Source organism: Blastocatellia bacterium (assembly GCA_035275065.1).
In the GTDB taxonomy this organism is placed as follows: Bacteria; Acidobacteriota; Blastocatellia; order UBA7656; family UBA7656; genus DATENM01.
In genome coordinates, this window is the sequence record DATENM010000002.1 from 1 (window position 1) to 57,671 (window position 57,671).

A 57,671-nucleotide genomic window follows, 5' to 3' on the forward strand; every position below is an offset into this window, starting at 1 on the left:
GGGCCGAGACCGTCGAGCAGCCCTAGGCGCGCGGCAAAGTCCGAGGCGCAACTTCGGGGAAGTTGCGGCCTCCAGGGCCCGAGGCGCCACGGGCCTTGACCCACGCCCAGCGCCAAGGGTTGACGGCTGGGGTCGGGCAAGGGTTGTCCCTGATCCCCGCTCCGGGACTGACCCCACGCGAAAACCGGTGGCCGGCTACCTCCCGCGGCGGACGTGTCAGCGCCCGCGCGCCCCGACGATGAGACTCGACGATTTCGAAGACTCTTCCAGGGGGAACCAATGTCCATCACGGTCGCGCCCGCCACGACCACGACCGCCGCGCGGGCGGTCGACGTCTGGAAAATCTACGGTTCCGGCGAGGCCCAGGTTACGGCGCTGCGGGGCGTCAACGTCGAGCTGCACCGGGGGGCCTTCACCGCCATCATGGGGCCGTCCGGCTCCGGCAAGTCGACCCTCATGCACTGCCTCGCCGGCCTCGATACCGTGACCCGGGGCCAGGTCCACATCGGGGACGTGCCGATCACCGGGCTCACCGACTCCCGCCTCACCAAGCTGCGGCGCGACAACGTCGGCTTCATCTTCCAGCAGTTCAACCTGCTGCCGACCCTGACCGCGCAGGAGAACATCCTGCTGCCGCTGGCCATCGCCGGTCGGAAGCCGGACAAGGCCTGGTACGACACCGTCATCGACACGGTCGGGCTGCGCGACCGGCTGGGCCACCGGCCGAACCAGCTCTCGGGCGGCCAGCAGCAGCGCGTCGCGATCGCGCGGGCGCTCGTCACGCGGCCGCGGATCATCCTGGCCGACGAGCCGACCGGCAACCTCGACAGCCGCACCTCGATTGAAGTGATGGACGTCTTCCAGCGGCTGAACGAAGAGCGCGGCATCACCATCGCGCTGGTCACACACGAGCCGGACATCGCGCAGTATGCGCGCCGCGTCGTCGTCTTCAAAGACGGGCGCATCAAGCGCGACGAGCGCGTTGAGAATATGCGCTCGGCGCGCGAAGAGCTTGAAAGCCTGCCGCCGCCTGAAGAAGACGAGGAGGACGAAGAATGAACCTGTGGGGAACTTTTAGGATCGCTTTGCGGGCGCTGTCACGCAACAAGATGCGCTCCATACTAACGATGCTCGGCATCATCATCGGCGTCGCCGCGGTGATTGCCGTCGTCGGCATTGGCCAGGGCGCGTCGGCTTCGATTCAATCGCAGATCGCCCAGCTCGGCAATAACATGCTTTACGTCATGGCCGGCTCCAGCAATCAAGGCGGCATGCGCGGCGGCGCCGGCTCGACGCCGACCTTGACGCCGGAAGACGCCGACGCCATCGAGCGCGAATGCCCGGCGGTGCGCGCCGTCAGTCCCGGCGTGCGCGCCAACGGCCAACTGGTCTTCGGCAATCAGAACTGGGCGGCGTCGAGCGGCATCCAGGGCACCAACGAGAAGTTCCCCGACATCCGCGCATGGCCGGTCGCCAAGGGCGAGTTCTTTACCGAAGGCGACGTGCGCACGGCGGCGCGCGTCTGCGTCATCGGCAAGACGATTGAGGACAACCTCTTTGCCGGCGCTGACGCCATCGGCCAGACGATGCGCATCCGCAACCTGCCATTCCGTGTCATCGGCGTGCTGAGTACGAAAGGCCAGAACCAGTGGGGCCAGGATCAGGACGACACGGTCATTGTGCCCTACACCACTGCGCAGAAGAAGATGCTGTCGATCACCTGGATTCATCAGGTCATGGTGTCGGCGGTGAGCGCCAGCGCGACCTTTACCGCCGAGCAGCAAATCACCGAATTACTGCGCCAGCGCCACCGCATCACGGCGAATATGGACAATGATTTTTCGGTGAGAAACCTCACAGACGTGGCCGAGGCGGCGGACGCGTCAAGCAAGATCATGACGAACCTGCTGGCATCAGTTGCCATCGTCTCGCTGATGGTCGGCGGCATCGGCATCATGAACATCATGCTGGTGAGCGTCACCGAGCGGACGCGCGAGATCGGCATCCGCATGGCGATTGGCGCGCGCAGCGGCGTGATTCGCCGCCAGTTTTTGATCGAATCGATCACCCTGTCTTTGGTCGGCGGCCTCATCGGCGTCGGCTTTGGCATCGTCGCGTCTATCGTCATTGCAAGAACGCTGAACTGGCCGACGCTGGTGTCGCCCTATTCGATTATCGCTTCGGTCGTCTTTTCGATGCTGGTCGGCATCGCCTTCGGCTACTACCCGGCGCGCAAGGCGGCATCGCTCGATCCCATTGACGCGCTGCGCTACGAGTAAGGGAGCAGGGGCCAGGGGCCCGGGGCTAGGGGCAAGAAGAAGCTCGCCGCGATGACGATCACGGCCAATGATGAAATCTTGCAATTATGTTGCTAGCCCCTGGTCTCTAGCCCCTATTCCCTATTCTTCGGGTATAATTAAAAAGTGAACAACACCCGTGCCCCACGCGTTTTGGAAGTCATGTTCATGAGAATGAAACGAACCGCGACGATCCTCGTGCTGTGTGCCGCGCTGGTCGGCGGCACACCGCTCGCGCGTGCCGCGTTCGCTTCAGACACCGACAATTCGCCGACGGCGCAAGAGGTCAAACAGGGGCTGGTCCAGGACGCCAAGAAGGCTGCCGGGCTGCACTTTCAGCGCGGCGAGCAAGCCTACAAGGGCGGTCAGTACGATATGGCCCGCCGCGAGTTCGACGAGGCGGTTGATTCCATCCTCACCGCGCCCATCAATATCGCCAACGATGACGAGCTGCGCGCTTACTACCGCGAGCTGATCGAAAAGATCAACCGCTATCAGATCATCTCGATGGAGCAGAAGGACGGCGGCTTCAGCGAGCAGCGTTACGAGCCATCGCCGCTCGACAAGCTGGCTTCGCTCTCTGAAGCCGAGCTTGAAGAGGTCGCCGCGGACGACGAAGTGATCAACGCGCGCTTCAACTTCAACTTCGAGTCGGCCTACCCGATCAAGCAGTTCATCAGCTACTTCACGCGCGGGCGCGGGCGCGCGACGATGGAAGCCGGATTGGCGCGCTCTGTGCGCTATCGCGCGATGGCCGAGCGCGTCTTCAAGGAAGAAGGCGTGCCGACGGATTTGATCTGGCTGGCGCAAGTCGAATCGGGCTGGAACCCCTATGCGCTGTCGTCAGCGGCAGCCAAAGGCATGTGGCAATTCATCCCCGCGACCGGCTCGCGTTTCGGACTGCAACAGAATTACTGGGTTGATGAGCGCGCTAACCCGGAAAAATCAACGCGCGCCGCGGCCCGTTATCTGAAATTCCTGGCGACCCGTTATCGCAACGACTGGGCGCTGGCGCTGGCCGCTTATAACACCGGCGAAGGCAATGTGGACGCGGCGATTGCGCGCGCCGGCACGCGCGACTTCTGGCGCTTGCACCGCAGCGGCCACCTCGCGCAAGAGACACGAAACTATGTGCCGGCGATCCTCGCCGTGGTGACGATTGCCAAGTCGCCCAAGCAGTATGGCTTCGATCTGCCGCCGGCGTATCCTTATCGCTACGAAACGCGCTTGATCGCCAAGCAGACAGACCTGCGGCCGCTGGCTAAGAAGCTGAACATCTCTTACGGCGCGTTGCTGGAGCTGAACCCTGAATTGCAACGCGGCACGACGCCGCCGGGCAAGCACGCGCTGCGCGTTCCCGCCGCCAGCGCCGTGAAGACCGAAGCGGCTGAAGAACCCACCGCCGTCACCAGCACGCCATAGTAAAAGTCACCGCCAGGTTTCATTCACCGAGCCGTATGAATGAAGCCTGGCGGTGGACTATCAACACGCCTGAAGTGGCCAACTCGCCCTGCCTCGCCGCTCGACGCCGACCGGCAAATCGCCGCGAATATTAGTATTGAAGCGCCCCTGCCGCTTTGTTATCATCGCCACAGTCTGTTGGTCGCGCCCGCGAGCGCCGGTCCTTCATGATGCCCCTCCGTTGCCGCCCCGTCGATTTGCGAGGTCTCTCCATGTTCGAGCTGTTCATCTTTATCGCCATTGTTATTTTCCTTACCGTCATTGGCAGCTTCATCCCCATCGGCAACGAAAACTCGACTGTCCGCCGCTTGCCCTGGGTGACCTTCGCCATCATGGGAATTTGTGTGTTGACTTACTTTGTGACCTTGCCGGCGCAGGCAGGGAGCCTGAAGGAAGTCGTCGAAAGCCTGGGCGACCTCGAAAAGTTTATGGACAAGAACGAGGCGTTGATGGCCGACGAAGACGTCCGCAACAAACTGGTGCAGTACGGCCTTATGCCCAGGCAGGCCGCCGACCAGATCAAAGAGCAATTGAAGAAGGACCCGGAGCTGGCACGCCAGTATGAAACCTGGCTGGCCACCTCGGACGCCATACAGTTGCGCGAAGAGTTCAACAAGAAACTGATGGCCTATGTCGAGGCGCGCAAGAGCACGATCAATTATCGCTTCGGCGTTGCGCCCAACGGCGAATGGAAAATCTATCAACTGATCACCAGCGCCTTCCTGCATGGCGGCTACGAACATCTGTTCGGCAACTTGATCTTCTTCTTCGCCATTGCTTTCGTGCTGGAGGATTACTGGGGGCGCGGCGTCTTCCTGGGCTTTTACCTGGGAGGTGCCATTGCGGCGTGCATCCCCTACATGGTTTCACCCTCGACGGTGCCGCTGATTGGCGCTTCGGGGGCGATCTCGGCGACCATGGGCGCGTTCCTCATTCGCCTGCCGCGCACCAAGATCAAGCTCTTATTCTGGCCGGGCAATTTCCTCGGCTTCCTGCTGACCCGCAAGCGTCTGGTGGTGATGGTGCCCAGTTACCTGTTCTTGATCGCTTACTTCATCGAGAACCTCATCCTCTGGTATTTCAATCGCAAGAATAATGGTGGCGGCACGGCGTTCTCGGCGCACATCGCCGGCTTTATCTATGGCGCGGCCTTCGCCGGAGTGATGAAGGCGACGAAGTATGAAGAGACCGTCATCAACCCGAAGATCGAAGCCAAAGTATCGTTCGCCGCGCCGCAGGCCGTACAGGAAGGCTTAGAGATGATGGATCAGGGCAAGCTCGACATGGCCGAGCGCAAGCTGCGCACGCACCTGATGAAAGAGCACGACAACCTCGAAGCCATCCTCGCCCTGATTCACGTCTATGAGAAGCAACAAAACTATGATCAGCTCAATGCCATGTATGGGCGCTTGATCCGCCATCACTTACAACACAACGACAAGGAAGCGGCATTGCTGGCCTACGACAATCTGCTGTCGGCATTCCCGGATAACGCCATCTGCCCGCGCATCCCGTCGCGTGACTGGATGGTGATCTGTGATTACCTGCACGAGGCCACGATGAACCGCGAAGCGGCGGTCGAATACGAGCGCCTGAGCAACGCCTGGCCCGCCGACACCAACACCGTGCGGGCGCTGGTGCAGGGCGCGGAATGCGCGCTCGCGGTGCTCGATCCGGAACGTGCCCTGCGCATGTTCGAGCAGGCCGAAAAGCTCGCGCCGCCGCAGGCGCTCGCCTCAAAGATCGCCCTGGGATTGGAAAAATGTCACCGCATTATCGACAATCACCCGAACTTCAAAAAGCACAAAAAGCCGAAGATGCCCATTTGGACGTAGGAGGCAGGAGGCAGGAGGCAGGAGGCAGGAGGCGGGAGGCAGTAATCAGGGTTGGAATCTATCTGGGTGTGCAATCATGCTGCCGAGCATTCTACCTATCTCTTCGTACCCTTTGGTGAGTTGTAATTGGCGATCTTTGGATAAGTAGCCACAGTCACGTGCGAAATCTAACCAGACCTGTGTTTCAGCCGCTTCGCCATCTGCATCGGCCATTTTGCTGACAAACATTTTACTGTACTGGCGCTTTCGATAGCCTTCTGCGATATTCGCTGCAACACTGCGAGAAGCGCGACGAATCTGATCCGTCAACGAGTATCGTTCTTCTGGAGGAAAAGATTTCGATTCATGGAAGATGTCCATCGCCAACTTATAGGCTAATTGATAGACCTTCAAATCTCTGTATCCATACAAGCTAGTCATCCTGCCTCCTGCCTCCTGCCTCCTGCTTCCTGTTTCAAAACCACGCTTTCAAGCTGAGCTGAATCGTGCGCGGGCGCTGGGTGCGGCGCGGCAACAGGAAGTCTGCGTCATTGCGGTCAATGAATTCAGAGCCGAAATTAAAAGTCGTGTTGTTAAACAGATTGAAGACGTCAATGGCCGGGCGCAGGCGTAGATGCTCGTTGACGCGAACCGTTCGCGAAGCGCGCAGATCAATCGAGCGTGATCCCGGCCCGCGGCCAAAGTTGCGCGGCAGGTTGCCGCTCGAACCAATCGGCGCGAGCTGGAGCAAAGCTTTCACATCATCAGCAGTGGCGCTGCCGGGCCGTCGCCATTCGGGGCGACCCAGAGGCCCGATAAAATTCGGGCGGTCGTTGTCAATGTCATTCAGGTTACGATCTACGCCGGAGCCGATGTTGAACGGGCGCGACGAGCCGAACGAGACAATCGGCGCCAGATCGATCTCGACGCGCGGAATTTGAAAGATGCCGCTGAAGGTGAAGCGGTGCCGCTGGTCTTGCAGTGACAGCGAGCGCTCGGCGCGACGGTCGGCCAGGTCTTGCGGCGACGCGGTGTTGGTGGTGCCTTCGTCCACCAGCTTCGACAGCGTGTAGACGCCGCGAAACGTCATGCGCCGGCCCGCCGCATAGCGCACCGAAAAGATGCCGCCGTGGTAAAACGAATTGCCCGTAGATTCCAGCAACTCAACCTGCGTGAGCGTCGGGTCGGGGCGCAGGAAACGCACCGCGTTGAGCGCCGCCGCGATGTTCGCAGACATCGCCGTGTTGAGCCCGAGCGTCAGAATGCGCACGCCGTTGCGGACGGCAATCGCGCCCGCCGAGGTCGAGGTGTTGGCGCCGAGATCGAAGCGAACCACGTCGGCGTTAGCGCTGCTGACGGGCCGCCGGCCCGCGGTGTTCGGACGGTTGTCGAAGTCGCGGCTCAACAGAAACTCCGTCAGGTCGGCAAAGCCTTCGGGCACCTGCGGCGCGTTGATGTTCGATTCGCGCCACAGGTGCGCGCCGCGCGTGAAGATGTAATCGGCGCTGGCGACGATCTTGCGGCTGATCTGTCGCTCGACGCCGAGGCCGGTCTGCATCGTATAGGGAATCTTCAGGTCGTCGCTGACGCGGCGCAGGAAGCTCGCTTCGCGGATGCCGAAGCGGTCGGCCAGCGAGCGGTCGGTGATCGGCGCAGGAAACTTTACAGAATCGAGAACCGCCGGCGTGATGTCCGAATCGACGCTGAGCGTCGAGCGCCCGAGCGAGAAATCATCAATCGTTCTGAGCAAGGCGCGATTGTAAAACATGCCGAAGCCCGCACGCACGACGGTCTTCCCCGGCTCGGCAAGCTTTTTGAATTTGCGAAACAGCTTGCCGCCGAACGGGTCCCAGGCGATGGCGACGCGCGGGCTGAAGTTGTCGCGGTCTTTCAGTATCGATTCGTTGTCCCAGCGCATCCCGAACGACAGCGTCAAGTTCTGGCGCAGGTGCCATTCATCTTGCGCGAAGACGCCAAGCACGTTGTTCGACAACTGGCTTTCGGTGTCGAAACGCTGCACGAACTGTTCGGGGCGGTTAGCGAGAAAGTCTTCGACGCTGGCGAAGGTGTACTCGCCGCCGGTCGCGAACAGGTCGGTGAACGACGAGCGCACCAGTTGGACATCCATGCCCACTTTGAACAGGTGCGCGCCATAGATCAACGACAGGTTGTCCTGAAGCTGAAAGCGGCGCTCTTCTCTGGCAAAGGCCGGCGAGCCATCGGTGCCGGTGTACGAGCCGGCAGTGACGCGCTCGGGCTGGCTGATGATGAGGCTGATCGAATCAGCGCCGGCGCGATTGCGCGGCAGCAGGCGCGAATACTGCGCCCGCGCCTGGTTGACCAGACGGCCCGAAAAAATGTAGTTGTCGGTGCCGCTGATCGAATCGCTGTTGCGGCCTTCGATGAGCAGCGTATCGAGCAAGCGCGCGCCGCCGGGGAAGCCGCGCTTGTTTTCGCCGCGCTGCGCGTCGAAGCGCGCCGAGGCGTTGTGCGAAGCCGTGAAATTAAAGTCGGCGCGCCCATTGATGACGTTGCGGTTTTCGGGCGTCGAGATGGCGTCGGTAAACAATCCCACAAGGCTGCCGGCGCTGACCGGTTGATTCGGCGGCGGCAGCGCGAAGAGCGGGTTGATGGCGACCGGCACGGTGGCGTTGATCTCGGCAAAGTCGGTCACGTCGAGCCGCTCGTAGCTGGCGAAAAAGAAATCGCGATGCCGGCGGATCGGCCCTGAAAAGATTCCGCCTTCGCGGCGCTGCTGCTGCGGCACGCGATCCAGGCCGCGCGCGTTGCGGAAGTAGGTGTTGGCGTTCAGCGCTTCGTCGCCGAAGTAAAAGTAACCTTCGCCACGAAACGCGTTGGCGCCGCCGCGCGTCCGCAGGTTGATGCGCCCGCCCGAGGCGCGGCCATATTCGGCGGCGTACTGATTGGTGATGATCTGCACTTCGGCGATGGCCTCGGGGTTGAGCGCGATGCGCTCGCGGGCGCCGCGGTCGTCGTTGTTGTCGAGCCCGTCAATCGTCAGGTTGTTGGAGGTTGCCGGCGCGCCGGTGAGCGAAAAGATGCCGGCCTCTTCCGGCGAGTTACGCACAAAGACGCCGCGCCCTTCGTCGGCCAGGTCGGCAGTCGAAAGCGGCGCTTCACTGACGCCGCCGAGCAGGAAGACCAGCTGTAGCGGGTCGCGGTTAATGATGGGCAGTTCGTCCAGCTCGCGGCGCGTGATCGTGTCGCCGGTGACGGTGCGCGTCGTGTCAACCAGCGGCGGGTTGCTCGCCGTCACCGTCACCTGTTCGCTGACCCCGGATGGTTGCAGCGCGAAGTCCATCGCCAGGACGCGCCCGCTGGTCACGGTCGTTTCGCGGCTGTCGGACTCGCGAAAGCCGTCTGCCGTCACCTTGAGCATATAGCCGCCGGGCGCGTTCACCGTGATGCGGTAACGTCCTTCGCTATCGGTCACCGCCCCGCGCTCGACGCCGGTCGCCGTGTGAATGGCTGAAACGCGCGCCCCGACCACCGCCGCGCCGGCGCTGTCGCGCACCGCGCCTTGGAAGGTGATGTTGTCAAGATCATCGGCGCGCGCCGACAGACTGGCAGACAGCATGAAGCCGAGCATGGCGACACCGATTGCCTTCTTCAGATGGAGAAGCCGACTCATACGCTTGCGCCCCCGTTTATTGCTTTGACTGGATCGTAAACCCGAAAGGCCCATTGTGATCTTCGCTACTTCGGTGAACGCCGCTCAGGCGGCGCGAAAAGCGAAAGGAACACGGCGAGAAGCATATCGAAAAACCGGCGGAAAGCAAGCAGGCGGGGAGAAAAAGAAATGACGAACGATGAACGATGAACGATGAATTAGGGAGACAAGTCTCATGCGCTGGCATTGCCTCGGCAGTTCATCATTCATCATTCATCATTCATCGTTCAGGCGGCCTGCCGCCTTTGACGACCAGCTCGATGCGGCGGCGCGGCACCAGGGCGCTCTTCGAGTGCTCGTCGGGGCGGAAGATTTCGTGGCCGATGTTGTCGTGTAGGTACTGTAGAAAGTTCTCGAACTCGCGCTGCATCAGCCGCATCTTTTCGCGCATGTTCAAGATGATCTCGACGCCCGCGAGGTTCACGCCCAGATCGCGCGTCAGGTTCAAGATCAATTCGAGCTGCTCGATGTCTTCTTCGGTGTAGTAGCGCGTGCCTTTCTCTGAGCGCGATGGCTTAATCAGACCTTCGCGCTCATACATGCGCAGCGTCTGCGGGTGCACGCCATACTGCTCGGCGACGACGCTGATCGTGTACTTTTTGACTTTCTTGTTTCTCGACATGGCTACTCGCTCGCCGTGCGCTCAAGGTCGTCGCCCTTGGCGCCGGTTTTGGTCATTCCCTGCTGTTCGTCTTTCAGCATCTCGACGGCGGCGCGCTTGGCCTTTTCGTTCACCAGGAACTTATCCAATTCCAGCATACCGGCGCGCAGCATCGAATTGCGCGTGTCCGCTAAATCGCGCTCGTACTCGGCGGCGGTGCGATTCTTCAACCGCTGGCGCTCGCGCATGAGCGCCCAGAACCCCAGGGCGATCAACGCCAGCACGGTCAGCCAGACGAGGGCATCGGTCATTGCAACCTCCGCTATTCAAGCCCCATCTCGGCGCGCGGGTTGTCCTGATTGTAGCGCGCAAACTGGTGGAGCAGTTCCTTGGTCTCTTCGCCGATCACCGGCGGCAGGGTGATCTTCACCTCGACGTACTGATCGCCGCGCACACCGCCGGCGCGCAAGCTCGGCGCGCCGCGCTCGCGCAGGCGGAACTTCTGCCCCGACTGCGTGCCCGGCGGCACACGCAGCAGCGCCTTGCCGTCCACGGTCGGCACTTCGATCTTGGCGCCGAGCGCCGCTTCCGGCACAGTGATCGGCACTACACAATGGATGTTGTCGCCGCGCCGCTTGAAATAAGGATGATCGCCGACGTTCGTGATGAGGTAGAGGTCGCCGGGCGGGCCGCCGTACTGACCGGCATGGCCTTTACCGGCCACGCGCACGCGCGAGCCGGTTTCGACGCCCGCAGGGATGCGCGCCATCATAGTTTCACGCTGCGGAGTGATGCCCAGCCCCTGACACTTTGAGCAAGGCTGCGGCACTTTGCCTGAGCCGTTGCAGTTGGCGCAGCGCGCCGCGCCACCGAAGATGCGCTGCTGCTGGCCGCTGCCATTGCAGGTCGGACAGGTCACCGTCTCGCCGGCCGTTTCGCCTTTGCCGAGACAGGCGGCACAGGCTTCGCTGCGCTCGATTTCGAGGCTGGTCGCCTGGCCGCGCATGGCCTCTTCAAAAGTGAGGCTGAGCGCATACTCGATGTCGGCGCCGCGCGTCGGCTGGCGGCGCGGCGTTGCCTGACCGCGCACGCCGCTGAAGATTTCTGAGAAGATGTCGCGGAAGTTGGCGGCACCGAAATTCGAGAAGTCGAACGGCGCGCCCGCCGCCGCGGCGTGCTCCGAGTAGTAACCGAGCCGGTCATAGACCTCGCGCTTCTTCGGGTCCGACAGCACGTCGAAGGCTTCCGAGATCAGCTTGAACTGCTCTTCGGCGTCCTGATCGCCCGGGTTGACGTCCGGGTGATAGCGCCGCGCCAGTCGGCGGTACGCCTTCTTGATCTCGTCGGTCTTCGCGTTGCGCGACACCCCGAGCGCTTTGTAGTAATCGTGGTTCGCAGGCATGGTTAGTGACAAGTGACAAGTGACAAGTGACAAGACCGGACAAGAGAGAGCCAGCTAGTCAGATGATAAACAACCTACGCCGCGCTCCCTCTTGTCACTTGTCACTTGTCACGCCTTTACTTCTTGTCGTCGACGTCAACGAAGTCGGCGTCAATCACGTCGTCGCCGCCCGACGCGCCTGCCGACGCGCCCGCGGCGCCGGTGTCGCCGCCCTGGCCGCCCGCCTGGCCGCCGCCCTGCTGCGACGCTTGCTTGTACATGATCTCGGCCAGGGTGTGCGTCGCTTTCACCAGGTTGTCGTACGCCTTGTTGATCTCGTCGGCGTCATCGACGTCGAGCTTGCCTTTGGCCTCGGCAAGCGCCGATTCGATGTTGCTGACGGTCGCGGCGTCAACCTTGTCGCGATGCTCAGACAAGGTCTTCTCGGTCGAGTAGATCATGCCGTCGAGCTTGTTGCGCGCCTCGATGCGCTCGCGCTGGCGGCGATCATCTTCGGCGTGCGACTCGGCGTCTTTCATCATGCGGTCGATCTCGTCTTTCGACAGGCCCGACGACGCGGTGATGGTGATCTTCTGCTCGCGCCCTGTGCCGAGGTCTTTGGCCGAGACGTTGACGATGCCGTTGGCGTCAATGTCAAAGGCGACTTCGATCTGCGGCACGCCGCGCGGCGCCGGCGGAATGCCGACCAGATGGAACTTGCCGAGGGTGCGGTTCTGCGACGCCATGGAGCGCTCGCCCTGAAGCACATGGACTTCTACGGACGTTTGACTGTCGGAAGCGGTCGAGAAGATTTCCGACTTGCGCGTCGGGATCGTCGTGTTGCGCTCGATCAGCTTGGTGAAGACGCCGCCGAGCGTTTCGATCCCTAAGCTGAGCGGCGTGACGTCCAACAGCAGCAGGTCTTTGACTTCGCCGCCCAGGACGCCCGCCTGAATCGCCGCGCCGACCGCGACCACTTCATCCGGGTTGACGCCCTTGTGCGGCTCTTTGCCGAAGAACTCCTTGACCATCTGCTGCACCTTCGGGATGCGCGTCGAGCCGCCGACCAGCACGACTTCGTCAATCTGACTCGACTTGACGCCGGCGTCGTTGAGCGCGGCACGGCATGGCTCGATGGTGCGTTGCAGAATATCTTCGACCAGTTGCTCGAACTTGGCGCGCGTCAGCTTCATCACCAGGTGCTTCGGCCCCGACTGATCGGCGGTGATAAACGGCAGGTTGATCTCGCTCTCCATCGTCGAAGAGAGTTCGATCTTGGCCTTCTCCGCCGACTCCTTCAGGCGCTGCAACGCCATCTTGTCTTTCGACAGATCGATGCCCTGGTCTTTGCGGAACTCGTCAATGATCCAATCGATCAAGCGCTGATCGATGTTGTCGCCGCCCAGGTGGGTGTCGCCGTTTGTGGATTTCACCTCGACGACGCCTTCGCCGACTTCGAGGATCGAGATGTCAAAGGTGCCGCCGCCGAAGTCGAAGACGGCAATCGTCTCGTCTTTCTTCTTGTCCAAACCGTAGGCGAGCGCCGCGGCGGTCGGCTCGTTGACGATGCGCTTGACGTCGAGACCGGCAATGCGGCCCGCGTCCTTGGTCGCCTGGCGCTGCGAGTCGTTGAAGTAGGCCGGCACGGTGATGACGGCTTCGGTGACTTTCTGGCCGAGAAAGTCTTCCGCCGCCTGCTTGAGTTTCTGGAGGATCATCGCAGAAATCTCCGGCGGCGACCAATCTTTGCCGCCCGCCACGATGCGCACGTCGTTGCCCGCCTGCGTCACCTTGTACGGCACCATCTTCATCTCTTCCGAGACCTCGTCAAAGCGCCGGCCCATAAAGCGCTTGATCGAGTAGATCGTGTTTTCAGGATTGGTGACCGCCTGCCGCTTGGCGACCTGGCCGACCAGCCGGTTGCCATCCTTGGTGAAAGCCACCACCGAGGGCGTCGTCCGCGAGCCTTCCGCGTTGGTGATCACGACCGGCTCGCCCCCCTCCATCACGGCGACAACCGAGTTGGTTGTCCCCAGGTCAATTCCAATGATTTTGCCCATTTTTTAAACGCCTCCAGATTTTAAGGTCAACTTTATCTTAATACTTGAGCGTGTTATTGTCAAGTTTATCTTCAGTAAAACAGTCAGATTTCGGAGAATGGGGTAGGAGATTGATGTGGCGCAAGGCGGTTAGCTTGCGCGAGCCAATGCGCAATCAGATTGCGCCACAGAGTAGGGTTGCTTTAGTCGCCGGCTGGAGGTTTTTTGAAGTGAGCCAGGGTGAATGCGACCGCCGCATAGATGACCAGCAAAGCGCCCGCCGGCACCAGCCAGACGGCCAGTCCGGGGTCGCCTTCCGCGTGCCAGATGCCGGCGACGAAAAAGCCCACAGGCATCAGCACCGCGCCGCTGCGCAAGGCGGTGTGCGCCGCTTTCGGGACCGTGACGCCGCGCTCAAGGACGAGCGCCGCCGCCACCAGCAGGATGCCGAGCAAGGTGCCGTGTGTATGCCCCAGACGGAACAGCTCGCGCCGCTGCGGGTCGCTCAGGTAAGCCGGTATCTTGTAGCCGAGCAGCCCTTCAAGCAGCAGCCCGACAGCCATCCATACGGCGATGCTCGCCCAGCCCTGCCTGAGCAGGCGGTCTGCGGGACTGAGCGCCGCCGGCGGTTTCACGGCGTCGGGCGGAGAGTTCGGTTTCGCTTTGCTCATGGGATCAAGGTCGGGTAGCGATCAGCCGTTCACTTCGCGTATTGATCGGCGCCGAGAAAGTGGAGCGAGACGTAAGGCTCCGTGCCGACGACCCAGCTATCGTGGGCGACCGGCGGAACATAAAAAATCGTCCCCGGCCCAAGCTCGGTGATGTCGCCGTCGGGTGAAGCAACCGTGGCCGTCCCGGAGACGACCATGCCGACGTGCTCGACTTCGCAAAACGCCGTTCCGGCGATGGGGCTGACGTGCTCGGACCATTTCCACCCCGGCTGATAAGTCGCTCGGCCAACCGTCATGTTGCCGACGCGGACGAGCTCCAGCTTGCCTTTCTCAAACAGCCGCACCTCGTCGGGATTATCAAAGCGCTTCAAGACGACTTCGAGCATAAACCCTCCTCAGAGTGAATGACTGCGGTGGCCAACGACTGACGGTCAGGCGATCATTCGCCGACTTCGACATCAACCTCTTTGCGGCGGGCGCGCAGCTCGGCGGCAAACTGCGCGATCTGCTGTCTTGTGGACTCGCCAAAGAGGCCGCGCCAGTGGTCGAGCGCCGCCTGGCGGACGGCGGCAGCGGCCAGATAATCGGGCTTCGGCAGCGGCCGGCGGTTCGCCGCCAAACCGTTTGCCGCAAAGAAGCGCACGATGGGGTAATTGTCGGCGAAGGCTTCGACCAGATAGGGCGTGGCCCATTGCGGGTCGGGCTTCATCATGCCTTCGCCGCCCATCGCTTCCGCCGCCAGCGCCCGCGTCAGCGCGTCGCCGGCAAACAGCATGCGCGGCCCTTCGGCAAGCTCGAACTGCGCATCCGGGCTCGGCTCAACGCCGCGATACCAATCCGGCCACTGCCGTTTGGATTCGCGGATCGCCCAGTTGACTGAGCGGTCCAGATGACAGAGGTTGCAGGCGTTCGGCACGCCCCCGCTTGCCGTCATCTGCGGCTGCGGCACGCTGATGTCGTGCGTCGGGTGAAAGGTCATCACGCCGTAGACGGCGCGCGGCATATGACAAGTCATGCACTGGCTACCCGCTGAATCGGTCTTGTGGCCGGTATGCTCAGCGAGCGCCGAGGGCTGCGCGTACTGCTGGTGGCAGGCGAGACACGGCTTATTCGTGCGGTTCTCGTCGGTGATCATCCCCTTCGGGTCGCCGCTGTGCATGGTATGGCAGGTCAGACAGTTGATGCGCTGGTTGGGCTCGCCGCCGGTGAAACATTTCGAGCGCAGGATGCCTTGATACTCGTAAGCCGTCAGGCGCGGCGAGCCGTCGGCCCAGAAGCGGCTGGCGAATGAGTAAGAGTTATCGTGGCCCTGTTGATCTTTGCGCTCGATGACGGTTTCGCGCGTCACCGGCTTATAAAAGCGCGCCAGGTCGTCGCCGGCGTTGAACGGGTCGCCTTTGCTCAATATCTCCTGAATGCGGCCTACGGGCTCAGGGACGCGCTGGCCGTGACAGTGACCGCAGACCATCAGCGAGCGTTCCGCCGTGAGCTTCCGCGGCTGGACGATGTCGGTCGCGGCATTTTTGGAAAAGCGCCAGAGGGTGCGCGTCAGCGGCGAAGCGGCCTCTTCCGCGTGCGCTGCCGCGGGACCGTGACACGCGCCGCAGGCGATGCCGAGTTCGGCGACTTCGGTGTTGAAGCGCCGATTGCTGTCGAAGTTTGGCTGCGCCTTGACGTTGTGGCAGAACACACAATTGGCGTCCCACGGCGCCTGGTGCTGAAAGTAGTTGTCGCTGTCGGGATAAAAGAACGAGCCGTTCAAGCTCATCCAGCGGCGGTTGACCAGATCGTAAGCCAGCGGCAGGCGAAGGTACTGGCCGTTCTGCCGCGTAACGTACTGCTCGATGCGCCGCGAGCCGACGGTGCGCTCGATCTGGTAAGCCTGCGTGCGACCGTCGGGAAACGCGAGCGTCATCCAGAACTTGCCATCGCGCTTCTCCATGCGGGCGCGGACGCCGAGGTAATCGAACGTGTTATCGCGCTCGAAATCGCCCTGCACCGATCCGACGCGCGCTTCCTGTGTCATGCGGCTGTGATAGGTGCGCGCCCACGACGCGTAATGCTCCGCATGACAGGCGAGGCAGGTCTTCGATGAGATGTAATCCTGGTCGGCGTGGCCCGTGCGCGTGCCGCGGTAGGCCGGGCGCATGGCGAGCACGGTCACAGCGACCGTAACCGCGATGCCGAGCGTCAGGATCAGTGATTTACTTGCCATGAGCGGCGTTGCTTCTAATGCGCGGCCTCGCCCGGCGCGGGCTTGCGCGACTGGCGAAAAATCTTCGCGCCCATCCAGACGTATTCGATGCCCGACGCGACGACCGAGGTGATGACGATGCCGTACATGAGCGGCAATAGAATCTTGAACGGTTTCATCGCCTCAAGCTGGAACATGATGAACCAGAAGATCAAGCCGATTTCGAGAAAGGTGTTCACCTTGCCGAGCGTCGTCGGCTTGAACGATTTGTAATGCAGCGTCAAGTAGATGGCCAGCGAGCCGATCAGGATCAGCAAGTCGCGCCCGATGACCGAGGCAGTCATCCACAGCGGCAACGGCTCGAAGCCTTGGCGCGGCAGCGCCATCACGATGTAAGAGGCGGTCGTCAGCAGCTTGTCCGCCGCCGGGTCGAGAAAGCGCCCCAGCGCCGATTGCTGGTTGAAGCGCCGCGCCACAAAGCCGTCAAAAAAGTCCGAGATGCCGGCGCTGAAAAAGACGATCACCGCCAGCCCGAACCGCCCCTCTTTTATGCAATAGAGAAACGGCGCAAGCAACGCAATGCGCAGCAGCGTCAGCCCGTTCGCCAGCGTCCACCAGCGCTCGGGCGGGGGCGCGGCGGGCGCGGCAGGCTCGCCCGGTTGAATGGGTGTCGTTTGCATAGCGTCGAGCGATTATAAGAGCCGTTTGTTGTGTGGCGCAACCGCCGGCCCGCCACCTCTTATTGTTGCAGTTTCGCCTATTTTACCGCCCAACGGCGGCGTTTGTTGCGAAAAAATTGAGGACATCTTGCGAAAAAATTGTAATACTGGCGGGCATATTGCCCCCATTCTCGACTGCCTATATGCTTAAAAAGTCTAAGGCAGATGTAAAGGCAAGCGCCAGTCAAAGGCCATCAGGTTGTTCAAGATCAAAACGGGAGACCCAGGGGAAATAATGCAATTTTTATTATCACGTTTCGCTAAGCAGGCTCTTTTAAAGTCTATCCTCTTCGTCATCGTCATCGCGCTGGTTGCGGTGCTGCAAAGCCGGGCGACCGCGCCTACGGGCGTCGCCGAAGCGCAGACCGAACAGATTGCCAGCAGCATTATTCCCGACGGGCTGACGACCGGCTCTGCCGACCTGGATCAGCAAATCGTCGAGATGGGCAGCAAGTACGGCGTTGATCCGAAACTGATCTACTACGTGATGCGCCAGGAATCGCGCTTCAAGCGTCAGGCGCTGTCGCAGAAAAACGCTCAGGGGTTGATGCAGTTGATCCCGGCGACCGCCGAGCGCTTCCACGTGAACATTAAAGACCCCGGAGCCAACATCGAAGGCGGCGTCGCCTATCTGCGCTGGCTGTTGAAGCATTTCGACGGCGACGTGCGGCTGGCGCTGGCGGGCTACAACTCTGGCGAGCGCACGGTTGAAAAGTGCGGCAATCAGGTGCCCGAGATCAAAGAGACCAAGAATTACGTGAAGAACATCACCACCGCCTACGGCAAGACGTATCACCCGGTGCTGCGGCCCGAGCAGGCGCGCCAGGCTTTCGGTATCTCGACCGTGACCGTCGAAGCGGAGTAAGACGCGACATCAAATAACCACTAATCTAGTGCGGTAAAAATCAACGGCGCGCGGCGTGAAGACGATTCACACCGCGCGCCGTTTGCTTGATGGCTAGCTGGCTTAACGGCCCCGGCGACCGGCGGGCTTCTTGCCTCCGGGCTCCGCCGTCAACTGCTTGACGATCAGGCGGCCACTGCTGTCGCGGATGGTCTCGTACTCAATCGGCACCGGCTTGCCTTTTTCATCGAGGTTGCGAATGGTGAAGCCCTTGCGCCCGCCCGCAACGCCGAGCGTCACCGGCAAGACGCCGCGGAAGCCGTCCTTGATGTAAGCGCCATTGTAGCGCCCCGAATCCGGCGTAAAGTACAACACCCAGACGCGCGTGAAATCAATCGGCCCTTCGGTGCTGAGGCTTTTCATCAAGCCGACGTAGTTGTTATGCGCGACGCCTTTCTTGTCTTTCGTCTGATCGAGCACCACCCAGCCTGTAAAGCGCCGGCCTTCGCCTTCAAGGTGCAAGATTTCGTCCGGCACATCGAGCTGCACCTGCTGCGCGCCCACCCAGCCGGCACGCAAGACCTCGGAATCCGGCAGCCGCACTTCGTACCACAGCACAGTCTTCGGGCCGCTGTCGTCGTCCGAGTCGTCGGTTTCGTCGGTATCGGCGGGCTTGTCGGCTTTGACCGTCGTGCGCGCCTTGCCGACAACTTCGACCGCCGTGCCGCGGCTCAGATAGGTGGCAACGTCGCCGTCGGCTTCCAGGCGCAGCTTGGTCTGAACTTTCAAGTGGCCCGCGCCCTGTGACGGCAGCTCTTTCGATTTCTCAAACAGCGTGTTGACCTTGTCAACGACCGTCTTGTTGATGACGTAGCGTGTCTCGACCCAGCCTTCGACCGCCGCCTTGTCTTTGGTGCGCACCTTGTACCATTCGACGACGCGCGTGGGGGTCTTGAACTGCGCCTGTTCGAGGATGTCCAGTCGGTCGCCGCGTTTGACTTCAGCAAGCTCCAGGGCGGCGGGCGCGGTCGTCGAGCGCAGCTTCAGCTTGGGCGCGATGACGACGCCTTCATCGATCTTGGTATCGCCGGAGATAAAGCCACATCCGGTCAGCAGCAGGGCCGATAGCATGAGCGCGCCGGCCAGAAGGTTGCTCTTTGTCAGGATATGAATGCGTTTCATGCGATTAATGTGGAGTCAGAAGAAGGCTATCCGAGTGGCGCGCGCGGTGTCAAGCAACGCTAAGGCAGCGCAAAGCGGCGCAAAAACAAAGCGGGCTCCCTTTCCAGGCAGCCCGCCATGCGCCGGCAATTCAATCGCGTGTGTCTCAGCTATTGGTATTGCCCGTGTTGCTGTTGCGGCGCGTCGGGCGGCGGCGCGGCTTGGCCCGTCGCGTGTTGCTGTTGGCGGCGGCGCTGGCTTCGCCAGCCGTCGGCGTTTCGCTGGTCGGCGGTGTCGCCTGCGTGTCACCGGTCGCCGGCGCGGTCGTCGCACGATTTCGCCTGCCGCGGCGCGGCCGCGGCGTGCGCATGGCCGAGCCGGTGTCGGCAGAAGCTGTACCGCCCATCTCTTGCAAGGAGGCGCGCACCCCGGAAGCATCGTTCATGCGCCACTTGTTGGCAAGGTCGGCCAGCTTGAGGCGTTGCGCCTGGTCGGTGACCGCGCATTTGCCCCCGGACCAGAGCAGGCCCTCGTTGACGATCTTCATCGGCTCGCCTTCATAAGCTGGCATTGGCTCTCTGGCGGCCAGCGTCGCCAGCCGGTTCAGACAGTCCTGCGGCGTCATCGGGATGGCCGCGACGTGGGACATAGGCTTCTTGCGTTTCTTGGCCCTGGCCTTCTTGGCGGGGGTGGCCGGTTTGTTGGCGTTCCCCTGATAAGCCAGCGCCGTGATAGAAAGCTCGGCGGCCAGCGCGACCACAACAGCGACAGCCATGAACAGGGTCAGCAGTTTCGATCTCATAAGGAAACCTCCGTTAAATTTGTGGTCGCGCGAGTGAGCGGCGACCGAAGTTGTTTGCAAGGCAAGGCGAGGCTAAACCGAATAAACGCCTGTCTCCCTGTAAGAGTCCACCTGCGGTTGAATGCGAGCAACGAACGAAGATGTATGATACCGCGCTGATTGCGACTCGTCACGCGCCACTTGCATTCTGCGGAACGCCGGCAAGATAGTCAACACGGAAAATGATGAAGTATGAATGATGAATGATGAATTAAAGAGACCCGTCCCATTGTCATGGGCGCTCGCTCCGGCAGTTCATCATCATCCTTCATCGTTCCAACCTCAGCGGCGGCGCAATCGTTCAATCGCCTGTCGGAAACTCTCGCGCATCTGTTCGAGGCTCGCGGCCAATCGGCTGACCTCGTCGCGCGCCGTGAGCCCGGCCAGTGCTTCGATCACCGGCGGACGATCTTTGGCCGGCGCCGACAGGTCGCCGACGCCCCAGCGCGTCACCGCTTCGTTCAAGTCTGCAATCCGTGCGCCCAGCGCGCGGCCATAAAAGAATCCGCCGGCGCCCGCCGCAAGCAGAGCCATCAGCGTGATCAACAGCAGCGCCGTGCGCGCCGCCGGAGTCGCGCCCCTGAGCGCTCGCGTGTGGCGCGCCACGCCGACATGGCCGACCGCCGCGCCGTCTATCGCCTTCATCGGCTGCCAGGCGACCAGGTAGCTTTCATCACCTTGCGCGATCAACACGGGAGCTTGCGCCGCATCGCACAGCGCGCCCGTCAGCGCCGTGCCGGTTTCGCTGCCGCTGCCGACGACGCTCGACGCGATGATGGCGTTTTGATAAGCGACGACGGCGCCGGCGTCTTCTTCGCTCTGCCGATAAAGCGCCTGACGAATCTCGGCGACCAGCGGCGTCTGTAGTGTGTTCGCGCCCGGTCGCGGCTTGGCATCGTTGTTGACCATCTGGCCGATCAAGACGACGCCGACCGAGCGCCCACCACCTTGAACCGGCGCGGCGGCCTCGGTCATCAACGCTTGATCGATGACCGCGCCGTTCATCAGTTTCACCTGTGCGCGCATATCGAGGCCGAGCGTCTTTAATCGCGCCGTACCTTCGCTGGCCACGGCGGCGACCGGCTGGCCATTGCTCAAGACGGCGGCGGCTAACTGATTGCGGTCGTCGCCTGTGGTCAGCATTTCGGTCGGCGCGGGAAGGTCGTTGTGGCGCGCAATGACGCGGCCTTGCGTGTCGGCGACGATGACAAAATCGAGCCCGTCATCTTGCAGCGCCCGCGACAGCATATCTTGAATGCGCGCCTGCGGCGTTGTCGGGCGACTGCCGGGGGCGCTCTCATTGCTGCGGGCACTGTCACCCGCGGCGAGCGCGCGGTTGGCGATGTCGTCTGCGAGCCGCTGCGCCGCCGAGCGCAGCTCGCTCAGTCGCTTATCGGCGATGGCCGACGCGGCGCGCGCTTCGCGCTGCAAGTTCTCTTCTGATTGACGGCGGGCGTGTGAGGAGAGCTGTGACAGGACGACGAGCGCGGCAACCAGTAAGGGTAGAATCGCAATGCCGGCGCCCAACGCGCCCAGCTTTTCGCTTAATCGCATAGCAGTTCAAGCGGTTTCTGGTTCCTGGTTAGCTGGTTTCCTAAGCGAGAGGTATGCTTCGTGCGCTGACGGTTCCCGAACCAGAAACCAGGAACCAACTACTTTAGATCTTTCGCGCAACGGAAGCCGGTCTTGGGATAGGCGAGACTGGCGTCGAGATAGCCGCGGTACGAGCCGTCGTGCTGTTGGCCGCCATCAAAGGCGCCGCCGCGAATCACTCGGTAGGTGACGCCCGGCTTGATCTTCAGATCGGCTTTGAGCTTTGGATCATCCAGCGATGCCGGGTTGCCGGGATAGAACTTGAACTCGTCCGCCGTCCACTCCCAGACGTTGCCGACCATGTCGAGCGCGCCCGCGGGGCTCGCGCCCTGCGGGTAGCCGCCGACCTCCATGACCTGTAGCGGGTACTGGTTGTCTGCGGTTGGCTCGCCCGCCTTGACGCCGATGTTCGCCTGCCCCGGCAGCCATTCGTTGCCCCACGGGTAACGCCGGCCTTCGGGGCCGCGCGCCGCCGCTTCCCATTCGGCTTCGGTCGGCAGCCGCTTGCCCGCCCACGCCGCGTAATCCGCCGCGTCCTGCCATGTAATTCCGGTCACCGGATAGTTAGCGCGGCCCGTCGGGAAGTTATTGCCCTGCCAGTTGACCGGCGGCTTGTGATTGGTCGCGTCAATGAATTGCTTGTACGCGTCGCAGGTCACTTCGGTGCGGTCGATGAGATAAGCCGGCAGAGTGACGGCGTGCTGTGGCTTTTCAAGGTCGCTCGCGTCGTCGCGGCCCACCGTGTAATTACCCGCCGTCACCAGCACCATGCCTTCGGGCACCGCAGGCGCGGCGGGCTTCGTCGGCTCGGTGGGCTTTGCCGGCGCAGTCGGCGTTTCGCTCGGCGTTGCCGGCGCGACGGGATTGGCCGGCTTCCGCCCGGACAGGAACCACCATGCGCCGAGCCCGATGCCGATCACGAAAAGCATGACGAAGAGGCCGGCGTACAAGCCTGTGCGACTTTTCTTCCGCGTCACGGGCGGCTTCGGCGTTACCGGCACCGCAGGCGTCGGGTAATGAACGTTACTTTGACTGAAGGTTGTTGACGCCGCCTGCTCGATGGGCATTGTCGGTTGCGGCGACGGCTCATAGCGGTGAGCGGTTTCGCGAATCGCTTCAGCCGGCGGCGCGACGCTAAGGATGGCCGGCCTGGTTTCGGCGACTGCATGGTCGGCGTCTGAAGGCGGCGCGAGCGGCACATTCGGCGGTGGCGGCGGTGCAGGCGCGGCCTGATTGCCAGAGATAAACGGCTCTGCTGATTTCTCAAAAGCGGCGGGCGGCGGGCTGCCGGCGCCCAAGGCGACGGTGCCTTCGGGCGGCGTCGCCTCAACGTCGGAAACGAAGGTGAAGGTTTCGTACATCGAAGGCGGCGCTTCATTCGGCGAGGTCAACTCGTCGGTGTTCGGGCGGGTCATCGGCGCTGCCGGACTGCTCAACTCTTCAGAAGGCGGCGCGACCATCTCGACGGAAGGCGGCGCTGCCGCTTCATCAGGGGCGGCGGCCTCGTCTTCGACCGGGCCGGTGTCGCGGCCCATGTTGAGCGAAGCGGTCGTCTGCGGCTGCTCGAATTTAGAACCGGCGACGCCCGGCAAGAGGCTGGTGTCAGCGCCCTTCGGATATGTCTGGATGGTCTGCTGCGACGAGGGCACGGTGCTGGTCAGCCCATCCTGAAAGACCTCGGTGCCCGGCGATTGAATCGCCTCGGTGGCCGACGACTGAAAGGCATCGGTTCGCTGCGGGTCAAAGGCCAGCGTCGAAGCGCCCGGCTCAAGCTCAGGCCCGCGCAACGGCGAGACGTGCTCAAGTGTCAGCGGCGGCTGTGGACTCTCGCGCTCGGCAGTCGGCGGGCGGTATTCGCCCGACTGGCGGCTCGGCATATGGTCAGCAAGGTCAGGCAGAGTGTCCGAGTTCTTTTCGATGACCGGCTGTGTCGGCGGCTGATCGGCGGCCATCGTGCCCGCCGTGACAATCAACGACGCGCCGCAGACGCGGCAGACGCTTGAGCCGACAGGGTTGAAGCTCTGGCAGGCGGAACAGATGATGGCCGACTCGCCGAATGGCGTTTGTTGTTCGTAGAGCGCCGCGCCGCAGCCTTTGCAGTAGACGCTGCCCGGATCGATGCGCTCGCCGCAGGTCGGGCAGAGAGCAATGATCGTCGTGCTCGGCGCTTCGCTGACCGCATCACTATTCGCGTGCAGGTTATAGCCGCAGTTGAGACAGTGCAGCGCGCCGGGACTGACAGAGGTGCCGCACTGCGCACAGGTCGTCACGACCGACGCGCGCGGCGCGGTTGTCAGCCGCACGCCACAGACTTTGCAGAACGCCCAGCGCGGCTGCACCGCCGCCGAGCAGTTCGGGCAGAAGTGCAGCTCGCTGGTGTTGCGGCGGCGCTCAACCAGCGTCTGGCCGCACCACTTGCAGTAACGCAGCCCTTCCGGGAAATCAATGTTGCATCGTTCGCAGTACATCATGGGAATTGGGGCCGGGGGTCAGGGGTCGGGGGTCGGTCAGGATGGATTGTGGGCCGAATGATGCCGAATGCAGAGGATGATGCTCGCCTAACCGGCCCCCGGCCCCCAAAACCCGGCCCCTAATCTATATCACATCTCGCGCTCGACAATGAAGCGGGGAACGCTCATCAGGGCCTGGCGGTAAGGCGAGTGGGGAAAGAGGTCGAGCGATTCGATGGCCTCGTTGGCATAGTGCAGCGCGGCGCGGCGGGCGCGCTCCAACGTGCCGTGCTCATCGATCAAGCGCAGCACCTCTTCGCGCGTGACGCTCTCGAAGCCGCCTTCGCGCATCACCGTTTCAACCATCCGCCGGTGATCGGCGTCGCCGGCTTCCAACAGGTAGATCAGCGGCAGCGTCAGCTTGCCTTCGCGCAAGTCGTTGGCGACCGGCTTGCCGAGCTTGGCCTCGGTCGAAACGAAGTCGAGCACGTCGTCCACAAGTTGAAAGGCGATGCCGACCGATTTGCCATAATGCGCCAGCGCCCGCCGCTGCTCGCGGTTGGCGGCGGCGAGAATGCCGCCGATCTCTGAGCAGACGCTGAACATATAAGCCGTCTTGCGCTCGACGATGTCGAGGTGCTGAGCTTCCGTGATGCGGCTGTCGCCGATCAGCGACAGTTGTATGATTTCGCCCTCGACCATGCGGCGCGTCATGCGCGTCAGGCTGTCGAGAATGTCGAAGTTACGCTCGCGCAGGGAGAGGTCGAAGGCCGTCATGTAGAGCCAGTCGCCGATCAGCACCGTCTTGTTATTGCCCCAACGCGCGTTGGCCGAAGGCTGCCCGCGCCGCACTCTGGCTTCATCGATGATGTCGTCATGCACGAGCGTCGCCGTGTGCAGCATTTCCATCACGACGCCCATGCGCACCGCCGCCGCGCCCGCCGCGCCGCCAGTCATATGCGCCGCGAGCAGCAATAAAGCCGGGCGCACGCGCTTGCCGCCGCCTTCGTGCAGGTAACAGCCCATCGCCGCGACGACTTCGGGCGCGTCGCTGACGGCGTGCTTGAACTCGGCTTCGACAAGTGCCAGGTCGCTTTGCACGAGCGCGAAAATCTCGGCGCTCGTCATTGGCGGCGCGCCGGCGGGCGCGTCCATTTCCAGGCGGCTGTGCATGCGTTCGGTTTGCTCCGGTGTCAGTTTGCTGACCCTGCCCTCTCTGCTCAAACGACGCTCATCATAACAAATCCGCGTCTGATGGGGAAACGAGGAAACGATGAAGTATGAATGATGAGTCGGGGAGACAAGCCCCGTTACAATGGGCGCTAGCTCCGGCCACTTCATCATTCATCATTCATCGTTCATCATTTCTTCTTTCCCCTCTGTTTGTTATAACGGCTCGGATTTGAGTCTGCAACCGGCGCGGCACGGCGGCAGGCGTCGTCAGCCGCCGGCTTGTAAAAGCGGGCGGGCGCGGGCTACAGTCAGAGGGGAGATAAGCGAATGGAAGCACTCGAAAGCACAGCGCCAACCGGCGAGCCCGTCGAGGCGCGCGACCTGCCGACGGTGGTGATTCTCGGCCGCCCGAACGTCGGCAAATCCACGCTGTTCAATCGGCTCACTGGCTCGCGGCGCTCAATCGTCGGCGACGAGCCGGGCATCACCCGCGACCGCATTTATGGCCGCGCTGAATGGCGCGGGCGGGCGCTCAAGCTGGTTGACACCGGCGGCATCATCCCCGACGACGCCGAGTTGATCCCGACCAACATTCTGCGACAGGCGCGCGCGGCGCTCGAAGAAGCCGGCTTGATATTGCTGGTCACCGACGCCCGCGCCGGCATCACGCCGCTCGATGAAGAGCTCGCCGAGCTGGCGCGCTCGGCGCACAAGCCGGTCTTTGTCGCCGCCAACAAAGTCGATAGCGCCCGCCTGGAAGCCGATGCGCTGGAGTTCGAGCGCTGGGGATTCGCTGCGGTCTTTGCGGTCTCTGCCGAGCACGGCAATGGCCTCGGCGACATGCTCGACGCGGCGCTCGACCTGCTGCCCGCCCCCGAAGTCCGCGAAGCGGCGCAACGCGAAATCCGCATCGCCATCGTCGGCCGCCCGAACGTCGGCAAGTCGTCGCTGGTCAATCGCCTGACCGGAGCCGAGCGCGTCATCGTTTCGCCGATCCCCGGCACGACGCGCGACGCGGTTGACACCGACCTTGAATTTGAAGACATGCACTTCCGCTTGATTGACACGGCGGGCATTCGCCGCAAGGGCAAGACCGAGCTGGTCGCCGAAAAGATTTCCGTGGTCATGGCTCGCCGGCATCTTGAACAGGCTGACGTCGCCATCCTGTTGATCGATGCGGTCGAAGGCCCGACGGCGCTCGACGCCACCATCGGCGGTTACGCCCACGAAGCCGGCGCCAGCCTGATCATTGCCGTCAACAAGTGGGACGCCATCGAAAAAGACACGCACACGACGAGCGCTTACGAGCGCCGCATTCGCGAGATGATGAAGTTCGCGGATTACGCGCCGGTCGCCTTTATCTCGGCCAAGACCGGTCAGCGCGTCACCAACCTGTTGGAGCTGGCCAAACAGGCGCATGAGGAACGCGCCAAGCGCATTTCGACTTCAGAGCTGAATCGCTTCTTCGAGCGCCACCTGGAACAGCCGCGCGCGACGACGCGCTCCAAGTATCCGGTCCGCGTTCTCTACATCACGCAAGCCGGCACGCGCCCGCCGACTTTTGTCGTCTTCACTTCGTCGCGCACACCGAAAGCGAAACTACACTTCTCCTACGAGCGCTACCTGGTGAATCGCCTGCGCGAAGAGTTCGGCTTCTTCGGCACGCCGATCCGCATCAAGCAGCGGCGCCGGTCGGGTGGCGCGAGCGCGCCGGGATCGTCATGATTTACCGCAGAGAACGCAGAGGGACGCAGAGTGTTGTGTAGTATCTCTGCGTCCCTCTGCGTTCTCTGCGGTGAATGTTTGCTTTGCCGCGCGTCAGCCGAAGATGTCTTTCACCTTGTCCATGATGCCGCGGTCGGTTGCGGGGTTCTCGCGCTCGAGCTTCGCCAGTTCTTCAAGCAGCTTCCTCTGCTCGCGCGACAGGCTGGTCGGCGTGATGACATTGACCGCGGCGTAGAGGTCGCCGCGCCCGCGCCCGCCCAACACCGGCATGCCTTTGCCCTTGAGGCGAAAGATGGTGCCGGTCTGCGTGCCTTCTTCGATCTTCACACGCTCTTCGCCGTCAAGCGTTGGCACGCCAATCTCGCCGCCGAGCGCCGCCTCGGTGAACGAGATCGGGATCGCACAGTAGAGGTTGGCATCGCGCCGCTCGAACGTCTCGTGTTCTTTGAGGTGGACGATGACGTAGAGGTCGCCGCGCGCCGCGCCGGGATCGCCGGCTTCGCCTTCGCCGGCGATGCGCAGCCGCGAGCCGCTATCAACCCCGGCAGGCATCTTGATTTCGAGCGTCTTTTCGCGCTCGACGCGGCCTGCGCCTTGACAGGCGCGGCAATGGTTCTTAATCACTTTGCCGCTGCCGCGACAATTCGAGCAGGTGCGCATGACACTGAGAAAAGCCTGCTGATAACGCACCTGGCCGCTGCCGCCACAGGTCGAACAGCGGACGGGCTGCGAGCCTTCCGCCGCGCCGCTGCCGTGACAGGTATCACAATGCTCCAGGCGCGGCACGCGAATCTTGGTCTTGACGCCCTGCGCCGCTTCTTCGAGCGTGATCTCGATGTCGTAGCGCAAGTCGGCGCCGCGCTGCGGGCCGCGCCGCTGGCCGCGCCCACCGAACATATCGCCGAAGCCGAACATCTCGAAGATGTCTTCAAAGCCCGGGAAGCCCTGCCCGAAACCGGCGCCCGCCTGCGCCGCCGCGCCGACCCCCGCGTGGCCAAAGCGGTCGTAACGCGAGCGCAATTCGGGCTGCGACAGTATTTGATAGGCTTCGTTAATCTCTTTGAATTTTTCCTCGGCAGTCTGGTCGCCGGGATTCTTATCCGGGTGGTATTGGACGGCGAGGCGGCGGTATGCCTGTTTCAGTTCCTGCTCATTGGCCGTGCGCGTCACGCCCAATATTTCGTAGTAGTCGCGTTTGCTGCTCAATCGATTTCGTCCCTGAGTTATAGTTTCTAATTCCTGGTTCTCGACCCTTGATCCGCTTGCAACAACCGGGGCCGAGAACCGGGAATCAGAGTATAGCAAACTTTACGACACTTCTGTAACCGGCGTGGCCGTTTCGTCTTCCACGCTCGAACCGGGGCCGGGCGACATGCCGGTCGGGCGGAACATGGCGTCCGTGATCAGGCGCGCCGCTCTCTCTAATTCTTCGAGCGCGTAACGCACCTCCGTGCCGTCTTCAGAAACGACGGCGCGGCGCGCGTTGTCGAGCGTCTGGCGCACGAAGTCTTGATCGTTTTGCGGCAGCATCCAGCCGAACTCGCTGAACGAGCGCGCCGTGTTGTGCATCAAGCCTTCCAGGCGATTGCGCGCCAGGATGACCTCTTTCAGCCGGCGGTCAACTTCATGGTTGCGGCCCGCCTCTTCGATCAGGTCATAAATCTCTGACGCGGACAGCCCCGAAGACGGCGTGATGCGCATGGCCTGTTCCAGACTGGTCATCTTGTCGCGCGCCGACACCGAGACGATGCCGTCGGCGTCGACTTCGAAACAGACTTCGATCTGCGGCAGGCCGCGCGGCGCGGTCGGGATGCCGACCAGCTCGAAGCGCGCCAGGCTGCGGTTGCCGGCGGCGATCTCGCGCTCGCCTTGCAAGACGTGGACTTCGACGACCTGCTGGTTGTCGGCGACGGTCGTGAAGATCAAGCTCTTCTTGGTCGGGATCGTCGAGTTGCGCTCAAGGATCTTGGTGAACAAGCCGCCGCGCGTTTCGATGCCCAGGCTGAGCGGGATGACGTCGAGCAGGATCAAATCCTTGACGTCGCCCGACAACACGCCGGCCTGAATGGCCGCGCCGATGGCAACGACTTCGTCGGGGTTGATTTCAATCGAAGGCTCGCGCTGGAAAATTTCGCGCACCCGGCTGATGATGATGGGCGAGCGCGTCTGACCGCCGACGAGCAAAACTTTCGTCACCTGCGCGGCGCTCAGCTTGGCATCGCGCAAGGCTTTCTGGCAAGGCTCGACCGTGCGCTCGACCAGATCGGCAACCAGAGCTTCGAACTTGGCGCGCGTCAGCGTCTTGTTGAAGTGCTTCGGCCCCGTCGGGTCGGCGGCGATGAACGGCAGATTCATCTGCGCTTCGCTCACCGTCGACAGCTCGCACTTGGCGCGCTCGGCGGCCTCTTTCAAGCGCTGCAAGGCCAGCCGGTCGTTGTGCAGATCAATGCCGGTCTCTTCGTTAAACGTCTCGATCATCCAGTCAACGATGCGCTGATCGAAGTCCTCGCCGCCGAGGAACGAGTCGCCGCAGGTTGACAACACTTCAAAGACGCCGTCGTTCATCTCCATGATCGACACGTCGAAGGTGCCGCCGCCGAGATCGTAGACGGCGATCTTCTCGTGTTCGCGCTTGCCCAGTCCGTAGGCCAGGGCCGCGGCGGTCGGCTCGTTGATGATGCGGTGGACGTTGAGGCCGGCGATCTTGCCGGCGTCCTTAGTCGCCTGCCGCTGGATGTCGTCGAAGTAAGCAGGCACCGTGATGATGGCTTCGGTGACTTCGTCGCCGAGGAACTCTTCGGCGGCCAGCTTGAGCCGTTGCAGCAGGATGGCAGAGATTTCCGGCGGCGAGTAATCGCGCCCGCGCACGCGCACACGGCAATCGCCGTTCGACGCCTCGGTGATCTCGTAGGCGCAGACTTCCATGGCGCGCTGCACTTCCTGCGAGTTGAACTTGCGCCCGATCAAACGCTTGACCGCATAGATGGTGTTGGCCGAGTTGGTGATGGCCTGGCGCTTGGCGATCTGGCCGATCAACCGCTCGCCTTTCTCGGTAAAGGCGACGACCGACGGCGTCGTCCGCCCGCCCTCTTTGTTCGGAATGATCTGCGTCACGCCGCCTTCGAGTATGGCCACACACGAGTTGGTGGTCCCGAGGTCTATGCCGATGACTTTGCCCATAAATCTGGCCTCCTAAAATTCCCAAACGGGAAAGGCAGCGGGGCTGGGGCGAATCAGGGTAGGGGCGGAATCACAGCAGGAGGCAGGAAGCAGGAGGCAGGAAGCAGTGGTTATTCGCTGCTCATCATCAAGACAGTTTGCATATCCTCTGGACTGCTTCCTGCCTCCTGCTTCCTGCTTACTACTTCTCGGGGGTCGAGGCGACTTTCACTTTCGCCGGGCGCAACAGTTTCTCGCCCAGCCGATAGCCACGCTGGAACTCGGCGATCACCGTGTTCTCTTCGTGCTCTTCGGAAGGCTCTGCCGACACCGCTTCGTGAACGTTCGGGTCGAAAGCCTGCCCGACGGATTCAACCGGCTGGAGGCCAAACTTCGCCAGCGCGTCGTTGAGCTGGCGGTGAATCAATTCGATGCCTTCATGCAAGCTCTTGGCATCGTTGCCGCTATGCTCAAGGCTGGCCAGGGCGCGCTCGAAATTATCGATCACCGGCAGCAGTTCCAGCACGACTTCGGCGCGCGACCGCGCGTAGGTTTCCGCACGTTCGCGGTCAACCCGGCGGCGGTAGTTTTCAAACTCCGCCTGCGTGCGCAAGCGCTGGTCGAGCAGCATCGAGCGTTCCTGCGTCAGCGCGTCAATCTGCGCTTGCAGCGCCGCCAGGCGGTCGCTATCGCCCTCGGCCGGCGGATCATCGCTCTCCGGCGGATCATCCGACGCTAAGGTGTCGTCGCTGGCTGCCGACTCTTCTTCGTTGTCAGAGAACTCAATTGGCACTTCCTTGGGCTCGTTATCCTGTTTACTCATCTCTAACTCAATTCCCTGCACCGCACATTCGGGCATTCAAAACTCTACAGTGTTCGCGCCGCAAATGGCGTCGGGCTGTTCGTATTCAGCACCCGCGCGAACAATCTGGCAATGTAATCTACGACACTAATGAGCCGCTCGTACTCGATACGCGTCGGGCCGACGACGCCGAGGCTGCCGACGCCGCCGCCGGCGACGTAAAAACATGGCGAGGCAATCACCGTGCAATCGCGCAAGTCGGCGGAGTCATTCTCGCTGCCGATGCGCACGGCGACCGCCTGGCGGCAGGCACTGGTGATGCACTCGTTGAGTATGCGCACCATGCGGCTCTTCTCTTCAAACATCTTAAACAGCGCCCGCATGCGCTCGGCATCCGTAAAATCCGGCTTGGCGATAATGTTCGACGCGCCCTCGATGAAGACGTCCGGCTGATCGCCGTCTTGCAGCGATTGGCTGCACAAGAGCATGGCGTTGCGCAGCAACTGGTCATAAAGCGCCTTCTCTTCGCCCATGCGCCGCAGCAGCTCGTCGCGAATTTCATCAAGCGTCCAGCCGCGAAAATTCTCTGTCAAATAGCGACCCGTGCCATTCAACTCGGCCTGCGTGAAGTCGCCTTCGACGCGGATCAAGCGATCCTGCACGCGCCCTGCGCTCGACACCGTGATGGCCAGAATGCGCCCATCCGGCAGCCGCACGAACTCGATGTGGTGCAGGATGTCACGGGCAATTGACGGCGAAATGACGATGCCGACATTGTCGGACAACTGCGACAGCAGACGGCTCGTGCGCTCCATCAAGCGCTCAGGGCTGCGCAGCGTCTCTTCGTCGAGCAGGTAAGCGTTGATGCGCGCTGCTTCTGACTCGGTGAGCTGCGTCGAGCGAATCACATGGTCAACATAGAAGCGGTAACCTTTGTCGGTCGGCATGCGCCCGGCTGACGTATGCGGATGCGTCAGGTAGCCTTCGTCTTCAAGCTCGGCGCAGATGTTACGAATCGTCGCCGATGACAGACGCTCGCTCGACTGCTGCGCCAGCGACAGCGAACCGACCGGCTGACCCGTGGCGACGTGCGCCCGGACAATCGCCGCGAGAATCTCCTTCTTGCGGTGGTCGCTGTTGTGACCGCTTCTGCTTCTCATAAGAGTCTAGCCAGGGGGCAAACCCGAACGGAATTTCACGGCTAACGTACCATCAATGCCCTACCCTGTCAATAATAATGCCCTGAGGCTTTGGTGCGGCGCAAGAGGGGCGCTCGCCCGGACGGGCGATCAAAGTTGAATGGTGTTCGCGCCGCTCGCCGGGTCATAGCGGCGGCTGATCTCGCCGTCATAGACGCGCAGGAAAATCTCGACCGTCACCGACACCACCGCTTGAAACAGGTGGCCGCCATAGACGCGCATCTCGCGGTCGCCGACCGTCGCGTGACAATGCACCACCGGCTCGCCATCCAGGCGCGCCAGATTGCCGATGGCCGACACCAGCTCCATCGAATCCGGGCCCAGCTCGCGGCGCAGATAGCTCTTGGTTTCCAGCGCAATGTAGCCGAGCACGACATCGCGCACCGCGCCGATAGCGGTAAACGAGGCTTCGCCGATGCGCTCGGCCTCGGCCAGCTTCCTGAGCGACGCGATCATCTCGTCGCCCGCGTCGAGCACCACCAGAAAGCCTGTCTCGTTGCGTCGTATCTTCATAACCCAGTGGCCGCTAGAAATCGTTGTTGTTGCCGAGGCGCTTCTTAGCCTTGCGGCTGGTGCCGGCGCCGCCGAACTGGTCTGTGCCAAGCGTGCCGAGACCGGCGAGCGTGAAGGTGAAGGAAAAGGCGCTCTCGTTTCTCAGGCCCGCCTTGAACGTGCCATAGTTGAACTGCACGCCGCAACAGTCCCACGCATGGCCGACGTAACTGCGTGAGCGCAGCAGCCGGCCTTTCGAAACCTGCTCGGCACTCAGGAAGCGGTCGGTAAAATCATAGCTGACGCGCGTGCCGCCATACCATCCGCGCAAGCCATCGCCGAACTCCACGCCGACATCCACGGCGTTGCCCGGAAAGGTTCCCGGCTCAAAGCTGTTCGGAGCGATCTCGATGCGCCGCGACAGGTAATAATCTGCCGACACCGCGAACTTCTCGGCGCGATAGCCGCCGCCGACAATCACATCGCGCACCGCCCCGTCTTCGGCGCCGACATCCATACGCAGGTCGGCATAGACGCTCGACAGCGGGCGGTAATGCACGGCGACGTTGACCGGCGAGAAGCTGCGCGCCCGCCCGCCGAAGGTAAACCCCGATAACGTGTTGATGGGGTAGAACTGATTGCGCTGGCCTTCGATGAGCGCGCCGCCGAAGGTGCGATCAATGAAATATTTTTGCGCCACCTTGACGGTCAGAAATTCATAAGCCTGCGCCGGGGCGTCTTCGTTGCTCGCCGCGCTTGGCGCCGGCGGCGCGTCCGCGTCTGCGGCGCTGGCGGCGTCATTGGCTGCGTCGGCGGCGTCGGCTTTGCTCCGCTTGTCGTTTGTGGTCTTGCCGCCATTAAAATCGTCGCGCCCGTCCGGCGCGTTGTTGCGCTGGGCGCGGGTCTCGCCGCCATGCGTCATTTCAGTTGACTGGCCGCGCTCAAGCTCAAGCCGCTTTGCCGTCGCGTCAGCCGTTTGCGCCGCCGCGTCCGTGGTGACGGGCGGTTTGTCAGGCGCGCTTTGATCGTCGGGCGCGCGGTTCTTCTTGTTCTTCTTGTTCGCCTTGTCGCGCTGGCCGGGGCCGACCGGCTTCATATCCGCTGCGACCGAGCGCCGCCGCTTGCCGCGCTTCTGATAGACATCCGCCGAGCTGCGCCGCGTGTAGAAGCGATTCACCATGCCGTATTCGAACTCGTTGGTGTTGGCGACGGCGTCGCGTTCGTCGAAGCGGATGATGCGGTTGAACTCGTCGCCGACGCCGCGAATCAAGCGGTAGGTGAGCAGCGGCTCGATCAAGTGCTTGAAGCGCGGCGAGCCATCGTCGTTGGTATAGGTCTTGGCGAGCGCCGGCGGGCGAATGTCTACGGCAAGCTCCGTGTAGTGACGCGACTGGCTGTCGTTGAGCACACGATTCTGCGTCCCCAGGTCGAACAAACGCACCAGCGGATCATAGGTCGTGCTGGTCGGGTCAAAGCGCTGGTCGGCGAGCGACGTGGCGAAGCGGTCGGGGTCGAACGCCGGCACCGTCGGGTCGAGGCTGCTTGTGTAATATGTCTCACGAAAGCTCAAGCTCGGCGTGATGGCGATGCCGGCGATGGTCGCCAGCGCCACCGTCAGCCGTGGCTGAAAGTCAAAGCGCTGCACGGCAGCCGGCGTCGCCAGCACATCGCTGCTGTCAACGACCTCCTGGCGCTTGAGCGCGCCGAGGCTGGCGTCGAATGACAGGTAGATCGGCAGCGAGTCAAAGACGCGGCGCGGGTAAAAGGTCATATCGATCTGCGGCGCTTGTCGAATGCGAATGTCAAAATTGCTGCCGCCGCCGACGTTGGCCGCATCGCGGCTCGGGCGAAAGAGCGTCGTCGTTTCGTTCTTCGCCAGGAAGTTGAAGCTGAAGTTCGGCGTGTTGTTGTAGGCGTAAAACGTCGATTCGCGGCGCGGGTCAATGATCTGACTGATGTCGTCGCTGAAGACCTGGCGGAATTGCAGATTTGTAACCAGAGACACATTGCCGACGGCGACCCACCCATGCGGCAAGTACTGCTGGCCTTCGCCGACAAACGCGGTGCCGCCCTGGCTCGGCCCGGCAGGCCCGAACAAGCGGTCTTTGACGGCAAAGATGCCGATCCGCATGTAAGAGCGCTCGTCGGTCTGGGCGCGAAACTCGGCCCCGAATCCGAGCCCGCGCTGCGTGTAGACATCCGTGCGGATCGTGATGTCGGCTGAATCGCCGAGGGTTTGATAGTAAGCCAGCTTCAGCGTCCGCCCCTTCTGCGTCGAGGTGCCGGTCGAAGGCAACAGGAATCCCGACTTGCGCTCTTTGCGCGTCGCCGGTATCCAGGCGTAGGGCAGCACGAATGCCGGCAGCGTCTTGATGTGAAAGACCGAGTTGTGCAGCGTGATGCGGTCGCCCATCTTCAATTCGGCGCGGCGCGCATGGAAGCCCCACTTGGGCACGACGTCTTCGCACGCCGTCACGTCCGCGTCATAAAGCTCGTACGTCGCCACGCCGGTCTTCTCGACGCGCGCCGCCGTGAAGAAGATGTATTCGCCGGTCTGCGTGCGGTTGGTAAAGCCTGTGGTCTCCCAGAAGGTGCCGCGCCGCGTCTTCCAGTTGATCTCGGCGCGGCGCGCGGTGACCCGCTGGTCGGCGCCCTGATCGAAGATGACGTTGCCTTCGGCGGTCATATCGCCGGTGGTGCCGTTGAAGATGACGTGGTCGGCCTGCAAGCGTATCTCGCCGAGCGTCGCGTTGACGTAGCCTTCATAGACGAACAGGTCGCCGGTCTTAGTCTGGTTGTCGGCGATGATCTCGACCGTATCACCGAACTCGGTGTTGATCTTCGGAGTGGCAGGCTTGTCGGCGGGCGGTGGCGTCGCCGCATCTTTGGGGGCGTCCTGCTGCTGGCGCTCGCGCCGCTCGCGCTTTTTCTCTTGCTTCGTCTGCTGATCTTCTGACTGCTGAGCGTCGGGCGGGCTCTGTGCGATCCGCACTCTGCCGAGGCCCGGCAAGGCGTCGGCGGCCTGCGCGGAGGCCGCGCCGACAGCGGCCATCAGCAACCCGCACAGCGCGGCGGCAAACACCTTTGACAAACACTTCATGAGAATTGAACCGGCCCCGATTTTTTGCACGGATGAATGGCGAGTCTAGCACGCGATTCATCGCAGCGGCAATCGGCGTCGCCGCGGCGCGCGCCGTTTCGTGAACCGCGCGGCGTGTGGTAAAAGCATAGCGGGTAAGCACCAGACGAAATGGAAGCCGTGGTGTTGCCAGGCAGCGGGCCCGCCTGTAGCTTGAAGGGATAATGACGACGGCGCTTCAGGAAATTCAAGAGGAAGAAAACTCGACGGCCGCTGTCACGCGCCGCCGGCGGCACGGCTTGGCGCTGGCGGCGCTGCTCGGCATGGTGGCTATCGCCTTCTTTTTCGGGCTCGGACAATTGTCGCTGCTCGGCCCCGACGAGCCGCGCTTTGCCGAAGTCGCGCGCGAGATGTTCACCACCGGCGATTACATCACGCCGCGCGTCGCCGGCGCGCCGGCTTTCGATAAGCCGGCGTTGCTCTACTGGGCCATTGCCGGCGCGTTCCGCTTGTTTGGCGTCAATGAGTTTGCGGCGCGATTGCCATCGGCGCTGGCGGCGCTCGCCTGCGTGGCGTTCCTTTATCACGCCGTTGCTCGAACCCTATCCGCGCGGCTCGCATGGGTCATCGCCGCGACGCTGGCGACGAACGTCTTCTTCATCGGCTTTTCGCGCGCCGTCATCATGGACATGACGTTTACGGCGACGGTCGCCGTGGCGCTGCTGAGCATCTATCTTTGCGCGATGAGCGTGGGGCGCGAGCGGCTGTTTTACTGGCTGATCGCCGCCGCCGCCGCGGGATTGTCGGTGCTGGCGAAAGGGCTGATCGGCATCCTGCTGATTGCCGGCATCGCGATCATCGCCTACGGCCTGACGCGCCGGCCTCAAGCGTTGGGCTGGCGCGCATGGGCCGCAGGCTTTGTAATTTTCATCGCCGTCGTGTCGCTGTGGTATGTGCCGGTGACGATTACCAACGGCCATGCCTTTGTAGACGATTTCATCATCAAGCATCACTTCCGGCGCTTCCTGACGAACCGCTATCAGCACCCGCAGCCCTTCTGGTTTTTTCCGGCGGTGACGCTTGCGGGGCTGCTGCCGTGGACATTTTTTCTGCTACCGGCAATGACGCGGCTGCGACGTATCAAGCCGCGCAGCGGCGAACGTCAAGACGCGCTGCTGACGCTGGCGTGGGCATGGCTGCTCGCGCCGCTGATCTTTTTTTCGATCTCGCAATCGAAGCTGCCGAGCTACATCCTGCCGGCGTTCCCGGCGCTGGCCATCATCGTCGGAGTCGAGATCGAGCGCTTCTGGCGCGGCGCGCGCGACCGTTTGCTTCAGGTCGCCGCGTGGCTGACGGCGGCAAGCGCCATCGCCTTAAGCATCGCCCTGCCGGTCTATCTGCGACGAGAGGCGCTGCTCGGCTTTGACTCCCATGCAATCTTTTACGTCGCGCCGCTGATGCTGGCGCTGCTGACAGCGACGGCAATGGCCATTGGCAAGCGGCGCGCAGTAGTGATTGGCGCATCCGTAACCCTCCTGAGCTTAGTAGTCGGGGCTACAATCTCACTGCTGCCGCATTTGAACGAGACGGAAGGACTGAAGCGGCTGTCGCTCGCGGTCGCCGCTGAGTTGCGACCCGGCGAGAAGATGACGTTTTATCAGAACAAGAATTATGCGCCGGTCTTTTATGGCGCGGGGCGCGCTGTCACCAGCCCTGAGCGCGGCGAAGGCTTGAACTCGTTCGAGCTTCGGGAAGTCGTCGCGGCGCTCGCAAGCGAGGCCAGCTTGATCGTCATCACCACGGCGGGCAATCAATCGGTGTTTACGAACAATCCGCGGTTTGATGCCGAGTTGATCGGCCAGCAAGGCAATCATCGAGCCTTGCGTGTGCGGCTGGCTCAACCTGACAACGCATCTGAATGAGCCATGTGGCTCAAGCAAACCGCCTTGCGCCACATGGCAAGAGGAGAATTCGCATGGCCGAAACGCAGAACGCCGCGGCGCTCGCGGCACTCGAAGCGCCGCCAGAGATTCGCGCCGCCATCGCACGGCTCGGCGACGACCTGGCGCGGGCGGCGGGAACGAACCTCGCCGGCCTGATCCTTTATGGCGGGCTGGCGCGCGGCCGCTATCGCCCCGGCAAAAGCGACATCAACATCGTCGTCTTGCTTAACGACACGCAGGCATCGGCGCTCGCGGCAATCGCCCCCACCTTGCGCGCCGCGTGGCGCGCCTGGCGCGTCGAGCCGTTCGTCATTCGGCCTGCTGAAGTCGCGCGGCTCTCTGTAACCTTTCCGACAAAACTGCTCGACATCGCGCGGCATCACCTGGTGCTGGCGGGCGCCAATCCCTTTGCCGACATTCAAGTGTCACGCCAGCAGATCCGCTTGCGCATCGAACAGGGCCTGCGCAACAGCGAGCTGCGCTTGCGGCGGCGTTATCTTTCTATCTTTGACGACACGCAATCGCTGGCGACGACGCTTGCCGAGGTGGCCGCGTCGCTCAAGGTCGACTTCGCCGCGATGTTACAACTGGCGAATCGAGACGCGCCGTCAGAAGCGACTTCCGCAGCCGTCTTAGAGGCTGCCGCCGAGGCGTTTGATCTTGACCGCGCGACGCTGGCGCGCATCGCCGCGTTGCGCCGCGAAGCCGATCCGTCTGATGATCTGCCGGCGCTCTACGACCGCGCGCTTGCGGTGATCGCTCGCGCCGCGGAGATTGTTTCAGCGATGGAGTGAACGCCATGATGGTGCTACTTCAAATCAACCCGCTCGACATGCCCGGCCCGCAATTCCTGAAGCTCTACGTTGTCTTGATGATTGTCGCGGCCATCCTTGCGCGGCTGCTCAAGCGGGCGCTCGTCAGCCCGCGCTGGTCAGACCAGCGCCACATCAATCTCGATCCGTACGAAGCGGCCTACCTGCGCGGCGGCGCGCGACAGGCGATTGACGCCGCCATCGCCATGCTGGCGCAGCGGCAGTTGCTTAAAGTGTCACGCTCGGCGCACACGGTTTCGACGAGCGGGCCGCTGCCGGCGGGCGCGCATTGGTTTGAGCAGGCCGTGCATCACACCATCTCGCCGACCAGCGCGCGGCAGATCAACGACATTCGCTCGTCGTCACTGTTGACGCCGCATACAGACCGCCTCGCCTCGCAGTTGCAGCAATGGGGCTTGATTCCCGGCCACCAGCACTGGATCACAGCGCGCACGGTTTCAGGGTTGCTGATGCTGGCGGTGCTGTTGCTCGGCGTCGTCAAAGTTTTCGTCGGCGTCTCGCGCAACCGGCCCGTCGGGTTCTTGGTTTTCCTCTGCATCGTCACAGGGATCATCACGCTGGTCGTGATCAACTCGCGACCGGCGCGCACGCGGCTGGGCGATCAGGCGCTGACCCAGCTTCGCGGTGAAAGCGCCGCCTTGCAGATGGCGGCGCGCACGCGGCCCGAACGGTTGGCGAGCGGCGATGTGGCGCTGGCCATCGGCTTATTCGGTATCGAGGCGCTGGCCTTCACCAATGACTCGTGGTCGGACTTGAAAGCCGCCTTGCGACCGCCGGTCTCCACGGGCGGCAGTTCTTCGAGCAGCGGCTGCGGCAGCAGTTGTGGCAGTAGCAGTTGCGGCGGTGGCTGCGGCGGCGGTTGCGGCGGCTGCGGCGGATGAACCCGGCAAACGCAGCTTTGTAGCGCAGCGTACAATGAATCCTCAAACGCAACTTTCTAAAATCGGCATCGGCTGGCGGCCAGAGCTGGCGTTGATGATCGAGCGCGACCCGCAGATCGATTTCATCGAGGTCGTTGCCGAAAACATCTCGCCCGACGACATCCCGCGTCCGCTCCTGAACCTTAAAGAGCGCGGCGCGACGATCATCCCGCACGGCACCGGCCTGTCGCTCGGCTCGGCTGAACCGCTCGACCTAAAACGACTCGCGCATCTGGCGCGGCTCGCCGAAAGGCTCGGCTCTCCCTTCGTCAGCGAGCACGTCGCTTTTGTGCGCGCCGCCGGACGCGATAGCGGCCACCTGTTGCCGCTGCCGCGCACCCGTGCCGCGCTCGACGTGCTTGCCGAAAACATCCTTGAAGCTCAAGCCGCGCTGCCCGTGCCGCTCGCCTTAGAAAACATCGCCACGCTGTTCGAGTGGCCCGGCGCGGAAATGAGTGAAGCGGCATTCATCACCGCCGCGCTCGAACGGACCAACGCGCGGCTGCTGCTCGACGTAGCCAACCTCTATGCCAACGCGCGCAATCACGGTTGGGATGCGGCGGCTTATCTTGATGGCCTGCCGCTCGGGCGGCTGGCTTATGTTCACATTGCCGGCGGCGTCGCGCACCATCGGCTCTACCACGACACGCACGCGCACCCGACGCCGCGGGGGGCGCTCGCGCTGCTCGAACAGCTCAGCGCCCGCGCTCACTTGCCCGTGGTGTTGCTCGAACGCGACGACCACTTTCCCGTGGAGGCCGAGCTGCGCGCCGAGCTTGACGCCATCGCAGCGGCCATCGAGCGCGGCGCACAACGGCGCTCATCGCCGCGCGCCGCCTTATTGCCGCAAACCATGAATGGCCATGTCTGAAGAGGCGCGACAACAACTCGCACGCCTGCAAGCGCAGCTCGTGGGCGCGCTGGTCGAAGGCACGACGGCGCCCGCGGACTTTGACGGTTCGCGGCTCGCGGCGGCGGCCGAAGCGTTGATCTCGAAACGCGCCCGCGCCGTCGCCCGCGCCTGGCCACAACTGGCGCGTGTCTTCGGCGACGAGTTTGCCGCGAGCTTTGCGAGCTACGCGCGCGCACACCGCTTGCCATGTGACGCCAGCCCGATGGCTGATGGCCGAGCCTTCATCGCATGGCTTGACGGTGAGGGCCGGTTGACCGACGAAGCCCGCCTTGAAGCATTTGCTTTCGATGCGCGCTACAGGGTTCGCAACGCTCAAATCACGCCGCGGCGCGGCCCATCCTTGCGCATCCTGCGGCTCAGCGTGCAACGCCGGCTGATCGTCGTCATTCGCCTGCCGTTTGTCGGCGAGCGCTGGTTAACCACAGACATTCTTTGAAACCTTAGCGGCCCGTGCGCGTGTAAGTTCACTGTCCAAACAAAGTGCAAGAAAAGCGCAAGTTTATTCTGTGGTTGCGCCGCAACGCCTGTGATATTATTTTACTTGGTTTTACATTGCCCCAGAACGACGAACCGGCCACAATCAGCCGGCGATCAATTCGGGTTCAATCCCTATGGCTGAATACGTTTGCCGTTTAGGCACGCCCACAGGCGAGATCATTACTCGCACCATCGAAGCGACTGCCGAGCGCGAGCTGCGCACGAAGCTTGAGCGCGAAGGCTTCCGCGTCTTTTCGGTTGCCACGGGCGGCTCGGCGGGATTGCGCCGGGCGATTGGCGGCGAATCGCGCGGCCACAAGATCAAGACGGAAGACTTCTTGCTCTTCAACCAGCAGCTCTCGGCGCTGCTGCGCGCCGGCCTGCCGATCTTGCAAGCCATCGGCATCCTGCGCAAGCGCGTGCCCAATGAGCGTTTGCGGCTGGTGCTGGAAGACATCGAAGAGAAAGTACGCAGCGGCCAGGCGCTGTCGCAAGCCTTCGCGGCGCAGGGCGACACCTTCCCGCGCATCTACGTCGCTTCGATCCTTGCCGGCGAGCGCTCCGGCTCGCTCGACGAAGTGCTGCTGCGCTACGTCAGCTATCAGAAGACGATCACCGAAGCGCGGCGCAAGATCAAAAAGTCGCTCACCTATCCGGCGGTGCTCTTCAGCGCCTCGATCCTGCTGGTGATGGTGCTGTCGACGTACGTCATCCCGCAGTTCATGAAGCTTTACGCCGGACAGGAAGGCAACCTGCCGGTGGTGACGACGACGGTGGTGGCGGTCGCCGACTTTATCAGCGGCAATCTGACCTGGCTGATTCCGACGGTCATCGGCACGGCGATCTTTCTGCTCTTCTGGCGGCGCACGCCGACCGGGCGCTTGTGGATTGACCAGTGGACATTGAGGCTGCCGGTTGCCGGCGAGACCGTCAGGATGCTGACCATCGCGCAGTTCACGCGCAGCCTGGCGACGCTGCTCGCCGGCGGCATCACGCTGCCGGAGTCTGTAGAGATTGCCAGCGAATCGATCACCAACCGCGCGCTCAGGCTATCGAGCGCCGGGGTGCTGACCGGCATTCGCGAAGGCCGGCCGTTTACCGAGAGCCTCGAAGCCTCGGGCTGGGTCAGCGAGCTGGCCCTCGACATGATCGGCGTCGGCGAGCGCAGCGGCGCGCTGCGCGAGATGCTTGACGAAGTCGCCAACTTTTATGACGGCGAAGTCGAAGTCCGATTAAACACCATCACGACCTTTATCGAGCCGATCATCCTCATCTTCATGGGCAGCCTGGTGATGACGATTCTGCTGGCGATGTACCTGCCGCTGTTCAATATGATCGGCAACCTGAGCGGCGGACGCGGATAGTTGCCAGTGTGGGACAGGAGATCATCCCACCGGCATCCAACCGACAACTGACAACCGGCAACCGGCAACTGGAGTAAGAATGGCTGAACAGATCGACACCAGCGCGAGCGCAACCAGTGGCAACGGCGGGCGCCCACCCGCCGAGATGACTCAGGAAGAGATCGCGGCGCGCGAGCGGGCGCGGCGCTATCGCCTGCGTTTCATAGACCTCAAGAGCGAAGAGCCGGCTTATCACCTGATCCATGAGCTGCCCGTCGAGCTGATGGTGCGCCACAGCTTCGTGCCTATGCAGCGCGAAGGCGACCTGCTCTACGTCGCGATGGCCGACCCGACCAACCTCGCGGTCATCGATGAGATCGAAGCGCAACTGCACTGCCGCCTGAAGGCCGGCGTGGCGACCGCTGCTGCCGTCGAAGAGGCGCTCAAGCGCGGCGACACGGCGTCGCGCATGCTGCAAGACGCCACCGCCGGCTTCCGCTCGGAGCGCCTGGCGCTGGTGCGCGAGACCGACCAGGGCGAAGAAGTTCTCGACATGGATCGGCTGACCGGCGACGAAGAGATGTCGCCCATCATCAAGCTGGTCTACACGGTCGTGCTGAACGCGCTTGAGCGGCGCGCTTCCGATATTCACATCGAAACGCGCGACGCCGACGTGCTGGTCAAGTACCGCATCGACGGCGCGCTCTACCGCGCCGCCGACCCCATTGATATTTCGCACCACCAGACGATCATTCAGCGCATCAAGGTGATGTCGGAGCTCGACATCGCCGAGCGCCGCGTGCCGCAGGACGGACGTTTCCGCATCATGCTGCGCGGGCGCAAGATTGACTTCCGCGTATCGATCATGCCGGCGGTGCATGGCGAGAACTGCGTCATCCGTATTCTCGACAAAGAGCAGATCAACGAAGAGTTCCGCGACCTCAACCTTGATGTCGTCGGCTTCGCGCCGCAGGACTTGAAGAAGTTTCGCAAGTTCATCGCCGAGCCTTACGGCATGGTGCTGGTGACGGGGCCGACGGGGTCGGGCAAGACGACGACGCTCTACGCCGGGCTGAACGAGATCAAGAACGAAGAAGACAAAATCATCACCATCGAAGACCCGGTCGAATATCAACTGGTGGGCGTCACGCAGATTCCGGTCAACGAGAAGAAGGGGCTGACCTTTGCGCGCGGCCTGCGCAGCATCCTGCGTCACGACCCCGACAAGATCATGGTCGGCGAAATCCGCGACTCCGAGACGGCGCAGATCGCCATTCAGTCGGCGCTGACCGGCCACCTGGTCTTCACCACGGTCCACGCCAACAACGTCATTGACGTGATCGGGCGCTTCCTGAACATGGGCGTCGAGCCTTACAACTTCGTGTCGTCGCTCAACTGCGTGCTGGCGCAACGGCTGGTGCGCATGCTCTGTGTGCACTGCAAGCGGGCTTATCGGCCAGTCGAGCAAGAGCTGTCGGAATCGGGCCTGAACCCGGAGAAGTATGGCGATCAGGTCTTTTATAACGCGGTCGGCTGCGAGGTCTGCAACTTCACGGGCTATCGCGGGCGTACGGCGATCCACGAGTTGCTGGATGTGACCGACCACATCCGCGAGATCATTTTGGAGCGGCGGCCCGGCTCCGAGGTGCGCCGCGCGGCGCGCGCCGAAGGCTTGACGAGCCTGCGCGAGTCGGCGCTGGCGAAAGTGTTTCTGGGCGTGACGACGCTGCACGAGATCAATCGCGTCACGTTTGTTGAATAGCTATCCGTTGTCAGTTGCCGGTTGTCAGTTGGGAAGCGAGTTTACTGACAACCGGCGACGGACAACGGGCAACTGCTTAAGGTTTATTTCGAACTTTCGGCATGGTAGAGTGGTTTAATCGAACAGACTCGCTGAGAAGTCCGAACGCGTGGCCGCCCGGCACGAACCATCGGGAGAGGCGGCTGCCGGTAAGTATTAACCAGGTCCGTTGTTCCCGTGTGCGAAATTCATTTTTGAGGTACTGGTCATGGTAAAGAGGACGCTGAAGATTCAACAGGCGATAGCGCTCGGATTGGTGCTGCTGCTGAGTGTGCCGCTGGTCGCGCTGGCAAGTGACGACAAGAAGCACTACAAGCAAGGCATGCAATACGAGAACAATCAGCAATGGGACAAGGCCGCCGAACAGTTCGCGCTGGCGGTGGCTGAAAAGCCCTCGAACATCGAATACCGCCTGCACCTTCAGAAGTGTCTGGTCAACGCCGGGGCCATGCTGGTCGAGCGCGGCAACAAGCTCGCCGAGCAGAAAGACTACAACGCCGCCTATCAGGCATTCCGCCAGGCTTACTCTTTCGACCCGACCAACGAGATGGCGCTGATCAAGGCGCGGCGCATGCTCGAAAAGCAAGGCATGTCGACCAAAGACCTGCCATCGGGCAGCGACGAGGCCGGGCCGAAGATCAAGCCGGAAGACGACCCCAACAAGAAGGCTTCTTTCGTGACGACCTCTGTTGACAGCTCAGGCAAGCCGGTAACGGTTCCCATCGCCAACGGCATGAACTTCAAGAGCCGCAACATCCCTGTGCAATTGCCGGCGGTGCCGGGCAAGCGCTTCAGCCGAACCGACGTCATCTACCGCGACACGCCGCTGCTATCGGCGGTCGAGCAGTTGGCGCAGACCATGAAGCTCAACGTCATCTTCGACCAGCAAGTGCAGAACATGATGCGCGCCCAGAAGATCAACGTCGAGATGCGCGACGTCACCTATCCGCACGCGCTGGAGATGATCCTCAAGACCAACAACCTGATGTACGCGCAGCTCGACACGCGCACCATCGTCGTCGCCAGCGATAACCCGACCTCGCGCATGAAATATGAGCCTTATTCGGTGCGCACCTTCTACATCAAGAACGCCGACATCGCCGACGTCAAGTCCGCCATCCAGGGGTCGCTCGCGACCAAGTCGGTGACCCCCATCAAGCAGCTCAATGCGCTCATCGTCCGCGACACGCCGGCCAACCTTGAGCTGATCGAGTCCATGATCAATTCGATGGACAAGGCGAAGGCCGAGGTGCTGATCGACATCAACATCTATGAAGTGTCGCGCAATGATCTGCTGTCAATCGGCAACCAGTTCAACACCTCGGACGCCAACAAGAACGCCGGCACGTTCGAAGCAATCGCCGGCTTCGGGTCGGGTGGCCTGGCTCAAGGCTTCGCGCACACCTTCATCAACAACGGACCCTGGGGGTTCACCGCCGGCGTGCCACCCAGCCTGATCAGCTTCTTCCAGGACAAGGGCAAGGCGAAGCTGCTCGCCTCGACGCAAGTCCACGTGCTCGACGATCAGGACCAATCGATCAAGATCGGCCAGCGCGTGCCGATTCAGACGGCCTTCGTGCCGACCTACAGCACCGTGGTCACAACCGGCACGAACGGGCAGGTCAACAACCCGAACAACCCGAATGGCAACTTTAACAACTTCGGTTACGGCGGCAGCGGCTATCCGCAGATTCAGTACGAGAACGTCGGCCTCAACATCGATATGAAGCCGAACGTCTTTGAAGACGAAGTGCAGTTGAAGATGAAGATCGATTCGTCGTCGGTTGATAGCAGCATCAACCCGCTGACGCCGACTTTCAATCAGCGCACGATGTCTTCGATGGCGCGCATCCGCGACGGCCAGACGACGCTGGTTGCCGGCGTCACCCAGACCGAGCAGAGCAAACGCGTCAAGGGGCTGCCGCTGATCGGCTTGATCCCCATCCTCGGTCGCTTCTTCTCGACGCCGGAGACCAAAGACCGGCAGAGCGACGTGGTCATCACGGTGACGCCGCACATCCTGCGCCGCGCCGACATCCGCGACGAGGATCATTACGCCAAGTATTCGGGCGACGCGCAGAACGCTTACAACCAGTTGCGCATCGAGCAGATTCTCTACCTCGCCGACCAGGACGAAACGCAAGGGCCGGCGGTGGCGATGGGTGGCGGACAACCTGAAGCGAGGCCGGCAGCCGCCGTGCCTGCTGCCGCCGTGCCGGCGACCAACGTCGCGCAGCCGACGCCCACGGGCGTTGTCGTCGGGCCGATCCCGACGCAGCCGCCGGCCAACCGCGCAGACATTCAGCGCACCTCTGTGTCAGTGCCGGGCGCACCCGTGCAGCCGCACAACAACGCCGCTGCCAATCAGAGCCAGCGCAACAAGCTGGACGACGACGACGACGATGACGACGACACGCCCAACGCGCAGGGCGACAAGGCCGTGCAGCCGGTGATTGTCAGCGTGCGCGCCGCGACCCCGGTCGCCACCCGCGGCCAGGACCTCTACGTGGCGATCAATCTGATGGGCAGCAACGAGATTTCCGCGGCGCACATCTCGTTGACCTACGACAGCAACCTGCTAGACCCGAAGAGGGTGCAAGACAGCGGCTTGCTGCGCAGTGGCGGCGCGCCGCCGGACTTGCAATTCAACAGCGACGGCGGCCAGTTGCAGATTCAGCTTGAGAAGCCGCAAGGCAGCGGCGGCGCGATGGCGCGCGGTCAGTTGTGCCTGATCGTCTTCACGGTCAAGGCCCCCGGCACCTCGCCGCTGACGCTCAACGAAGGGCAGTGTTTCTTGCGCATGCCGAACGGCCAGATGTTGCCGCTCAAGCTGCAATCGTCGCAGGTCGAAGCCCGCTAAAGGTGACGTGATGAGGCTGGCCATGCAACGGAAGGGATTTTGGATTTTGAATTTTGGATTTTGGATTGGCAGAGCGCATGCGACCCGCCGCGCCGGCAATCCACTTTCCAAAATCCAAAATCGCCGGGGGTTCACGCTGCTTGAGATCATCATCGTCATCACCATCCTGTCGGTGTTGACGGCGGCGGCCATCCCGATGGTGCGCAACAGCGTCAGGCGCCAGCGCGAAGAAGACCTGCGGGTGGCGCTGCGCCAGTTGCGCCAGGCCATTGACCGTTACAAGGAATTCAACGACCGCACACAGGGCGGGGCAATCCCCATCGAATGGAAGACCCAGAGCGGTTACCCCAAGGAATTAAAACTCCTCGTGGACGGCTTCATTCCGGCCAACCAGGTCGGCACCACCGGCAACAAAGTTCGCTTTCTGCGCCGTCTGCCCGAAGACCCGATAACCGGCAACACCGACTGGGGCGTGCGGGCGTATAAAGACGACCCGACCTCGTCATCATCGGGCGGCGATGACGTCTTCGATGTGTTTTCAAAGAGCGACGGCACGGCGCTCAACGGCACGAAGTACAAGGATTGGTAATCAGGCGGCAGGAAGCAGGAAGCAGTATGAGAGACGAAGGAATGAGTAGAGAGTTACGGACAATCGATTCAGAGCGCACGTCGCAAGCGGCGAATGGCAATAGCCGGCTTCTGCCGCCTGCCTCGCGCCAGCGCGGCTTCACGCTGCTTGAGATGGTGATGGTGATGACGATCATCGTCATTCTGGCGACCATCGGTATCACCTCGTATCAGAAAGTGCAGTTGAAGGCCAAAGAGACGCTGCTCAAAGACGACCTGAACACCATGCGCAAGCTGATCGATCAGTACGAAGCCGACCGCGAGCAACTGCCGCAATCGCTCGACGACCTGGTCAGCGCCGGCTACCTGCGCGAAGTGCCGATAGACCCGATCACGGGCGAAAAGGATTGGACCACCGAGACCGGCGAATCAACGGTTTCGCGCGATGCCCAGCAGGGCATCATCAACGTCCACAGCAACGCCGCCGGCGAAGGCAGCGACGGCAAAGTCTACAGCGAATACTGATGAAAGGGGCTAGGGGCTAGGGGCCAGGGACTAGGGACTAGTGGTCAGGGAAGCATACGTTGATGCTCTACTGTCTTCTAGTCCCTGGCCCCTAGCCCCTCTTTCAGGATGTCATCACTACAGCGATACTTTCTCTCGCCGCAAGCGCCGCCGACGGCTGCCGGCTTCATTGACGATTCCTTCACAGTAGTTGATCTGCGCCGCGCCCGTCACGGATTCGCGCTCTCGGCCAGTGCCGTGTCGCAACTGCCGCCGGACGTGATGAAGCCGTCGTTTGACGAGCTGAATATCCTGAACATTGCAGAGCTGGTAGAGATCATCAAAGAAACTGCCGAAGCTGCCGGGCTGATGCGCAAGAAGCGATGGTCGGTCGCCTTGCCCGACTCGACGGCGCGCTCGTTTGTCGTGCCGCTTGAATCGAAGCCGGGGAGCCGCGCCGAACTCAACGAAGTGCTGGCATGGAAAATTGAGCGCCTGGTCGCCGCCCCGGCAACCGAGTTGCGCATCTCGCGCCAACGCATCAGCCCGCTGGCCGGGCAGGAGCGTTATGTCTTAACCGTGGCGCGCGAGGAAGTCATCGCACAGTACGAAGAGATTTTCGGGCAACTCCGGTGGACGGCGGGGTTGATGTTGCCGCGCCACCTCGGCGAGGCGCAATGGCTGGCATGGGATAAAGCGCCCGGCGACAAGCTGCTGGTGTCCGCGAACCGCCAGGGATTCACATCGCTGGTCATGCGCAATGGCGAGCCGTTGCTGGTGCGCAGTTATCAGTGCGAGCCCGAAGCGACCGCCGACGAATTGCACCGCTTCGCGCTTTATTACCGCGACCGTCTGGCGACGAACGCCGGGCCGCTATCGGCCATGCTGGTGCTTGGACAGATCGATCTTGATGAAGCGCAACGCGCCGTCAGCGATGCCACCGAAAGCGAGCCGCGCCCGCTACGTGCTACAGAGTTCGGTTTCGACATGAATACCGACGCGATCCGCTTCGAGCATTTGGCCGGCGCGGCGGGACTGGCAACGATTGCCTGGCAGTGAAGAAGGGGCAGGAGGCGGTTCTCAGTCCCGTAGGGACGCGATGTTTATAGTTACCGACACCGAACAGGACGAAGCCCCGCAGGGGCGCAATGTTAGTATTGCGCCCCTGCGGGGCTTGAGTCTTTGAGCGCCGCGATAACTATAAACATCATGCTCCTATCGGAGCTTAGAGATCGCTGGCTTCCTATTTCCTGTTTCCTGCTTCCTAGCTGGATTTGCCGCGACCGCTGCCTGATTTCTTGCCGCCGCCCGATTCCTTGTTGACGGTTGCCCAGGCGCGGCGCTCGGCTTCTTTCTCAGAAACGCCGCGATCCTCGTAGCCCTCTTCGATATGCTCGGCCTGGCGCTTCTGCTTGTCTGTGTAAGCTCCCTTATCTCCCTTCGGCATACTTACCCTCCTGTCTGATGTTCGTTCATCCTATGAATTGATTTGGAATGCTTACTGCGTCTCAACTTTCGGCATTCCTGTCTCACCTGATTAGGCAGCAAGCCCGATGCCAGCTTGAGCCGCTGTACGCGGTCTCTAACTTCATTTCCTAAGAGTTTTAAGACATCCTAGCAAGCCACCGGCTTTGCAGCGCCGCCTGCATGATAACGGTATGTGTATTGCTCAATAATAACTCGCGTCAATAGTTAAGCGGGCCGCGTGCCCGTAACCAGTACATCAACTAACCAGGGAGGACATCCATGTCAGCGAACAAAGATAATCTCGGATCACAGCAAGGCGGTCAGCAGGGCGGTCAGCAAGGGAATCAACAGGGTGGTCAACAAGGCGGCCAGCAAGGCGGTCAACAAGGTGGTCAACAAGGTGGCCAGCAAGGCGGTCAACAGGGTGGTCAACAGGGTGGTCAACAGGGTGGCCAACAAGGCGGCCAAAAGGGCGGCCAGAGTGGTCAGCAGGGTGGCCAGCAAGGAAGCCAGGGTGGTCAGCAAGGCAATCAGCAGGGTGGCCAGCAAGGCGGATCGGGTTCATCGTCCGGTAATCGTTAATCTAATAACCGGGCTTTAGCCCGCGCATGAAAAAAAGTCAGGAGAAGATGCCGGCCCCGCCTGCGGCGGTGGCAGTCATTTTCTCCTGACTTTTTTGGTGGCTCATTGATTGCGCGGCTTGCCTATCCAGACTGACGTTGCCGCCGCCGGCCCGACCGCGCTGCCAACGCCAACGCCATAAAGCTCAACCGACATGGCGAACTTCTTTTTCGACACCAGCCCGAGGATCAAGCGCACGTCCGCCGATTCGCCGGGCGCAAGCTGCTTATCTTCGCCCACGTCTACGACCTGCCGCGCGCCTTCTCCGGGCGGTGTTTGCGGGTCGCGCGTCAGCAGCACATGGCTGCGGTTTAGATCAGCGATGCGCAGGAATGGGCTGGCGATGGCGACGCTGCCGCGATTGGTAATTCGCAGGTTCATCACCAGGCGCAACGCGCCGCTGGTCGCTTGCCCCGCGCTATTATCCATCCAATCGATGTCCTGTTTTTCCGAAGCGACCAGGCTGATCGCGACGTTGGCGCCGACGTTCGCGCCGATGGTGAAGTCGGCGCGGCTGTCGCCATAAATCGCATTGCCAAAGCTGCCTTCAATCGCCACCAGGCGCAACCGCGCCGTCGTTGTCGCCACCTTGGGTATCGTCAGACTGTACTTTTCGAGGTTGCCCGCAATGTCTTCCACAAGCTGCGTAAAGCTTATGCCGCCATCGGTCGAGAAGTAGAGTTGCTGCTTCACAGGCTGAAAGCCAGCCTGACGGGGCAGCGTCCAGGTGACCGCGAATGGCTCGCCCGCGACCAGCCGCTCGCCGCCGCCCGGCGAGGCGATGACCAGATTGGGAATGTCACCGGCCAGCGTCGGCGCCATCTGGTGAATCGCGTCCGTGCCGCCCTCTGTGCCTGCGCCACCGGCCTCTTCATAAGCCGCCCACGCCCCCGTGCCGGTCGCATAAGCGGCGACCGTCGCCGGCTCGGCGTCGAGATTGAAGCCCGCCATGTCCGTAGCGTCAACATAGAGCCGCCAGGGGCTCGTCAAGTTTTCGTCCTGCGTGATGACCGTCTCGCCGGTCCAGGTGTCGTTGTCGTAAGCGGTCTTCTGCCAGCCTTCGCCCGGCGTCGTGGCGATTAGCGTCAACTCGTCGCGCTTCCCATCACGGCCCAGAGTGGAGCGCGGCGGCAGGGCTGTGCGCATGCCCTTCGAGAATTGTAATCGAACCTGCAAAGGCCCCGGCGCGATGCCGGGAAAGCGCGTGTCGGTGACCAGCTGCCGCGCGCCCGCTGTGCCGTCGGCGGGCTGCACCCAGTGCGCCGCATAGACGAGCTTCGAGAAGCCGCCGTCGGAGCCGATGCTATAGGCTTTGATCGATTCGAGAATTGGCGGCCCGGCGGCCCAATTCAGGATGGGACGGAGGCCAGCCCAGTTCTCGGCGTTGGTTTCGCCGATCTGCTCTTCGGGCACCGCAAAGTCGCAGCAGGTCGGGCGCATCTCGATGGTCAACGGCACGGCGACGCGGCTGGCACCGTAGGCGAAATCGGTAGACGAGCCGGTCACCTGATAGAGGTCAACCGAAGCCTCCGGCTGATAGAGCCTGCCGCTCGTCTTCTTAATCTCGGCGCTCACCTGCTGCGCCAGTTGTGCCTGCAACGCGCCATCGGGCGCGGCATCGTGCTGATAGCCCCACGGATAAAGAATCAACTGCGCGAAGTTGTGATAATCAAGCTCGGCGCGAAAGTGGCGATTGGGATCACGGATGAGCGCCTGCATGGCTTTGATCTCAGGCTCGCTGGTCGCCTGCGGGCCGCGATAGATTTCGACGTTCGCCGGGTCATCGCTGGCGCCGACGTCGTCTTGCAGGCAGCTCTTGTCCGCCGAGCAGTAGTCCCCGCACGGCGTGTCGCCGCGCAGTCGCCACTGGTAATCATAGTTACGATTCAAGTCAACGCCGACCGTCGAGGCGCACGGGCTGAGCGTGATCGGGCGGCGGTTCTTGCGCCACATTCGCGTGCCGTCGCTGATCGTCGCAGAGCCGCTCTGGCTGTAGACCAGGCCATCAGGGTTGACGATAGGAACGATCCAGATTTGCAGATGATCTACGGCCTGACGCACGCCGCTGTCGCTCGCATATTGATTGATGAGCTGATTGGCGAAGTAGACGGGCGATTCGACCGATATCCACTCGCGGGCGTGGTGACAGCCGGTAATCAGCACATCGGGCTTACTCGTATTGTCGGCGGCGGCATCGCGGGTGATCTTGAGCGCGAAAATCTCGCGCCCTTCGTAGCTCTGGCCAATGCGGACGTAAGCCGCCAGATCAGGGTGCGCCGCCGCCAGCGCCTTGAATTCGTTCTGCGTCTGCTCGTAGGTGTGATAATGGTCGCCGGCGGCCTGTGTGCGCATGTTAGCCGTTTTGTCGTTCGGGTTGCGCGGCCCGAAGCTGAAGGCTTCGCCGAAAAGCCGCGGCGCGAGCATCGAAAATTCTTCGGTCGTGTAGAAGCCCGCAAGCTGAAAGCCGCGCCCCGTGTACTGCGCTTCGACGTGCGCGTCAATCGCTTGCCGCGAGCCGTCGGTCGAGAAAACGTCAAGATAAGCGATGAGCGCGCCGCGCCGCATCAACAGATTTTCGCGGTCGCCGAGCCAGGCCGCGTTGCCGGTTGCCGGCGCGGCTGACTTGCTGAGATCGATCACCGCAACGCGCACCTGTGTGGCGCGCTCGGCCTCATCGCTTTGATAAGCCGGCGTCACGGCGCGCGCCGCCGGGTCGCCCTGCTTGCGGGCTTGCTGCCAATCGGCGACCGAATCGAAGAGTACTTCGGCGCTCAGGCCCTGACGCGCCAGGCGCTCGACCAGGTAAGGTGGCGCGGCGATGACGGTCTCTGAAGGGGCTGCGGACCAGATATGAAACTCAAGGCCGTACAGACCGGCGACCTGGGCGATGGTATCAGGAGTGGCGCGGACGCGGACGACCTGCGGGACGAATTCGTTGCGCGCCAGCTTCGATTGCACTCCTTGAAAGGCGCGCCATGCCGCTTTCTGCAACCGCGCGTCCGGATGCTGCAAAGCGGTGCGCCACGTCGCGTAAGCGCCCGGCTCGTCCATCTCGGCAAGCTCCGCGAGCGCCGCATGGAACTCGTCGGCGCGCGCCGACCCGAGCCGCGCTTCAAGCTGCGCGCGCCGCGCCTGACGATTGCCGTTGTCGCGCAAGGCGGCTGAAACGCGCGGCGGCAGGCTGGCGCTCACGAGCAAGAAAGCCGATAGGATGATGATCAATGACAGGATCGCCAGGCGTGTGGCGGCACGACACTTCAACGCATTTCCCTCTGATTTGATAATGAACCGATTTCCACTTAAAGGGGGCGGCGTGGTTAAGCGTAGCAGAACCAACAGACAACTTGCCAGTCAGGCAGTAAAAAAGCCACGACAGCAAGGCCGCCGTGGCTTTTGACTTTCTTCAACGAACCGGTTCAGGGCCGGCGCCGCCGGGCCGGCTTCTCCGGCTCGACCTGCTGTTGCTTCTTCAAATCATCAAGCACCGCTTTCACTTCGGCGACGTGCTTGTCGGTGGGCGGCGCTTTGGCGACAAAGTCTGCCAGATAGTTAGCGCCCTCCTGCACTTTGGCTTTTTCGCCCGTAGCTACCAGCGTCAGGCCGAGCCCGAACAGCGCATCGACATTATTGGGGTCGGTAGCAAGGATGGCTTTGTAGGCGGCTGTGGCCTCGTCCGTGCGCCCGGAGTTAAAGTACATCTTGGCCTTCATCACGTCCCACTTGCCTTTGTTGGCCGGCGTGTCGAGCGTCTCCGCCTGATCGATGGCCTTCACCGTGTCATCAATGACCGTGGTGTCGCTATACATTTCCACCAGCAGCGCGGCATTCTTGGCCAGGATGCCGTAGTAAATTAGCAGCTCGTTGTTGATGTTGGCGTCGTCGGTCGCCGGCACCTGCGCGCCGAAGGCGATGGCCCGCTTGGCCGACTCATAGCCTTTCTGGAAGTGCGTCTTGGCGACGTCCTTCTGCTTCTTGTTGAAGAGGTCGGCGCCCAACTGGTAATGGGTTTCGGCGAGCTGGGCGTTCGACTTGTGCGCCACCTCGACGAAAGCTTTGTGCTTGCCGGGATCAACCGCCGCCGCCTGCTCGAATTCGGCAATCGCGCCTTCGTAGTTGTTCGCCGTCTTCAACTCGGCGCCCGCCTTGAAATGCTTGATTGCCTCGTCGAGATTGGCCTGTAATGCTTGCGTTTCTTTGTTCTTCTCAGCGCGCTCTTTGTTAGCGGCTTCCGCCTTGGCGCGGTCGGCAGCCGAAGGCTGCGGGGCGGCTGACGTGGGGCTGACGCCGCTGCCTTTCATCGCCGCCAGCACCTGCTCGTAGGTCGGCACGGTGCCGTCGCCGGGGTCGAGCGTGAAATCGAGCACCGGCACCTGGCTGACCTTGATGCCCGTCTGCCAGGTCGGCGCCGCGCCGGGGCCGGAAACGACAAAGATGTAAGTTCCCTGAACCGGAATGCCGAGGCGGATGTAACGGCCATTCTTGTCGGCCTTGACCGGGTAAGAGCCTTTAATGTCCGTGCGGTAAATATCAACCTGCGCGCCGGGAAGCGGCTTCGCCGAGCCGTCCGCCGCTTTCAGCTTGATGGTGCCTTCAATCTGCGCCGTCTGGGCACTCGCTGCCAGCGCCAGCAGCATAGTCAACGCCGCAAGCAGCGCCGTTCTTTTCAACATGGTAAACATCGGGAATCCCTCCGTAAAATCTGCCGGCTCACAAGCCAGGTCTTCGCCAAACTGAGATGCCAGTGGTGCAAGCGTCAGTTGGCAGAACGATCATGAAAACATTCCAGCGTGAATGAATTAACGAAATCAATTAAGCCGTATAATCAGTGTATCGCAGCCATTCTTGGGGTGTCAACGCAACCGCCCGGCGCGGCGCGCCGCCGCGCCGGCGAGATTTGCAGTCCGCTCGACGAGGCTCAGGGAGCGCACGATTGATTGCAGAAGAAGGCCGTCACCGGCTTGCCCGCCGAGTCCGTAATCACCACATTGCCCGGCAAGCCGTTGCAGAATTTTTTCTTGGCGATAATACTCTGATACGTTCCCGCCACGGCGTCCAGCCCTTGCATCTTCACTTTCTTCGGCGCGATGCCGCCAATCGTCATGGTCGAATTTGCCGGGTACTTGCCGCCGGTGATGAGCAGCGAAAACGCGCCCGCCGTATCGCGCTGCAATTCGCAGCGGTCAGCTAGCGGGATGCTGCCGGGGTCGCCGCCGCCGCTCGCCGTTTTGCAGGTCACCGTCACCTGTACGCCTTGCTCGTTGCCGAGCGGGCATGGCGTCGGCGTCCCCTGCGGCAGCGCCGTCAGGTTGCGACTGGTGCCGTTCGGCCCAGTCGCGTAAATCAAAAAGGTCTTGCCGGCATTGGCCGCGCCAAAGTCAAACAGCGCATCAATGACGCTTGTGTTGACGATTACAAAAGCTTTCGACTGCACCACGTTGGCCGGGTTGCCGCGCTCGACGGCAAAGACCGCGGTGACGTTCGGCTTGCCGTCACTGAGCAGGAAGCACGAGCCCGGAACGATCAAGTTCTGCGGCACGGCACAATCGAGGCTCGAAGGCGAGGTCGAAATCACCACCGGCGCGCGCAGCCCTAAATCTATGGCCACGGTCTGCGTGATCGTGTAGGTGCCGAAGATGTTGTCATCGCCCGCGGTGATGGTCTGGCTGAAAACAACATTCGCCTTGCCGCCGCAACAGGCGAGCGGGAAGGGGGTGCCGGGCAGGGCAGGCCCGAGCGCCGGCAAGGTCGCTCGCACCAGCAGCGAGTTGACGATGGTGACGTCTTTGAGCGGAATCATCAGCTCGGGCACGCCGTCGGCGTTGGTGTCGCAGACGATGTTGATCGAGCCCGGAATAATAGTGCAACCGACAAAGTTGAGCGTCACTTCGCACAGCGCGTTGATGATGCCGACGGTCGAGCGCGGCTCGGGCACCGGCTGATTCGGCGCAACCGTGAAGGGCTCAGGGATGATGACGGTCGCGGTGCCTTGCACTGCAACGGCAGCCGACACGGCGCGCGCGACCAGCGGGTTGGCCGAGCCTGCGGCCTGCGCTTGCCAACTGACGAGCGGCGCAAGCCCCGCCGCCATCGCCAATGAAAGCAGAATCAGTAAGAGCCTCTTCGCCATGATATTCCCTTCCCCTCGGCGCCACCTGGTTGTCGAAGTGTGGCGCACCCGCGGGCGCGATATTATTGCCGCACGGGCCGCGACATGCAAGCCGCCGGCTCGACCGATCAGCGCGCCGCTGTGACAAGCGGCGCGCTGATGTGCTATTGATTATTCTGATAGGCGGCGTGGCGCAATTAGAATTTGACAATCCAGCAGAAGGAATCATCCCGCTTGCTAAAACTCACATTCCTCAAAGCCTTGAGCAGCCCCATAAAAACGGTGATGGCCTGGGCCGCACCGACGACGACAGCCAGCGCCGGCGCGGCCTCGGCGCTATGGACCTTCCCTTCCGTGCTCGGCTCGGCAATGTTGATCGCCTGGGCCGCCGAGGCGGCGCAGTTCCTGGTCTCGCAGGGCCTGGCGCTGGCCATCCTCGCATGGCTGCAAACCCTGCCCGAGTTCGCTGTCGAAGCGGTCATCGCCTGGCAGGCCGGCGAGACCATGCGCAACAGCACCAACGCCTTCGAGATTCAGCACGCCACGTCGCTGATGACGGCCAACTTCACCGGCAGCCTGCGCTTGCTGGTCGGGCTGGGCTGGCCGATGATCTATGTGACCGCCGCTATATTCCATCGCCGGCAATCGCGCCGCCGCCTGCGCGAGATCAAACTGGAACGTGAGCATGCCGTCGAAGTCGTCTTCCTGTTCATCTGCATCGCCTACTTCGTCATCGTCTGGTGGAAGGGCACGCTGACCATGCTCGACACGGCGCTGCTGTCGCTGATCTACGGCGTCTACCTTTACTTCCTCAACAAGATTCCGCCGCAGGAAGAAGAGAAGATGGATGAGCTGGATCGCATTCCGCGCTTCATCCTGCGGCAGCGGCGCGCCTTGCGCAACGCCATCATCGTCGGCCTGTTCACCGGCGGCGGCCTGATCTTGTACTTCACGGCGCATCCGTTCCTCGACAGCCTGAAAGCGATTGCCGTCGGCTTAGGGCTATCGACCTTCGTCTTCGTGCAATGGGTCGCGCCGTTTCTGTCTGAGTTCCCCGAAAAGGTTTCGGCCTTCAACTGGGCGCGGCGGGTCACGCAAGCGCCGCTCGCCTTGATGAACATGGTCAGCTCGAACATCAACCAGTGGACGATGCTGGTGGCGATGCTGCCCATCGCCTACGCGCTGGCGCTCGGGCAGGTGGGCGTCATCACCTTCGACGAGCATCAGCGGCTTGAGATTCTGCTGACCATCGGCCAGTCGCTGCTCGGCGCGGTGCTGCTGGCCAACATGCGCTTCTCGTGGTGGGAGGCGCTGCTGTTATTCACGCTCTGGCTGGTGCAGTTCATGCTATCGGGCTTTGAAGCGCCGGCGGTGGTGATGCCCGGCATGAGCGCTCATAACAGCCTGGCGGTCCGCCTGGCCGCGTGGCTGTCTGTGAACGTCGAGCAGGTCGAAACGCTGGCGCATCAGGGCAAGCTGTTGATCACGGCAAGCTACTTTGCCTGGGTCAGCCTGACTATCGCCGTGGCCTTCAAGCGCCGCAATGTCTTTGCCGCCTTCTCGATCTTCCCGCGGCTGATGCGCGAACACTGGTAGGACGCCCGGAGGTTCGGTTATGAGCATCAAGACGATTCTGGTCTCCACCGATTTCAGCGACAACGCGCAGGTCGCATTTGAGAAAGCCTGCGAGCTGGCACATCTGCTGAAAGCCAAACTTCACATACTGCATGTTCAGGATGAAAGCGCGCTGCGCGTCGCCATCAAGGAGGGCTTGCTGGAATCGTGCGAGAACGACGAAGCGATCCACGCCGCTGTCGAACGATTGACTGAAGAGCGCTTCGCCCGCACGCTCGCGGCAGTAGATTGCGCGGGCCTCGACATCACTCACCTATCGAAGCGCGGCGAGGCGGCGGCGCAGACCCTGGCTTAC

Annotated in this window: 44 protein-coding genes and 1 pseudogene (1 of these 45 running past the window's edge); 19 read left to right on the forward strand and 26 right to left on the reverse strand. The window is 62.3% G+C overall.

Annotation, left to right across the window (positions count from 1 at the left end; all coding sequences use genetic code 11):
• The first annotated feature begins 279 nt into the window (after positions 1–279).
• The 4 genes from VJ464_00580 to VJ464_00595 all read left to right on the forward strand — a co-directional run bounded on the left by VJ464_00580 (position 280) and on the right by VJ464_00595 (position 5,593).
• Positions 280–1,059, forward strand: a complete 780-nt coding sequence (locus tag VJ464_00580; protein HKQ03596.1) for an ABC transporter ATP-binding protein — start codon at positions 280–282, stop codon at positions 1,057–1,059.
• Positions 1,056–2,279, forward strand: coding sequence for an ABC transporter permease (locus tag VJ464_00585; GenBank protein HKQ03597.1), 1,224 nt, complete (start codon positions 1,056–1,058; stop codon positions 2,277–2,279). Before VJ464_00580 ends, VJ464_00585 begins: the two co-directional genes overlap by 4 nt.
• A gap of 186 nt (positions 2,280–2,465) precedes the next feature.
• Complete coding sequence (locus tag VJ464_00590) at positions 2,466–3,719, forward strand: lytic transglycosylase domain-containing protein (GenBank protein HKQ03598.1); 1,254 nt, start codon at positions 2,466–2,468, stop codon at positions 3,717–3,719.
• Positions 3,720–3,970: 251 nt separating this feature from the next.
• The gene (locus VJ464_00595; protein HKQ03599.1) at positions 3,971–5,593 is read left to right on the forward strand and encodes a rhomboid family intramembrane serine protease; all 1,623 of its coding nucleotides are present in this window, start codon (positions 3,971–3,973) and stop codon (positions 5,591–5,593) included.
• 45 nt (positions 5,594–5,638) lie between these two features.
• Here VJ464_00595 and VJ464_00600 read toward each other — a convergent pair whose 3' ends face one another.
• The 10 genes from VJ464_00600 to VJ464_00645 form a co-directional block, all read right to left on the reverse strand.
• Positions 5,639–6,013, reverse strand: coding sequence for a four helix bundle protein (locus VJ464_00600; protein ID HKQ03600.1), 375 nt, complete (start codon positions 6,011–6,013; stop codon positions 5,639–5,641).
• Between the two features lie 34 nt (positions 6,014–6,047).
• Positions 6,048–9,224 carry a TonB-dependent receptor gene (locus VJ464_00605; GenBank protein HKQ03601.1) on the reverse strand — a complete coding sequence of 1,059 codons (3,177 nt, stop codon included), beginning with the start codon at positions 9,222–9,224 and terminating at the stop codon, positions 6,048–6,050.
• Positions 9,225–9,483: 259 nt separating this feature from the next.
• Positions 9,484–9,885 carry a helix-turn-helix transcriptional regulator gene (locus tag VJ464_00610; protein HKQ03602.1) on the reverse strand — a complete coding sequence of 134 codons (402 nt, stop codon included), beginning with the start codon at positions 9,883–9,885 and terminating at the stop codon, positions 9,484–9,486.
• A 2-nt stretch (positions 9,886–9,887) separates the two neighbouring features.
• On the reverse strand, positions 9,888–10,175 hold the full coding sequence (locus VJ464_00615) for a hypothetical protein (GenBank protein HKQ03603.1): 288 nt from the start codon (positions 10,173–10,175) through the stop codon (positions 9,888–9,890).
• Positions 10,176–10,186: 11 nt separating this feature from the next.
• On the reverse strand, positions 10,187–11,266 hold the full coding sequence (dnaJ, locus tag VJ464_00620; protein ID HKQ03604.1) for a molecular chaperone DnaJ: 1,080 nt from the start codon (positions 11,264–11,266) through the stop codon (positions 10,187–10,189).
• 116 nt (positions 11,267–11,382) lie between these two features.
• Positions 11,383–13,305 carry a molecular chaperone DnaK gene (gene dnaK, locus VJ464_00625; GenBank protein HKQ03605.1) on the reverse strand — a complete coding sequence of 641 codons (1,923 nt, stop codon included), beginning with the start codon at positions 13,303–13,305 and terminating at the stop codon, positions 11,383–11,385.
• 182 nt (positions 13,306–13,487) lie between these two features.
• Positions 13,488–13,955 (reverse strand): hypothetical protein, encoded by a 468-nt coding sequence (locus VJ464_00630; GenBank protein HKQ03606.1) that lies wholly within the window; start codon positions 13,953–13,955, stop codon positions 13,488–13,490.
• Between the two features lie 29 nt (positions 13,956–13,984).
• Entirely contained in the window at positions 13,985–14,341 is a 357-nt protein-coding gene (locus tag VJ464_00635; protein HKQ03607.1) for a cupin domain-containing protein, read from the reverse strand.
• A 53-nt stretch (positions 14,342–14,394) separates the two neighbouring features.
• Entirely contained in the window at positions 14,395–16,170 is a 1,776-nt protein-coding gene (locus tag VJ464_00640) for a cytochrome c3 family protein (protein ID HKQ03608.1), read from the reverse strand.
• 14 nt (positions 16,171–16,184) lie between these two features.
• Positions 16,185–16,829 (reverse strand): CDP-alcohol phosphatidyltransferase family protein, encoded by a 645-nt coding sequence (locus tag VJ464_00645; GenBank protein HKQ03609.1) that lies wholly within the window; start codon positions 16,827–16,829, stop codon positions 16,185–16,187.
• A 274-nt stretch (positions 16,830–17,103) separates the two neighbouring features.
• Here VJ464_00645 and VJ464_00650 point away from each other — a divergent pair, with 274 nt between their 5' ends.
• The gene (locus VJ464_00650; protein HKQ03610.1) at positions 17,104–17,733 is read left to right on the forward strand and encodes a lytic transglycosylase domain-containing protein; all 630 of its coding nucleotides are present in this window, start codon (positions 17,104–17,106) and stop codon (positions 17,731–17,733) included.
• Positions 17,734–17,835: 102 nt separating this feature from the next.
• On the opposite strand, the gene VJ464_00655 is transcribed toward VJ464_00650, so the two are convergent.
• From VJ464_00655 to VJ464_00675, 5 genes are all read right to left on the reverse strand, one after another.
• Positions 17,836–18,894: an SH3 domain-containing protein gene (locus VJ464_00655; GenBank protein ID HKQ03611.1), complete on the reverse strand. Its 1,059-nt coding sequence runs from the start codon at positions 18,892–18,894 to the stop codon at positions 17,836–17,838.
• A 145-nt stretch (positions 18,895–19,039) separates the two neighbouring features.
• Positions 19,040–19,675, reverse strand: a complete 636-nt coding sequence (locus VJ464_00660; GenBank protein ID HKQ03612.1) for a hypothetical protein — start codon at positions 19,673–19,675, stop codon at positions 19,040–19,042.
• Between the two features lie 321 nt (positions 19,676–19,996).
• A complete protein-coding gene (locus tag VJ464_00665) occupies positions 19,997–21,268 on the reverse strand; it encodes a cache domain-containing protein (GenBank protein ID HKQ03613.1) in 1,272 nt (423 codons plus the stop codon).
• Between the two features lie 98 nt (positions 21,269–21,366).
• A complete protein-coding gene (locus tag VJ464_00670) occupies positions 21,367–23,778 on the reverse strand; it encodes an SUMF1/EgtB/PvdO family nonheme iron enzyme (protein HKQ03614.1) in 2,412 nt (803 codons plus the stop codon).
• A gap of 129 nt (positions 23,779–23,907) precedes the next feature.
• Entirely contained in the window at positions 23,908–24,981 is a 1,074-nt protein-coding gene (locus tag VJ464_00675) for a polyprenyl synthetase family protein (protein ID HKQ03615.1), read from the reverse strand.
• Positions 24,982–25,257: 276 nt separating this feature from the next.
• Here VJ464_00675 and der point away from each other — a divergent pair, with 276 nt between their 5' ends.
• Positions 25,258–26,655: a ribosome biogenesis GTPase Der gene (gene der, locus VJ464_00680; GenBank protein HKQ03616.1), complete on the forward strand. Its 1,398-nt coding sequence runs from the start codon at positions 25,258–25,260 to the stop codon at positions 26,653–26,655.
• Between the two features lie 93 nt (positions 26,656–26,748).
• Here the strand turns inward: der and dnaJ (VJ464_00685) are convergent, their stop codons facing one another.
• The 6 genes from dnaJ (VJ464_00685) to VJ464_00710 all read right to left on the reverse strand — a co-directional run bounded on the left by dnaJ (VJ464_00685) (position 26,749) and on the right by VJ464_00710 (position 35,407).
• Positions 26,749–27,861: a molecular chaperone DnaJ gene (dnaJ, locus tag VJ464_00685; GenBank protein HKQ03617.1), complete on the reverse strand. Its 1,113-nt coding sequence runs from the start codon at positions 27,859–27,861 to the stop codon at positions 26,749–26,751.
• Positions 27,862–27,963: 102 nt separating this feature from the next.
• Positions 27,964–29,835, reverse strand: a complete 1,872-nt coding sequence (gene dnaK, locus VJ464_00690; GenBank protein HKQ03618.1) for a molecular chaperone DnaK — start codon at positions 29,833–29,835, stop codon at positions 27,964–27,966.
• Between the two features lie 181 nt (positions 29,836–30,016).
• A complete protein-coding gene (gene grpE / locus VJ464_00695; protein HKQ03619.1) occupies positions 30,017–30,637 on the reverse strand; it encodes a nucleotide exchange factor GrpE in 621 nt (206 codons plus the stop codon).
• A gap of 44 nt (positions 30,638–30,681) precedes the next feature.
• Positions 30,682–31,776, reverse strand: a complete 1,095-nt coding sequence (hrcA, locus tag VJ464_00700) for a heat-inducible transcriptional repressor HrcA (GenBank protein HKQ03620.1) — start codon at positions 31,774–31,776, stop codon at positions 30,682–30,684.
• A gap of 129 nt (positions 31,777–31,905) precedes the next feature.
• Positions 31,906–32,328 (reverse strand): DUF296 domain-containing protein, encoded by a 423-nt coding sequence (locus tag VJ464_00705; GenBank protein HKQ03621.1) that lies wholly within the window; start codon positions 32,326–32,328, stop codon positions 31,906–31,908.
• Positions 32,329–32,341: 13 nt separating this feature from the next.
• Positions 32,342–35,407: a putative LPS assembly protein LptD gene (locus tag VJ464_00710; protein ID HKQ03622.1), complete on the reverse strand. Its 3,066-nt coding sequence runs from the start codon at positions 35,405–35,407 to the stop codon at positions 32,342–32,344.
• Positions 35,408–35,610: 203 nt separating this feature from the next.
• Between VJ464_00710 and VJ464_00715 the strand changes: the two genes are divergently transcribed.
• From VJ464_00715 to VJ464_00765, 11 genes are all read left to right on the forward strand, one after another.
• Positions 35,611–37,308, forward strand: a complete 1,698-nt coding sequence (locus VJ464_00715) for a glycosyltransferase family 39 protein (protein ID HKQ03623.1) — start codon at positions 35,611–35,613, stop codon at positions 37,306–37,308.
• Positions 37,309–37,361: 53 nt separating this feature from the next.
• On the forward strand, positions 37,362–38,123 hold the full coding sequence (locus VJ464_00720) for a nucleotidyltransferase domain-containing protein (GenBank protein ID HKQ03624.1): 762 nt from the start codon (positions 37,362–37,364) through the stop codon (positions 38,121–38,123).
• A 5-nt stretch (positions 38,124–38,128) separates the two neighbouring features.
• Positions 38,129–39,043 (forward strand): TIGR04222 domain-containing membrane protein, encoded by a 915-nt coding sequence (locus VJ464_00725; protein ID HKQ03625.1) that lies wholly within the window; start codon positions 38,129–38,131, stop codon positions 39,041–39,043.
• 34 nt (positions 39,044–39,077) lie between these two features.
• Positions 39,078–39,953: a DUF692 domain-containing protein gene (locus VJ464_00730; protein ID HKQ03626.1), complete on the forward strand. Its 876-nt coding sequence runs from the start codon at positions 39,078–39,080 to the stop codon at positions 39,951–39,953.
• Positions 39,946–40,431 (forward strand): hypothetical protein, encoded by a 486-nt coding sequence (locus tag VJ464_00735; protein HKQ03627.1) that lies wholly within the window; start codon positions 39,946–39,948, stop codon positions 40,429–40,431. Before VJ464_00730 ends, VJ464_00735 begins: the two co-directional genes overlap by 8 nt.
• Positions 40,432–40,606: 175 nt before the next feature.
• On the forward strand, positions 40,607–41,836 hold the full coding sequence (locus VJ464_00740) for a type II secretion system F family protein (protein ID HKQ03628.1): 1,230 nt from the start codon (positions 40,607–40,609) through the stop codon (positions 41,834–41,836).
• A gap of 145 nt (positions 41,837–41,981) precedes the next feature.
• Positions 41,982–43,577, forward strand: coding sequence for a GspE/PulE family protein (locus VJ464_00745; protein ID HKQ03629.1), 1,596 nt, complete (start codon positions 41,982–41,984; stop codon positions 43,575–43,577).
• Positions 43,578–43,824: 247 nt separating this feature from the next.
• Positions 43,825–46,476, forward strand: coding sequence for a secretin N-terminal domain-containing protein (locus VJ464_00750; protein ID HKQ03630.1), 2,652 nt, complete (start codon positions 43,825–43,827; stop codon positions 46,474–46,476).
• A gap of 46 nt (positions 46,477–46,522) precedes the next feature.
• Positions 46,523–47,065, forward strand: a complete 543-nt coding sequence (locus VJ464_00755; protein ID HKQ03631.1) for a type II secretion system protein — start codon at positions 46,523–46,525, stop codon at positions 47,063–47,065.
• Between the two features lie 41 nt (positions 47,066–47,106).
• Positions 47,107–47,568, forward strand: coding sequence for a type II secretion system protein (locus tag VJ464_00760; GenBank protein ID HKQ03632.1), 462 nt, complete (start codon positions 47,107–47,109; stop codon positions 47,566–47,568).
• A gap of 108 nt (positions 47,569–47,676) precedes the next feature.
• Positions 47,677–48,606, forward strand: a complete 930-nt coding sequence (locus tag VJ464_00765; protein ID HKQ03633.1) for a hypothetical protein — start codon at positions 47,677–47,679, stop codon at positions 48,604–48,606.
• A 214-nt stretch (positions 48,607–48,820) separates the two neighbouring features.
• Here VJ464_00765 and VJ464_00770 read toward each other — a convergent pair.
• The 5 genes and pseudogenes from VJ464_00770 to VJ464_00790 all read right to left on the reverse strand — a co-directional run bounded on the left by VJ464_00770 (position 48,821) and on the right by VJ464_00790 (position 55,762).
• A pseudogene (locus VJ464_00770) lies at positions 48,821–48,994 on the reverse strand (plasmid stabilization protein).
• 326 nt (positions 48,995–49,320) lie between these two features.
• Positions 49,321–49,563: a hypothetical protein gene (locus VJ464_00775; GenBank protein ID HKQ03634.1), complete on the reverse strand. Its 243-nt coding sequence runs from the start codon at positions 49,561–49,563 to the stop codon at positions 49,321–49,323.
• Between the two features lie 135 nt (positions 49,564–49,698).
• Positions 49,699–52,896, reverse strand: coding sequence for a M14 family metallopeptidase (locus tag VJ464_00780; GenBank protein HKQ03635.1), 3,198 nt, complete (start codon positions 52,894–52,896; stop codon positions 49,699–49,701).
• Positions 52,897–53,051: 155 nt separating this feature from the next.
• Entirely contained in the window at positions 53,052–54,314 is a 1,263-nt protein-coding gene (locus tag VJ464_00785; GenBank protein HKQ03636.1) for a tetratricopeptide repeat protein, read from the reverse strand.
• A 236-nt stretch (positions 54,315–54,550) separates the two neighbouring features.
• Positions 54,551–55,762, reverse strand: a complete 1,212-nt coding sequence (locus VJ464_00790) for a hypothetical protein (GenBank protein HKQ03637.1) — start codon at positions 55,760–55,762, stop codon at positions 54,551–54,553.
• 213 nt (positions 55,763–55,975) lie between these two features.
• Here VJ464_00790 and VJ464_00795 point away from each other — a divergent pair, with 213 nt between their 5' ends.
• Complete coding sequence (locus VJ464_00795) at positions 55,976–57,337, forward strand: hypothetical protein (GenBank protein ID HKQ03638.1); 1,362 nt, start codon at positions 55,976–55,978, stop codon at positions 57,335–57,337.
• 19 nt (positions 57,338–57,356) lie between these two features.
• Positions 57,357–57,671: the 5' portion of a universal stress protein gene (locus tag VJ464_00800; GenBank protein HKQ03639.1), read on the forward strand. 153 nt of this gene lie beyond the right edge of the window; the window shows 315 of its 468 coding nt (coding positions 1–315); the start codon lies at positions 57,357–57,359; its stop codon lies beyond the right edge, outside the window.

Bases quoted from the DNA above. Each gene is read 5' to 3' on its own strand.
- VJ464_00580 (HKQ03596.1), top strand. From the start codon at position 280: ATGTCCATCACGGTCGCGCCCGCCACGACCACGACCGCCGCGCGGGCG.
- VJ464_00585 (HKQ03597.1), top strand. From the start codon at position 1,056: ATGAACCTGTGGGGAACTTTTAGGATCGCTTTGCGGGCGCTGTCACGC.
- VJ464_00590 (HKQ03598.1), top strand. From the start codon at position 2,466: ATGAGAATGAAACGAACCGCGACGATCCTCGTGCTGTGTGCCGCGCTG.
- VJ464_00595 (HKQ03599.1), top strand. From the start codon at position 3,971: ATGTTCGAGCTGTTCATCTTTATCGCCATTGTTATTTTCCTTACCGTC.
- VJ464_00600 (HKQ03600.1), bottom strand. From the start codon at position 6,013: ATGACTAGCTTGTATGGATACAGAGATTTGAAGGTCTATCAATTAGCC.
- VJ464_00605 (HKQ03601.1), bottom strand. From the start codon at position 9,224: ATGAGTCGGCTTCTCCATCTGAAGAAGGCAATCGGTGTCGCCATGCTC.
- VJ464_00610 (HKQ03602.1), bottom strand. From the start codon at position 9,885: ATGTCGAGAAACAAGAAAGTCAAAAAGTACACGATCAGCGTCGTCGCC.
- VJ464_00615 (HKQ03603.1), bottom strand. From the start codon at position 10,175: ATGACCGATGCCCTCGTCTGGCTGACCGTGCTGGCGTTGATCGCCCTG.
- dnaJ (HKQ03604.1), bottom strand. From the start codon at position 11,266: ATGCCTGCGAACCACGATTACTACAAAGCGCTCGGGGTGTCGCGCAAC.
- dnaK (HKQ03605.1), bottom strand. From the start codon at position 13,305: ATGGGCAAAATCATTGGAATTGACCTGGGGACAACCAACTCGGTTGTC.
- VJ464_00630 (HKQ03606.1), bottom strand. From the start codon at position 13,955: ATGAGCAAAGCGAAACCGAACTCTCCGCCCGACGCCGTGAAACCGCCG.
- VJ464_00635 (HKQ03607.1), bottom strand. From the start codon at position 14,341: ATGCTCGAAGTCGTCTTGAAGCGCTTTGATAATCCCGACGAGGTGCGG.
- VJ464_00640 (HKQ03608.1), bottom strand. From the start codon at position 16,170: ATGGCAAGTAAATCACTGATCCTGACGCTCGGCATCGCGGTTACGGTC.
- VJ464_00645 (HKQ03609.1), bottom strand. From the start codon at position 16,829: ATGCAAACGACACCCATTCAACCGGGCGAGCCTGCCGCGCCCGCCGCG.
- VJ464_00650 (HKQ03610.1), top strand. From the start codon at position 17,104: ATGCAATTTTTATTATCACGTTTCGCTAAGCAGGCTCTTTTAAAGTCT.
- VJ464_00655 (HKQ03611.1), bottom strand. From the start codon at position 18,894: ATGAAACGCATTCATATCCTGACAAAGAGCAACCTTCTGGCCGGCGCG.
- VJ464_00660 (HKQ03612.1), bottom strand. From the start codon at position 19,675: ATGAGATCGAAACTGCTGACCCTGTTCATGGCTGTCGCTGTTGTGGTC.
- VJ464_00665 (HKQ03613.1), bottom strand. From the start codon at position 21,268: ATGCGATTAAGCGAAAAGCTGGGCGCGTTGGGCGCCGGCATTGCGATT.
- VJ464_00670 (HKQ03614.1), bottom strand. From the start codon at position 23,778: ATGATGTACTGCGAACGATGCAACATTGATTTCCCGGAAGGGCTGCGT.
- der (HKQ03616.1), top strand. From the start codon at position 25,258: ATGGAAGCACTCGAAAGCACAGCGCCAACCGGCGAGCCCGTCGAGGCG.
- dnaK (HKQ03618.1), bottom strand. From the start codon at position 29,835: ATGGGCAAAGTCATCGGCATAGACCTCGGGACCACCAACTCGTGTGTG.
- grpE (HKQ03619.1), bottom strand. From the start codon at position 30,637: ATGAGTAAACAGGATAACGAGCCCAAGGAAGTGCCAATTGAGTTCTCT.
- hrcA (HKQ03620.1), bottom strand. From the start codon at position 31,776: ATGAGAAGCAGAAGCGGTCACAACAGCGACCACCGCAAGAAGGAGATT.
- VJ464_00705 (HKQ03621.1), bottom strand. From the start codon at position 32,328: ATGAAGATACGACGCAACGAGACAGGCTTTCTGGTGGTGCTCGACGCG.
- VJ464_00710 (HKQ03622.1), bottom strand. From the start codon at position 35,407: ATGAAGTGTTTGTCAAAGGTGTTTGCCGCCGCGCTGTGCGGGTTGCTG.
- VJ464_00715 (HKQ03623.1), top strand. From the start codon at position 35,611: ATGACGACGGCGCTTCAGGAAATTCAAGAGGAAGAAAACTCGACGGCC.
- VJ464_00720 (HKQ03624.1), top strand. From the start codon at position 37,362: ATGGCCGAAACGCAGAACGCCGCGGCGCTCGCGGCACTCGAAGCGCCG.
- VJ464_00725 (HKQ03625.1), top strand. From the start codon at position 38,129: ATGATGGTGCTACTTCAAATCAACCCGCTCGACATGCCCGGCCCGCAA.
- VJ464_00730 (HKQ03626.1), top strand. From the start codon at position 39,078: ATGAATCCTCAAACGCAACTTTCTAAAATCGGCATCGGCTGGCGGCCA.
- VJ464_00735 (HKQ03627.1), top strand. From the start codon at position 39,946: ATGTCTGAAGAGGCGCGACAACAACTCGCACGCCTGCAAGCGCAGCTC.
- VJ464_00740 (HKQ03628.1), top strand. From the start codon at position 40,607: ATGGCTGAATACGTTTGCCGTTTAGGCACGCCCACAGGCGAGATCATT.
- VJ464_00745 (HKQ03629.1), top strand. From the start codon at position 41,982: ATGACTCAGGAAGAGATCGCGGCGCGCGAGCGGGCGCGGCGCTATCGC.
- VJ464_00750 (HKQ03630.1), top strand. From the start codon at position 43,825: ATGGTAAAGAGGACGCTGAAGATTCAACAGGCGATAGCGCTCGGATTG.
- VJ464_00760 (HKQ03632.1), top strand. From the start codon at position 47,107: ATGAGTAGAGAGTTACGGACAATCGATTCAGAGCGCACGTCGCAAGCG.
- VJ464_00765 (HKQ03633.1), top strand. From the start codon at position 47,677: ATGTCATCACTACAGCGATACTTTCTCTCGCCGCAAGCGCCGCCGACG.
- VJ464_00785 (HKQ03636.1), bottom strand. From the start codon at position 54,314: ATGTTTACCATGTTGAAAAGAACGGCGCTGCTTGCGGCGTTGACTATG.
- VJ464_00790 (HKQ03637.1), bottom strand. From the start codon at position 55,762: ATGGCGAAGAGGCTCTTACTGATTCTGCTTTCATTGGCGATGGCGGCG.